This is a genomic window from Variovorax sp. OV084 (genome assembly GCF_900111625.1).
In the GTDB taxonomy this organism is placed as follows: Bacteria; Pseudomonadota; Gammaproteobacteria; order Burkholderiales; family Burkholderiaceae_C; genus Variovorax.
In genome coordinates this window covers 220650-277081 of the sequence record NZ_FOII01000007.1, presented here as the reverse complement: position 1 = coordinate 277081, position 56432 = coordinate 220650, and the positions used below count along the sequence as shown (strand labels likewise).

Annotated in this window: 54 protein-coding genes (2 of these 54 cut by a window edge); 25 read left to right on the top strand and 29 right to left on the bottom strand. The window is 65.6% G+C overall.

Annotation, left to right across the window (positions count from 1 at the left end):
- The 3 genes in view from BMW87_RS20225 to BMW87_RS20215 are tightly spaced (each overlapping or abutting the next) and all read left to right on the top strand, a layout consistent with a single transcriptional unit that may run on beyond the window.
- Positions 1–263, top strand: partial view of a cysteine hydrolase family protein gene (locus BMW87_RS20225; protein WP_093078246.1) — the 3' end only. 352 nt of this gene lie to the left of the window's left edge; only the last 263 of its 615 coding nucleotides appear in the window; its start codon lies off the left edge, out of view; the stop codon is at positions 261–263.
- Positions 260–1675, top strand: a complete 1416-nt coding sequence (locus BMW87_RS20220) for an FAD-dependent oxidoreductase (RefSeq protein ID WP_093078245.1) — start codon at positions 260–262, stop codon at positions 1673–1675. The genes BMW87_RS20225 and BMW87_RS20220 overlap by 4 nt, the downstream gene beginning before the upstream one ends.
- On the top strand, positions 1672–2535 hold the full coding sequence (locus tag BMW87_RS20215) for an isocitrate lyase/PEP mutase family protein (RefSeq protein ID WP_093078244.1): 864 nt from the start codon (positions 1672–1674) through the stop codon (positions 2533–2535). Before BMW87_RS20220 ends, BMW87_RS20215 begins: the two co-directional genes overlap by 4 nt.
- Position 2536: 1 nt before the next feature.
- On the opposite strand, the gene BMW87_RS20210 is transcribed toward BMW87_RS20215, so the two are convergent.
- The 14 genes from BMW87_RS20210 to BMW87_RS20145 form a co-directional block, all read right to left on the bottom strand.
- On the bottom strand, positions 2537–3448 hold the full coding sequence (locus BMW87_RS20210; protein ID WP_093078243.1) for an acyltransferase domain-containing protein: 912 nt from the start codon (positions 3446–3448) through the stop codon (positions 2537–2539).
- Complete coding sequence (mdcB, locus tag BMW87_RS20205; protein WP_093078241.1) at positions 3445–4320, bottom strand: triphosphoribosyl-dephospho-CoA synthase MdcB; 876 nt, start codon at positions 4318–4320, stop codon at positions 3445–3447. Before mdcB ends, BMW87_RS20210 begins: the two co-directional genes overlap by 4 nt.
- On the bottom strand, positions 4317–5003 hold the full coding sequence (mdcG, locus tag BMW87_RS20200) for a malonate decarboxylase holo-[acyl-carrier-protein] synthase (RefSeq protein WP_093078240.1): 687 nt from the start codon (positions 5001–5003) through the stop codon (positions 4317–4319). The genes mdcB and mdcG overlap by 4 nt, the downstream gene beginning before the upstream one ends.
- A 9-nt stretch (positions 5004–5012) precedes the next feature.
- Positions 5013–5714 (bottom strand): biotin-independent malonate decarboxylase subunit gamma, encoded by a 702-nt coding sequence (locus tag BMW87_RS20195; protein ID WP_093078238.1) that lies wholly within the window; start codon positions 5712–5714, stop codon positions 5013–5015.
- Positions 5711–6607, bottom strand: a complete 897-nt coding sequence (locus BMW87_RS20190) for a biotin-independent malonate decarboxylase subunit beta (protein WP_093078237.1) — start codon at positions 6605–6607, stop codon at positions 5711–5713. The genes BMW87_RS20195 and BMW87_RS20190 overlap by 4 nt, the downstream gene beginning before the upstream one ends.
- Positions 6604–6933, bottom strand: a complete 330-nt coding sequence (gene mdcC / locus BMW87_RS20185; protein WP_371258829.1) for a malonate decarboxylase acyl carrier protein — start codon at positions 6931–6933, stop codon at positions 6604–6606. Before mdcC ends, BMW87_RS20190 begins: the two co-directional genes overlap by 4 nt.
- A 12-nt stretch (positions 6934–6945) precedes the next feature.
- Positions 6946–8628: a malonate decarboxylase subunit alpha gene (gene mdcA, locus BMW87_RS20180; RefSeq protein ID WP_093078234.1), complete on the bottom strand. Its 1683-nt coding sequence runs from the start codon at positions 8626–8628 to the stop codon at positions 6946–6948.
- Between the two features lie 11 nt (positions 8629–8639).
- The gene (madM, locus tag BMW87_RS20175; RefSeq protein ID WP_093059033.1) at positions 8640–9404 is read right to left on the bottom strand and encodes a malonate transporter subunit MadM; all 765 of its coding nucleotides are present in this window, start codon (positions 9402–9404) and stop codon (positions 8640–8642) included.
- Positions 9405–9409: 5 nt separating this feature from the next.
- Positions 9410–9826, bottom strand: a complete 417-nt coding sequence (gene madL, locus BMW87_RS20170) for a malonate transporter subunit MadL (RefSeq protein WP_093078232.1) — start codon at positions 9824–9826, stop codon at positions 9410–9412.
- Between the two features lie 145 nt (positions 9827–9971).
- Entirely contained in the window at positions 9972–10886 is a 915-nt protein-coding gene (locus BMW87_RS20165) for a LysR family transcriptional regulator (protein ID WP_093078231.1), read from the bottom strand.
- A 303-nt stretch (positions 10887–11189) separates the two neighbouring features.
- Complete coding sequence (pilQ, locus tag BMW87_RS20160; protein ID WP_093078229.1) at positions 11190–13292, bottom strand: type IV pilus secretin PilQ; 2103 nt, start codon at positions 13290–13292, stop codon at positions 11190–11192.
- A 60-nt stretch (positions 13293–13352) separates the two neighbouring features.
- Positions 13353–16460, bottom strand: a complete 3108-nt coding sequence (locus BMW87_RS20155; RefSeq protein WP_093078228.1) for an efflux RND transporter permease subunit — start codon at positions 16458–16460, stop codon at positions 13353–13355.
- Positions 16457–17488 (bottom strand): efflux RND transporter periplasmic adaptor subunit, encoded by a 1032-nt coding sequence (locus BMW87_RS20150; protein WP_256216844.1) that lies wholly within the window; start codon positions 17486–17488, stop codon positions 16457–16459. The genes BMW87_RS20155 and BMW87_RS20150 overlap by 4 nt, the downstream gene beginning before the upstream one ends.
- Positions 17489–17592: 104 nt before the next feature.
- Positions 17593–19011, bottom strand: a complete 1419-nt coding sequence (locus tag BMW87_RS20145; RefSeq protein ID WP_256216843.1) for an efflux transporter outer membrane subunit — start codon at positions 19009–19011, stop codon at positions 17593–17595.
- Between the two features lie 187 nt (positions 19012–19198).
- Here BMW87_RS20145 and BMW87_RS20140 point away from each other — a divergent pair, with 187 nt between their 5' ends.
- Positions 19199–19894 carry a response regulator transcription factor gene (locus BMW87_RS20140; protein WP_093078223.1) on the top strand — a complete coding sequence of 232 codons (696 nt, stop codon included), beginning with the start codon at positions 19199–19201 and terminating at the stop codon, positions 19892–19894.
- Positions 19894–20970 carry a HAMP domain-containing sensor histidine kinase gene (locus BMW87_RS20135; RefSeq protein ID WP_093078222.1) on the top strand — a complete coding sequence of 359 codons (1077 nt, stop codon included), beginning with the start codon at positions 19894–19896 and terminating at the stop codon, positions 20968–20970. Before BMW87_RS20140 ends, BMW87_RS20135 begins: the two co-directional genes overlap by 1 nt.
- Before the next feature lie 115 nt (positions 20971–21085).
- Here the strand turns inward: BMW87_RS20135 and BMW87_RS20130 are convergent, their stop codons facing one another.
- Both BMW87_RS20130 and BMW87_RS20125 read right to left on the bottom strand, forming a co-directional pair.
- On the bottom strand, positions 21086–23377 hold the full coding sequence (locus BMW87_RS20130) for a LamG-like jellyroll fold domain-containing protein (protein WP_256216842.1): 2292 nt from the start codon (positions 23375–23377) through the stop codon (positions 21086–21088).
- Between the two features lie 246 nt (positions 23378–23623).
- Positions 23624–24520, bottom strand: a complete 897-nt coding sequence (locus tag BMW87_RS20125; protein ID WP_093078220.1) for a LysR family transcriptional regulator — start codon at positions 24518–24520, stop codon at positions 23624–23626.
- A 153-nt stretch (positions 24521–24673) separates the two neighbouring features.
- Between BMW87_RS20125 and BMW87_RS20120 the strand changes: the two genes are divergently transcribed.
- Positions 24674–25327: a hydrolase gene (locus BMW87_RS20120; protein WP_093059017.1), complete on the top strand. Its 654-nt coding sequence runs from the start codon at positions 24674–24676 to the stop codon at positions 25325–25327.
- A gap of 94 nt (positions 25328–25421) precedes the next feature.
- On the opposite strand, the gene BMW87_RS20115 is transcribed toward BMW87_RS20120, so the two are convergent.
- Positions 25422–26498, bottom strand: coding sequence for a LacI family DNA-binding transcriptional regulator (locus BMW87_RS20115; RefSeq protein ID WP_093059018.1), 1077 nt, complete (start codon positions 26496–26498; stop codon positions 25422–25424).
- Positions 26499–26611: 113 nt separating this feature from the next.
- Between BMW87_RS20115 and BMW87_RS20110 the strand changes: the two genes are divergently transcribed.
- The 6 genes from BMW87_RS20110 (at position 26612) to BMW87_RS20085 (ending at position 33115) form a co-directional block, all read left to right on the top strand.
- On the top strand, positions 26612–27631 hold the full coding sequence (locus BMW87_RS20110) for a TRAP transporter substrate-binding protein (protein WP_093078219.1): 1020 nt from the start codon (positions 26612–26614) through the stop codon (positions 27629–27631).
- Positions 27632–27637: 6 nt separating this feature from the next.
- Positions 27638–29533: a TRAP transporter large permease gene (locus tag BMW87_RS20105; protein ID WP_093078217.1), complete on the top strand. Its 1896-nt coding sequence runs from the start codon at positions 27638–27640 to the stop codon at positions 29531–29533.
- A 37-nt stretch (positions 29534–29570) separates the two neighbouring features.
- Positions 29571–30110, top strand: a complete 540-nt coding sequence (locus tag BMW87_RS20100; protein ID WP_093078216.1) for a VOC family protein — start codon at positions 29571–29573, stop codon at positions 30108–30110.
- Positions 30111–30115: 5 nt separating this feature from the next.
- The gene (locus tag BMW87_RS20095) at positions 30116–31384 is read left to right on the top strand and encodes a ribulose-bisphosphate carboxylase large subunit family protein (RefSeq protein WP_177192814.1); all 1269 of its coding nucleotides are present in this window, start codon (positions 30116–30118) and stop codon (positions 31382–31384) included.
- On the top strand, positions 31381–32709 hold the full coding sequence (locus tag BMW87_RS20090; RefSeq protein WP_093078214.1) for a four-carbon acid sugar kinase family protein: 1329 nt from the start codon (positions 31381–31383) through the stop codon (positions 32707–32709). Before BMW87_RS20095 ends, BMW87_RS20090 begins: the two co-directional genes overlap by 4 nt.
- 151 nt (positions 32710–32860) lie before the next feature.
- Positions 32861–33115: a hypothetical protein gene (locus tag BMW87_RS20085; protein ID WP_256216841.1), complete on the top strand. Its 255-nt coding sequence runs from the start codon at positions 32861–32863 to the stop codon at positions 33113–33115.
- 31 nt (positions 33116–33146) lie between these two features.
- On the opposite strand, the gene BMW87_RS20080 is transcribed toward BMW87_RS20085, so the two are convergent.
- From BMW87_RS20080 to araD, 4 genes are read right to left on the bottom strand one after another with little or no spacing between them, the layout of a single operon-like run.
- Positions 33147–34253, bottom strand: a complete 1107-nt coding sequence (locus BMW87_RS20080; RefSeq protein ID WP_093078213.1) for an SMP-30/gluconolactonase/LRE family protein — start codon at positions 34251–34253, stop codon at positions 33147–33149.
- A 29-nt stretch (positions 34254–34282) separates the two neighbouring features.
- Positions 34283–35263 (bottom strand): Bug family tripartite tricarboxylate transporter substrate binding protein, encoded by a 981-nt coding sequence (locus BMW87_RS20075; RefSeq protein WP_093078211.1) that lies wholly within the window; start codon positions 35261–35263, stop codon positions 34283–34285.
- Between the two features lie 32 nt (positions 35264–35295).
- Complete coding sequence (locus tag BMW87_RS20070) at positions 35296–36006, bottom strand: ribonuclease activity regulator RraA (protein ID WP_093078209.1); 711 nt, start codon at positions 36004–36006, stop codon at positions 35296–35298.
- Positions 36007–36060: 54 nt separating this feature from the next.
- Positions 36061–37788 carry an L-arabinonate dehydratase gene (gene araD, locus BMW87_RS20065; protein WP_093078294.1) on the bottom strand — a complete coding sequence of 576 codons (1728 nt, stop codon included), beginning with the start codon at positions 37786–37788 and terminating at the stop codon, positions 36061–36063.
- Positions 37789–37895: 107 nt separating this feature from the next.
- On the opposite strand from araD, the gene BMW87_RS20060 reads away from it, so the two are divergent.
- Both BMW87_RS20060 and BMW87_RS20055 read left to right on the top strand, forming a co-directional pair.
- Positions 37896–38585 carry a GntR family transcriptional regulator gene (locus tag BMW87_RS20060; protein ID WP_093078208.1) on the top strand — a complete coding sequence of 230 codons (690 nt, stop codon included), beginning with the start codon at positions 37896–37898 and terminating at the stop codon, positions 38583–38585.
- 245 nt (positions 38586–38830) lie between these two features.
- Positions 38831–39619, top strand: a complete 789-nt coding sequence (locus BMW87_RS20055) for a GntR family transcriptional regulator (protein WP_256216840.1) — start codon at positions 38831–38833, stop codon at positions 39617–39619.
- Positions 39620–39647: 28 nt separating this feature from the next.
- Here BMW87_RS20055 and BMW87_RS20050 read toward each other — a convergent pair whose 3' ends face one another.
- Genes BMW87_RS20050 through BMW87_RS20035 form a run of 4 tightly spaced genes read right to left on the bottom strand, consistent with a single transcriptional unit; the run spans position 39648 to position 42571 of the window.
- A complete protein-coding gene (locus BMW87_RS20050; protein WP_093078206.1) occupies positions 39648–40385 on the bottom strand; it encodes an amino acid ABC transporter ATP-binding protein in 738 nt (245 codons plus the stop codon).
- Positions 40363–41052 (bottom strand): amino acid ABC transporter permease, encoded by a 690-nt coding sequence (locus tag BMW87_RS20045; RefSeq protein WP_093078204.1) that lies wholly within the window; start codon positions 41050–41052, stop codon positions 40363–40365. The genes BMW87_RS20050 and BMW87_RS20045 overlap by 23 nt, the downstream gene beginning before the upstream one ends.
- Complete coding sequence (locus BMW87_RS20040) at positions 41052–41720, bottom strand: amino acid ABC transporter permease (protein ID WP_093078203.1); 669 nt, start codon at positions 41718–41720, stop codon at positions 41052–41054. The genes BMW87_RS20045 and BMW87_RS20040 overlap by 1 nt, the downstream gene beginning before the upstream one ends.
- Before the next feature lie 17 nt (positions 41721–41737).
- Complete coding sequence (locus tag BMW87_RS20035) at positions 41738–42571, bottom strand: transporter substrate-binding domain-containing protein (RefSeq protein ID WP_093078201.1); 834 nt, start codon at positions 42569–42571, stop codon at positions 41738–41740.
- 204 nt (positions 42572–42775) lie between these two features.
- Here BMW87_RS20035 and BMW87_RS20030 point away from each other — a divergent pair, with 204 nt between their 5' ends.
- Genes BMW87_RS20030 through BMW87_RS20005 form a run of 6 tightly spaced genes read left to right on the top strand, consistent with a single transcriptional unit; the run spans position 42776 to position 48336 of the window.
- Positions 42776–43102 (top strand): (2Fe-2S)-binding protein, encoded by a 327-nt coding sequence (locus BMW87_RS20030; RefSeq protein WP_093078199.1) that lies wholly within the window; start codon positions 42776–42778, stop codon positions 43100–43102.
- Positions 43095–44543: an FAD/NAD(P)-dependent oxidoreductase gene (locus tag BMW87_RS20025; protein WP_093078198.1), complete on the top strand. Its 1449-nt coding sequence runs from the start codon at positions 43095–43097 to the stop codon at positions 44541–44543. Before BMW87_RS20030 ends, BMW87_RS20025 begins: the two co-directional genes overlap by 8 nt.
- Positions 44540–45688: an NAD(P)/FAD-dependent oxidoreductase gene (locus BMW87_RS20020; RefSeq protein ID WP_093078196.1), complete on the top strand. Its 1149-nt coding sequence runs from the start codon at positions 44540–44542 to the stop codon at positions 45686–45688. The genes BMW87_RS20025 and BMW87_RS20020 overlap by 4 nt, the downstream gene beginning before the upstream one ends.
- Positions 45689–45700: 12 nt before the next feature.
- Positions 45701–46636 (top strand): dihydrodipicolinate synthase family protein, encoded by a 936-nt coding sequence (locus BMW87_RS20015; protein WP_093078195.1) that lies wholly within the window; start codon positions 45701–45703, stop codon positions 46634–46636.
- A gap of 28 nt (positions 46637–46664) precedes the next feature.
- Complete coding sequence (hydA, locus tag BMW87_RS20010) at positions 46665–48077, top strand: dihydropyrimidinase (RefSeq protein ID WP_093051948.1); 1413 nt, start codon at positions 46665–46667, stop codon at positions 48075–48077.
- Entirely contained in the window at positions 48046–48336 is a 291-nt protein-coding gene (locus BMW87_RS20005; RefSeq protein ID WP_256216838.1) for an FmdB family zinc ribbon protein, read from the top strand. The genes hydA and BMW87_RS20005 overlap by 32 nt, the downstream gene beginning before the upstream one ends.
- 61 nt (positions 48337–48397) lie before the next feature.
- On the opposite strand, the gene BMW87_RS20000 is transcribed toward BMW87_RS20005, so the two are convergent.
- From BMW87_RS20000 to BMW87_RS19985, 4 genes are read right to left on the bottom strand one after another with little or no spacing between them, the layout of a single operon-like run.
- A complete protein-coding gene (locus tag BMW87_RS20000; RefSeq protein ID WP_093078193.1) occupies positions 48398–49150 on the bottom strand; it encodes a LamB/YcsF family protein in 753 nt (250 codons plus the stop codon).
- Positions 49151–49201: 51 nt separating this feature from the next.
- On the bottom strand, positions 49202–50215 hold the full coding sequence (locus BMW87_RS19995; RefSeq protein ID WP_256216837.1) for a 5-oxoprolinase subunit C family protein: 1014 nt from the start codon (positions 50213–50215) through the stop codon (positions 49202–49204).
- The gene (gene pxpB, locus BMW87_RS19990) at positions 50212–50964 is read right to left on the bottom strand and encodes a 5-oxoprolinase subunit PxpB (protein WP_093078192.1); all 753 of its coding nucleotides are present in this window, start codon (positions 50962–50964) and stop codon (positions 50212–50214) included. The genes BMW87_RS19995 and pxpB overlap by 4 nt, the downstream gene beginning before the upstream one ends.
- Positions 50965–51011: 47 nt before the next feature.
- Positions 51012–51941, bottom strand: a complete 930-nt coding sequence (locus tag BMW87_RS19985; RefSeq protein WP_093078190.1) for a LysR family transcriptional regulator — start codon at positions 51939–51941, stop codon at positions 51012–51014.
- A gap of 169 nt (positions 51942–52110) precedes the next feature.
- Between BMW87_RS19985 and BMW87_RS19980 the strand changes: the two genes are divergently transcribed.
- The 5 genes in view from BMW87_RS19980 to BMW87_RS19960 are tightly spaced (at most 59 nt apart) and all read left to right on the top strand, a layout consistent with a single transcriptional unit that may run on beyond the window.
- On the top strand, positions 52111–52899 hold the full coding sequence (locus BMW87_RS19980; protein ID WP_093051961.1) for a putative hydro-lyase: 789 nt from the start codon (positions 52111–52113) through the stop codon (positions 52897–52899).
- A gap of 59 nt (positions 52900–52958) precedes the next feature.
- Positions 52959–54206 carry an ABC transporter substrate-binding protein gene (locus BMW87_RS19975; protein WP_093078188.1) on the top strand — a complete coding sequence of 416 codons (1248 nt, stop codon included), beginning with the start codon at positions 52959–52961 and terminating at the stop codon, positions 54204–54206.
- Entirely contained in the window at positions 54203–55081 is an 879-nt protein-coding gene (locus BMW87_RS19970) for a branched-chain amino acid ABC transporter permease (protein ID WP_093078187.1), read from the top strand. The genes BMW87_RS19975 and BMW87_RS19970 overlap by 4 nt, the downstream gene beginning before the upstream one ends.
- Positions 55081–56124 carry a branched-chain amino acid ABC transporter permease gene (locus BMW87_RS19965; RefSeq protein ID WP_093078185.1) on the top strand — a complete coding sequence of 348 codons (1044 nt, stop codon included), beginning with the start codon at positions 55081–55083 and terminating at the stop codon, positions 56122–56124. The genes BMW87_RS19970 and BMW87_RS19965 overlap by 1 nt, the downstream gene beginning before the upstream one ends.
- A protein-coding gene (locus tag BMW87_RS19960) for an ABC transporter ATP-binding protein (protein ID WP_093078184.1) crosses the window boundary here: on the top strand, positions 56121–56432 show its 5' portion. 420 nt of this gene lie beyond the right edge of the window; the window shows 312 of its 732 coding nt (coding positions 1–312); the start codon lies at positions 56121–56123; the stop codon falls past the right edge of the window. The genes BMW87_RS19965 and BMW87_RS19960 overlap by 4 nt, the downstream gene beginning before the upstream one ends.

Genomic DNA, 56432 nt, shown 5'->3' with positions numbered 1-56432 from the left:
TCGCGTACTCGGCCTTCTTCAACACACAGCTCGACTGGGTGCTGCGCCACGCCGGCATCGACACGGTGGCGGTTTGCGGCATCGTCACCAACGGCGGCGTCGCGAGCACCGTGCGCGATGCGCACATGCGCGACTACCGCACGCTGGTGCTGTCCGATGGGTGCGCGGCCTTCGGCGAAGAACGCCACCAGACCTCGCTGGCCGACATGCGCAACTTGGCCGAGGTGACGGACTGCACGGCATTCATCGCATCGCTCGCATGACGACAAAGCCTCCGCGCCACATCCGTCGCGCCGCGCAGGTCGAGGCCGAAGTGCACGTGCCGGTGGCCATCGTCGGCGGCGGTGCCTGCGGGCTCACGACCGCACTGATGCTGAGCGATGCGGGTGTGGCCTCTGTGGTGCTGGAGCGCGACGCGCTGCCGAGCGGATCGACCGCGCTGTCCTCCGGCTTCATCCCTGCACCCGGCACTCGTGCGCAGCGAGCGCATGGCGTGCATGACGACAGCGCCGGGCGCTTCGCTGCCGACATCCAGGCCAAGGCCCATGGCCACGCCGCGCCTGCGCTGGTCGAGGCCTATGCGGCGTCCATCGGTCCGGCACTCGACGCGCTGCAGGAACGGCACGGCCTGCAGTGGATGCTGCTCGACGGCTTTCTCTATCCGGGTCACAGCGTACATCGCATGCATTCGCTGCCGCAGAAAACCGGTGCGTCGCTGATGGCGGCCTTGCAAGCGGCCGTCGAGGCGGCGGGCATTCCCGTGCTGACGCAAGCGTTGGTCGATACATTGGTACTCGATGCCGAGGACCGCGTGATCGGCGTCGACTACTTGCGCCCCGATGGCAGCCGCGAAACGCTGGCCTGCGATGCGCTGCTGCTCGCGTGCAATGGCTTCGGCGGCAATGCGGAAATGGTCCGCACCCTGCTGCCCGAGATGGCCGAAGCCACCTTCGGCGGTCACGCCGGCAACGACGGCAGCGCGATCCTGTGGGGCCAATCGCTGGGCGCACGTCTGCGCGACCTCGGCGGCTACCAGGGCCATGGCTCGTGGGTCACGCCGCAAGGGGCCCTGATGTCGTGGGCCGTGATGATGGAAGGCGGCGTACAGCTCAACTGCGAAGGCCGGCGCTTTCACGGCGAGACGCTGGGCTACTCGGAGGCCGCGGTGCACGTGCTCGCACAACCGGGCGGCATTGCCTGGAACGTGTTCGACACGCCGCTGCTCGCACTGGCGCGAGGCTTTCCCGACTTCTGCGAGGCTGAAGCGGCGGGCGCGTTGCGCCGCTGCGAATCGGTGGCTGCGCTGGCGGATTGCATCGGCTGCGAGTCTTCCGTGCTGCAAGGCACGTTCGACTCCATGCGCGCCAGCACGCCACCGCCCGATGGCCGCGTGTTCGCGCGCGCGCTCGAAGCGCCGTACTTCGCAGTGAAGGTCACGGGCGCGCTGTTCCACACCCAGGGCGGCCTCGACACCGCGCCCGACATGCGCGTGCTGCGGCACGACGGCACGCCTTTCGCCAACCTGTTCGCCGCCGGTGGCGCGGCGGGCGGTGTTTCTGGCGATGAGGTGTGGGGTTATCTCTCTGGCAACGGCCTGCTGAGCGCGGTGGCCGGAGGCTACATCGCGGCGCGCACCGCCGCTGCATTGATCCATTCGACGAAAGCGTCTCCATGACGAACCCTTCCTTCAAGACCCGGCTCGCGCGCCGCGACATCGTGCTTGCGCCCGGCGTGTACGACGCGCTCAGCGCCCTCGTGGCCGAGCGGGCCGGTTTCGAGGCGCTCTACCTCTCGGGCGCCTCCATCGCCTACACGCGCCTGGGCCGTTCCGACGTCGGCCTCACCACCTACACCGAGGTGGCCGACACCCTGGCCCGCATCACCGAGCGCGTGAGCCTGCCGGTGATCGTCGATGCCGACACCGGTTTCGGCAACGCGCTCAACACCCAGCGCACCGTGCGCGGCTTCGAGCGCGCGGGCGCGGCGATGGTGCAGATCGAAGACCAGACCTTTCCCAAGCGCTGCGGCCACCTCGACGGCAAGGCCGTGGTGCCCGAGCGCGAGATGGTCGGCAAGCTCAAGGCCGCGCTGGACGCGCGCACCTCGAGCGATACGCTGATCCTCGCGCGCACCGATGCGGTGGCGGTCGAAGGCCTGGAGGCCGCGCTCGACCGCGCCGAGGCCTACCTCGCCTGCGGCGTGGACGCGCTCTTCATCGAGGCGCTGCGCTCGCCCGAGCAAATGGACGCGGCCTGCCGGCGCTTCGGCGACCGGGTGCCGCTCCTGGCCAACATGGTCGAAGGCGGCAAGACGCCGATCCAGGACGCGGACGCGCTGCAGAAGCACGGCTTTCGCATCGCGATCTTTCCGGGCGGCACGGCGCGCGCGGTGGTGCACACGCTGCAGGGCTACTACGCGAGCCTGCACCAGCACCGCACCACGCAGCCGTGGCGCTCGCAGATGCTGGACTTCGAGGAACTCAACGAAGTGGTCGGCACACCAGATTTGATACGCAACGGGCAGAAGTACGAATAAGCTAAGCCGCTGTCATGCATTTCTGAACGTAGCGCGCAATGGCTTCCACGCTACGAAACTCGTCTACGGAGCGTGCTGGCGTATCGGCGTATTGGCCGTTCCACATGCGCGCCAGTGCCCGCCCTGGACCGATCTCGATCACGCATGCCACTCGTCGCCCGGCGATGCTTTCCATGCATTCGTCCCACGGCACAGCGTGATCGATCTGCCTGGCCAACGCGTGCTTGAGTTGAGGCGGCTCGGCAACGCGGCCCGCCGCATCGCTGAAGAGAGGAATTCCGGCAGCACGAAACGCCAGCGGCGCAATGTGCGCAGCAAAGCCCTGCGCCGCCGCAGCCATCCACCGCGTATGGGATGCCACCTGCACGTTGAGAAGCAAAGCGTGCGCGCCCTGGCGTTGCGCCGCTTCGACTGCGAGCGGCAGCACGACTTGCAGGCCCCCGAGCACAACGCTGTCGATGCCGTTTCTTATGGCGACGGTCAGATCGAATTCCTCGCACAGCCGTCCAAGCAGCGATTCGGTCACCCCGCTGACACCCATCAGGCCTGTGGAATTCGACTCACCAGCACAGTCCATCAGCGCTGCGCGGCGATGCGCCAGTTCAAGGGCCGTGTTCGCATCGAAAACGCCAGCGGCCGAGAACGCCGCCAGTTCGCCAACACTGTAGCCAGCCGCCGCCGCTGGCGCTGGAAGACATGGGGCAAGCTGGGCCCACGCAGCCAACGCCAGGCCTGTCAGCAGAACCTGGGCATTCGCATTGCACCCTGCCCAGACGGGATCTTTTACGCATGCTCTCCAGTCGTCGATGCCGAGTAACTGCTGCATGGCGTGCACCGTTTCATCATTCGCGAGCCAGGGCAGCATGTCGGGGTGCTGCATGCCCTGGCCCGAAAAGACGATGGCGTAGCTCATTCCGCCACGCCGCAGATGCGCTGCATCCAGCACGCTGCGGCCAGGGTATCTGCAGCGCCACCAGGCGACAGACGGAGCGCGACGAAGTCACGGTGAACCGCGTGTGCGGCTTCCATGCCCCCCTGCCCCGCTGCACCGCCCTTCGCAAGAAAATCGCGCGCTACCTGCTGTGCGTTGCGCAGGCCCTGAATTCCGCCACGGTGCGCCAGGTTGCTGTCGTCCAGTACAGCCATGACGGCGAACAATGTATCGACACGCGCCTGCTCCGGGCTCAGACCGCGCCGCACTGAACGAAAAAGTGTCGGAACGGCTGTGTCGAACAACACCGGAAATCCAAGCGCGGCCTCTTGCGATGCGCTTCGCAATCCATGGTGGCGGGCCGCGATGCCGCCTGGCAAAGTGGAAATGCGGTGGCTGCGGGCCTGCAACGCATCGCCCCAATGCCGACGCAATGCAGTCCGCAATGCGGCTGGACGCGCCGGCTCGCCATCGCGCCGCGCCGCGCCGGCAGCGGCACAGAGCAGGCCCAAGGTAAAGACGGCGCCACGGTGTGTGTTCACGCCACCCGTCGCCTCCAACATCCGCGCCTCCGCGGCAATTCCACAAGCTTCCAGTGCCTTGAAAGGTGCATGCGCCTGGCCCAACTCAGCGATCTGCACGAAGTAGTGCCGCAGCGCGATGAGGCTTCGCATGAAGGTGTGTGCGTCCATGTCGTCATGACTGCCGTTGTCGACGAAGGACACCAGTCCTGGCTTCGGTGCCAACGCCAGCTCGTCGTACAGCGCCAGCGTTGCCGCGCAGCCGATTGCATACGATGAAGGCGGCGAAGAGAACGCTGTCGAGATGAGGGCGAGAGGTAGCGCAGTGCTCATGCCGCAAGACCCATCTCTTGACTGTCTTCGGGCACGAAGGCGTTTGTCTCCAGGCGGGCACCGCACACGTGCTTCACCAGCACGCTGCGCGAATGGCCGGCCCGCCAGGCGCTCCACTCGCGCCAATTGACTGCGCTGCCGTCGCGAAAGACAAGTTCGCCATCAAGCCGCAACCGCCCGGGTGCCTGGGCCTGCAGACAGGCAGCCACGAAGTCTGCGTGGCGTGCATCGTCGACTGCAATCCACAAGTCCAGATCGGATCCCGGGTGCACGTACCGCAAGCCCGTGAGTTGTTGCCAACCATAGCTGCCGTAGGCGCGCACCTGGACGCGCTCCATTTCGAACGCTGTCGCCAACCTGTGCCAGGCCGCGCGCGCATCGCGCGGCAGCAAATGCAGCACCTCGTGTGCGCGCGGAAATTCACCGAAGCACAGGATGGCCGAACGCGGCACCTGCAAGCCGAGCCGGCGGCGGCCCCAGTGAGTTGGCGCGGGAAGGCCGAGCGAGACAGTTTCCTCGTGAGCGGTCGCAAGCTCGTGCTGTCGTGTCACGACGAGCGGAAGGCCTCGCTCTGCCCAGTGCGCGATGCACGCCTTGCCCTCGCAGTCCCATGGGCGGGCCAGCACTTGCGTCCAGCCCTGGGCGGACAGGTGAGCGAGCCGATGGCGGCGCAGCAGCTTCATGCCAACACCTCAGGCAGCATCGAGCACACGTTGCGCCACGTCGGCGGCGAGCTTGCGGCCGCCGCGCAAGGCGCCATCCCTGGCACGTCGGTCCTCACCTGTCGCTTCGGACAACGCAGCACGCAATGCCTCCTGCAGATTGCCCTCCCAGAGGGCGCGCACTCCGCCCATGGCCACGTAGTTGCCGACACCGGGCGCAAACACAGGATTCGATTCGGAAAGCTCAGTGAGCATGGCCTCCGGCAACTTGGTCACGCGTGCCATCGCAGGGATGCGCATGACACGGATTTCCGCCTCAGGCAGCGCATCGCAGGCATCGGCGATCAGTCCCGAGGTGATGAAGCCGCCCGACAACGCCTGGTCGTACACCAGTCCAATCACTCGATGCCCATTCCGCCGCGCAAGGTCGATGCACATACCGAGGTGTGCCATGGCGCGATTGATACCGAGCAATTCGTCGCGTCGGCGCAGCCGCTGGCCCTGGGTATCGATGAGCAGCAGGATCGGTCGACCCGGATGCTGCGAGATCGTGTCAAGCACCACGCGGGCTTGCGCCAACGCGAGCCGAACGCCGATCGAAGCATGATTCGTTGTCCCGATGACCGTGAGCAACTCGCCCTCGAACAAGACCTCCCCCTGGAGAAAATCGCCGGCCTCACGCATGCCGTGGAAAGGGCCGAAAAGTTGCGTGACCAACGTGTTCCATTTCATCTTTGTGCCTCCGTGGCCACGCGCAAGGCATGCATGGCGGCCACGTCAATGTCGGGAATGCGCTGCGCATCGGCCACGCCCAGGCGCTGCCAGAGCGCCATTGCGTCGTCCAGGTCATCGCTGGGTGGCGGCATATCGCGCAAGCGCGCACTCAGCAGCGCGTGTTCGGCCTCCAGCAATGCCGGCGTGACCGGCTTCGCGGCCGAGAGCGCGCAGATGGCCGCCTCGCGGAAGGCCTGCACATCGTCTTCGACGAGCTCGTCGCAATCGCCTGTCAGCCAACGGTGTTTGCCGCCGGTGGTACGCCACACCAGGGCGCGGTCGCGCGAATCGAACTCCTCCACACCAAAGGAAGCCTCGATCACCTCGGGGCCGGACATGGCCAGCCGGCCGCTGTCGCTCATCACGATGTAGTCGGTGCAGCGCGCGACGATGCCCATGCCGCCGAAGCAACCGTTCGCGCCGCCGATCAGCGTGATCACAGGGATGCCCGCCGCACGCACGTCGAGCACCGAACGCATCACCTCCGACACTGCAATCAGGCCGGCATTGGCTTCGTGCAGCCGCACTCCACCGGACTCGGCCAGCAGCAGCACCGCCGTTGGCCGATCGCGCAGTGCGCGCTGCAGCAGGCCCACGAGCTTGGCGCCATGCACCTCGCCAACGCCGCCGCCCATGAAGGCGCCCTCCTGCGCGGCAACGAAAACCGTGCGGCCGGCCAATGTGGCGCGGCCGATCGCAACGCCATCGTCGAAAGCACAGGGCACACCCAGTTGGGCAAGGTGCGGGCTGGTCAGCCGCTCGGACGGCGGCAGCCACTCGTGGAAGCTGCCCGCATCCAGCAGAAGGGCCAGGCGCTCGCGCGCCGTGCATTCGGCATAGCTGAGGCTCATGACGATGCTTCCGGCAGTTCGGCCACGGCCTGGCCGAGCCGCAGGCCCACCACTGCGGGGGTGGCGCCCATGTCATTGATCGAGATGCGGATGCCTCCGAGCGGATGCCGCTCGTGGAAGTCCGCCAGCACGGCCCGCCAGATGGGTTCGAAGCCGCGCGCCGAGGTCTCGATGCGCACGGTGCAGTCATCGCCGGCAGCGCTCTCGAGCATCACCTCGAGGTTGCCCGAGCCGACCACGCCGACCAGGACTGGCGCAAAGGTGTCCGCGATGCGCTGCCCGGGGAAGGAAAAGTCCAGGATTTCGAGTCCTGCTGGAATGCTCATGATGGTTGTTTCCTACCAGTTCCTGAATCGTTGGGGCGGCTGGTACAGCCCGCCCGAGGCGCGAACGATGTCGCGCATGCTGCGTGCGGCCAGAAGGTTGCGCGTGGCGTCGCGCGGGTCGATGCCCAGATCCTCCGGCCGGCGAATCACGCCGCGGTCGCGCAGGTTCTCCACTGCGCGCTTGTCGCGCCCCAGCCCGACCGCCGTGTAGCCCGCTACGCCTCGGATCGCCTGCTCGCGCTCTGCATCGTTGCGGCACAACAGCAGGTTGGCGATGCCTTCCTCGGTAAGGATGTGGCTCACGTCGTCGCCGTAGATCATGATCGGCGGCAGTTCCATGCCCGACTGTTCCGCCAACTGCCATGCGTCCAGCCGGTCGACGAAGGCGGGCTGCATGTGCTCGCGGAAGGTTTCGACCATCTGCACCACCAGCTTCTGGCCACGCGGCGTGCCGGCCGCGCCGCCGCGGCCCGCGCGCGCTTCCTGGCCCGCCTTGAGCCAGGCCGGGCTCGTGTGGCGGCGACCGCGCGCGTCGGCGCCCATGTTGGGCGCACCGCCGAAGCCCGCAATGCGTCCCAGCGTGGCGGTCGAGCTGTTGCCGTCGAGGTCGATCTGCAGCGTCGACCCGATGAAGAGGTCGCAGGCGTAGTGCCCTGCGGCCTGGCAGAACGCGCGGTTGCTGCGCAGCGACCCGTCCGGGCCGGTGAAGAACACGTCGGAGCGCGCGCGGATGTAGTCCTCCATGCCCAGCTCGGAGCCGAAGGAATGCACCGATTCGACCCAGCCTGCCTCGATCGCCGGAATCAGCGCGGGATGCGGGTTGAGCGCCCAGTGCTTGCAGATCTTGCCCTTGAGGCCGAGCGACTCGGCATAGGTCGGCAGCAGCAGTTCGATCGCTGCCGTGTCGAAGCCGATGCCGTGGTTCAGGCGCTGCACTCCGTATTCGGCGTAGATGCCCTTGATCGCCATCATGGCCATCAGCACCTGAATCTCGCTGATCTGCGCCGGGTCGCGCGTGAACAAAGGCTCGATGAAATTGGGGCGCGGCGCTTTCACCACGAAGCTCACCCAGTCCGCCGGTATGTCGATGCGCGGCAGCGTGGTGGTGCGGCCATCCACCAGCTCGTTGACCTGCGCGATCACAATGCCGCCGGAAAAAGCGGTGGCTTCGACAATGGCGGGAGTGTCCTCGGTGTTGGGGCCGGTGTAGAGGTTCCCCTCCGCGTCCGCGGCATGGGCCGCCACCAACGCCACGCGTGGCGTGAGGTCGACGAAGTAGCGCGCGAAAAGCTCCAGGTAGGTGTGGATCGCGCCGATCTCGATGCGCCCGGCCGACACCAGCTTGGCCAGGCGCGCGCCCTGCGGCCCCGAGAAGCTGAAGTCCAGCCGGCTCGCCACGCCGTTTTCGAACAAGTCCAGGTGTTCGGGCAGCGCGAGCACCGACTGCACCATGTGCAGGCCGTGCACCCGCGCCGTGTCGACCTGCACCAGCGCTCGGGCCAGAAAGTCGGCCTGCTTCTGGTTGTTGCCTTCCAGGCAGACCCGGTCGCCCGGCTCCAGCACGGCCTCCAGCAGCGTGCCAATCGCTTCGGTGGCCACCAGCTTGTCCTGGCGCTGCGTGCCAAGCGCCTGCGCGGCGCGGGCCAACCGGCCCGCGCGGTTTTCGGTCCTGGTGTTCCAGTTCATGCGATCCATTCGTCCATTCCTCAACCCATCACCGCCTTGACGGCAAAAAACAGCACGGATGGGCCCAGAAGGCAGCCCAGTCCGGTATGGAAAGTAGCGACCAGCGCACCGTAGGGCACCAGCTTGCGATCGGTGGCCGCGAGGCCGGCCGACACGCCGCTCACAGTGCCGGCAAGGCCGCCGAAGACCATCGCCGAGCGCGGCGTCTTCAGGCGCAGGAAGCGTGCGGCCATCGGGGTGCCGACCATCACGAGGATGGCCTTGACCAGGCCGGTCGCGATGCTCAGCGCCATCACGTCGGGGCTGGCACCGATGGCCGCCCCCGTGACGGGGCCCACGATGTAGGTGACGGCCCCGGCGCCGATCGTTGTCATGCTGACCGCGTCGGAGTAGCCGAAGCTCCAGGCGATCGCCGCGCCCACTACAAAAGGCAGCAGCGTCCCGAGCAACAGCGAGATCACTCCGATGAGCCCCGCCTGGCGAGCTTCGGTCACCTGCACTTCAAAGGCCGTGGCAACAATCGCGAAATCGCGCAGCATGGCCCCGCCCATCAGGCCGATGCCTCCAAACAGCGACATATCGGCCAGGCCTTTGTGGCCCCCGGTCCGGGTGCCGCCCCAATAGGCGAGGATCAGTCCGATCACGATGGCGATGGCCGATCCGTGCACGCGCCCGAAAGTCAGGCGGCGCGAGATCTGGCCGGAAAGCAGCACGATCAGCCCCACGACCATGAAGGCGCTGACCAGGCCGTTCTGCAAGGCCGCTTTTTCGAGGATTTCAAGCATGGCGCTCATTCCGCCTCGTTGAGAAGAGGGTTGTCGTTGCGCACTGGCTCGGCCTGCGAGCTGGCGACCGGATGCTCCATGCGATTGATCAGCGAGATCACCACCGCGCAGACGGCAACGGCCGCCAGTGCCGAAAGTAGTGCGACGGGTCCACCGCGCAACGCGGAAACCATGTCCTGCTGCGCCGCCATGGCGACCACCACCGGGATGTACATGGCGCCCCAGTACTCCACGCCCAGTTCGGTCAGCTTGGGCAGGACGCCCTTCCTGTGCATGTAGATGCGCGCCGTGATGAGCAGCAGCATCGCGATGCCCACGCCGCCGACGTTGGTCTTTACGCCCAGCGCCTGACCCAGCAGGTCGCCTAGAAAAATGCCCAGCAGATGGCACAAGGCCAGCAGCGCGGTGCCGTAGATGATCATGGGTTATGTCTCCGGAGTGACGGCGCGCGAGGGGCGCTGTTCCTGGAGACGTACGGTATCGGCTTGCCCGGCCGCAATCAATTAACGGCAGTCGACGACAGTTACTCTCAGCGAAACGATCGAGGGTGCCAATGCGATGGCGCGCTCAGGCCAGTTCGGCTCTGGCGCTCCTGCATACCGCGAGCAGCGCAAGTAGGTTCGGGTCGCGCTCGCGTGTACGCAGGAAGCTGACTCCCAAGGTCTGGCGCATCAGGTACTTGGGCGCCAGCGGAATCAGTTGGACCTTCTGCGAGAACAGGTCGCGCACGCGCCCTGGCAGCAGCGTGTAGCCAATGCCACCGCTGACCAGGTTCATCAGCGAGAAGATGTCGCCGGTCTTCATCACCACGTTGGGAGTGAAGTTCGCCACCCGAAAGGCCTCCACGAACCCGTTGTAGGTAGCGAACCCCTCCTTGAGGCTGACGAATTTCTCGTCGGAACATTCGCTCAGATCGACGCAATCGAGCGTGGCGAAGCGCGATCCCATAGGGGCCGCGAAGTAGATGTCGTCTTCGAACAGCGGCTCCGAAACGATGTCGCCAGCCTCTTCCGGGACCGCCATCAGCGCCGCATCGACGGCGCCGTCGCGAATTTTCTGCAGCAGATCCGCGTTGGAGCCGAGTACGAGCTCGGTCTCAAGGCTGGGCTTGCGCACCTTCATGTGGACGAGGACCGCGGGCACAGTGCGGATGGTCAGCGAGTAGAGCGACCCGATGCGGATGCGATCGGCCGAGTAGCCGGCGACCTCGCGCGTGGAGCGGATGCCCGCGGACATGGTGTGCAGCACCTCACGCGCCACTTCGGCCAGCGCATGCGCGGCTTCGGTGGGATGAAGATTGCGACCCTCATGACGAAACAGCGCGCAGCGCACGCCGACTTCCAGAGAGTGCAAGGCACGGTGAACGCTCACCGTGCTGACCTCGAGCCGCTCGGCCGCGCGCGCAAGATTGCCGGTTTCCATGAACGCAATCAGCGTCTCAAGCTTGCGGAAAGTGATTTCTTCGTCGACACGGGCGTGCATGATGGTCTCGCAGATCAGTCCACATCCTAGCCCTTTGGTGCGCTCGGCCGGCCTGGCGCTCCAAGGACGCGGGCGTGCAGTGAACTTTTTGGCCCCCTCGGAGTACGCACCGGAGGCAAAGTTGATGGCATGGCCGCGCCGGGCGTTCGTTCGAAGGATCGGCATTCACGCTGGAGAGGTCGTGATGTTCATCGAACCGCTGCCTGCTTGCGCCATGCCGTCCGAACCAAAGTACAGGACGCATCGATGCACAGGGCCAGGTGACTGCCGACATGAATTTCTCGCACCTACATCGCATCGCGGCTAGCGGGCCGCATTCCGATCGGTAATCATCTTCGGGGTGATGAAGATCAGCAGTTCGCTCTTCTTGACCTCGCGGGTGCGCGATCGGAACAGCACTCCGACATAGGGCAATTCGCCGAGTACCGGTATCCGTGACTCGTCGTTCGTTTCCGACAGTTCGAAGATCCCGCCGATCACGACAGTCCCTCCGTTTTCTACGAGCACTTCGGTCTGAACGTGCTTCGTGTTGATGGCGTAGCCCGCAGTGGTCGACTGGCCGACGGAATCCTTGTTCACATCCAGCGTCAGGATGATGTTTCCTTCTGGCGTGATCTGCGGTGTGACCTCGAGCCTGAGATTCGCCTTCCTGAAGGAGACCGAGGTCGCACCGCTCGACGTGGCAGACTGGTAAGGAAGTTCAGTCCCCTGTTCGATCAGGGCCTTGGTTTGGTCGGCCGTGACGACCCGAGGGCTCGCCACGACCTTGCCCTTGCCGTCTTCTTCCAGCGCGGATATTTCCAGATTCAGGATCTTCGACATGCTGGAGTTGTAGAGCGAAACCGCGAAGGTTCCCGTGGAAGTGCCACTGGAACTGCTGGCCGGCAGGTTGACGAAGTTGCTGCTGGAGGTCGACGAGTACGACACGGTGCCGTCGCTGCTCGTCGTCGCCTGGGTGCCGATCGAACTGTTGCTGCCCTTGGACGATCCACCCAGCTTGACGCCCAGCGATTTGCTGAAGGTGTCCGATGCCTCGACGATGCGCGCCTCGATCAGTACCTGTCGCACCGGCACATCGAGCTTCTGGATCAGCTCGGCGACCTGCTGAAGCCGCGAGGGGATGTCCGAGACAAAGAGCTGGTTGGTGCGCGCCTCGGCGATCACACTGCCGCGCGGACTCAGGATGCGTGTGGGCGTACCCGATCCGCCTCCCCCACCGCTACCGCTACCGCTACCCGTCAGGCCTTGCACAAGGGTCGCGGCCTTGGTGTAGTTCAGCTGAAACGACTGGGTACGAATCGGCTCCAGGCCCTGTATGGTGGCCTGCGCTTCGAATTCGAGCTTTTCCTTGGCATTGATTTCATCCTTGGGCGCGATCCACAGCACGCCGCCGTTCTTGCGCACGCCCAGGTTCTTCGCCTGCAAGATGATGTCCAGGGCCTGGTCCCAGGGCACGTCCTTCAGCCGCAGCGTCAGTGCGCCGCTCACCGAGTCCGAGGTCACGATGTTGAAGTTCGTGAAGTCGGCGATCACCTGCAGCAGCGAGCGGATATCGATGTTCTGGAAGTTCAGCGAAAGCTTCTCGCCGCTGTAGCTCACGCCCTGCGTGAGCTTGGTCGGATCGATCTTGCGCGGGCGCACTTCCACGACGAACCGGTTCTCGCTCTGGTAGGCGCTGTGCTCCCAGTCGCCCTTGGGCTCGATGGTCATGCGCACGCGATCATCCGATTGCTGCACCGTCACCCACTGGACGGGGGTGCCGAAATCCGCCACGTCCATGCGGCGGCGCAAACCTTCGGGCAGCGTGGACTTGGTGAATTCGACGACCAGGTTCTTGCCTTGCTGCCGAATGTCTACGCCCACCTGGCTGTTGGCCAGATCGACGATCACGCGGCCGGCGCCGTCCGAGCCCAGGCGGAAGTCAACGTCACGCAACGGCAAGGTGTCCCTGCTGCGGTTCTCCGCAAAGGTGGAAGACATGGGCGCGTTGAGCGCCGCACCGGCGACAGGACCGAGTGACACGAGCAGCGATTGGCCCTGAACCTGGGTCGTGTAGGTCGTTGCCTGTTTGAGATTCAGCACCAGACGCGTGCGCTCGCCGGCCTGCGCCACGTTGACGGAGCGCAGATTGCCCTGGTTGATTTCGATGGGCGCGCGGCCAACTCCGTTCGTGACGCCGGGAAAGTCAAGGGCGATGCGTGCAGGCGACTGGATGGTGAAACCCGTCGGCGCCGCGGCAAGCGGCTGGGAAAAATCGATGCGGATGACTTCTGCACCGGATTGCACCGAAGACGTGACCGATTCGATCACGTTTTGCGCCTGGGCTGCTGCTGCGCCTCCCCACACGCAGAGCAGCAGACATGCGGTACGCAGCCATCGCGCGATGGCAGATTGTTGTTCGTTCACGTTGGACCTTTTGTTACTGCAGCGATCGGGAAAAAGTTGATCAGCGGACCTGCGCGGTCTTCATTCGACCGTCTGCAGGGCCTGCTCGGGCGCAGCGCGTGTAGCGCTCCTGCGTGACACGAGGCCACGCCCCCACTGCAAGAGGTCGTCGACGTAAGTGAAGATCACCGGCACGACCAGCAAGCTCAGCGCGGTGGAGGTCAGCAGACCTCCAATCACGACGATCGCCATCGGCTGGCGAAAACTGGGCTCCGCACCCAGCCCCAGTGCGTTGGGCAGCATGCCGGCGCCCATTGCGATGGTCGTCATCACGATCGGGCGAGCGCGCTTGTGGCAGGCATCGATCAGCGCATCGAACCGGCCCATGCCTCGGTCGCGGCGCGCCACGATGGCGTACTCGACGAGCAGGATCGAATTCTTCGTGACGATGCCCATCAGCATCAGAACGCCGATCACCACCGACATCGAAAATGCCTGGTGCGTGAGCCATAGCGCGAACATGGCGCCGCCCATCGCCAGCGGCAAGGCACTGAGGATGGTGCCGGGTTGCAGGAAGTCATGGAACAGCAGCACCAGCACCGCATAGATGCAGAAGATCCCGATCGCCATCGCAACGCCGAAGCTCTGGAACAGTTCGGACATGCGCTGCAATTCGCCTTGTTCCACCTGGTGCACGCCAGCCGGCAAAGACTTCAGTGCGGGCAACGCCACGGCTTCGCGCTGCACCTCGCCGATCGTGCGTCCGTTCAACTCGACACTGAGCGTCACGTTGCGCGAGCGGTCCAATCGGTCGATCTGCGACGGGCCGCTGCCCATCACGATCTCGGCCACCGAGCCCAGGTCCACGTTGCCGCTGCTGCCCTTGACTCGCAGCTGCGCGATGGCATCGAGGTTGCCGCGCACCGACGGATCCATGAGCACGCGGATCGCGATCTGGCGCTCCGGCAGGTTGAGTTTGGGCAGCGAGTTGGAATAGTCGCCGTAGGTGGCCAGGCGCACTGCGTCGGCCAGCGCTTCCGACGTGACACCCAACGCAGCGGCACGAGCGGTGTCGGGGCGCACCTGGATCTCCGGGCGCTGCAACGAAGCGCTGGAGGTCACGTTGCCAATGCCCTTGAGCGTGCGCAGCTGCGACTCTGCCTGCGCCGCCGCGCTGGCAAGGATCTGCGGATCGTCACTCGCCAGCGTGATGTCCAGCGACTCTCCGTTGGCGCCGGCCCCGACTGTGATACGGGCGCCGGGAAGCGCTCGCAGCATCTCGCGCATCTTGGCCTCGACACCCGATTGCTTGAGTTTTCGCTCGCTACGCGGCACCAGGTCGACGGTGAGCGTGGCACTGGTCACGTCGGTCGAAGAGCTGACGCTCATGCCGCCACCGCTCGTGGCCGTGCCGACCGAGACAAATACGCCTTTCACCTCGGGCAGTGTGCGCAGCATCTGAGACGCACGTTGGCTGGTCGCCGCGGTGTCCTGCAAGGTGCTGCCCGGCGCCAGCTTGATCGTCAGGGTGCTCTGCGCCTTGTCCTGCGCCGGGATGAAGGCGGTCGGAATGAAGGGGATGATGAGCAGTGCCAGGCCAAAGAAGGCCGTGGCCGCCAGCACCGTGGCCTTGCGCCGCGACAGGCTCGCCCGGACCCAGCCGAGATAGCGGGTCATGGTCGCACCGTCGGTCGATATCTCGTGATTCCCCGGCGTCTTCGGCTTGAGCAGATAGGCCGCCATCATTGGCGTCAAAAGCCGCGCCACCAGCAGCGAGGCCAGAACCGCCACCGAGGCGGTCACGCCGAACTGCCGGAAGAACTTGCCGGGAATGCCGCCCATGAAAGCCGTGGGCAGGAAGACCGCGACAAGTGCGAAGGTGGTGGCGATCACAGCCAGTCCGATCTCGTCGGCCGCCTCCATCGCCGCTTGATATGGCGTCTTTCCCATCAGCAGGTGACGTTCGATGTTCTCGATCTCGACAATCGCGTCATCCACCAGGATGCCGACCACCAGCGACAGCGACAGCAGCGTGATGACGTTGAGCGAATAGCCCGCCAGCGCCATGAAGCCGAAGGCCGGAATGATGGACAGCGGCAGCGCGGTGGCCGAGATGAGCGTGGCACGCCAGTCGCGCAGGAACCACCACACCACCAGGATCGCCAGGAATGCACCTTCGTACAGCAGGTGCATCGAGCCTGTGTAGTTGTCCTCGATCGGCGTCACCGTGTTCGAGGCCTCGGTGATGCTCGCCTCGGGATGCGCCTTGGAGAAGCGCTCGATCGCGCTGCGCGTGGCCTCGGCCACGCCCACGTCTGAATAGCCGCGCGAACGCGTGACCTGGAAGCCGATCACCGGCCGGCCATCACGAAAGGCCATGGTCGTGCGGTCGGCATGGATGTCGCTGACCCGCGCGATCTGGTCCAGCCGCACGTAGAGTCCATTCGAGATCGGCACGGTGATCGCGGCAATCTCCTCGGCCGTGCCAGCGGTGACGATGGTGCGCGTGGACTGCTTCTGCCCGCCCACGGCCCCCTCACCGCCCGAGCTTTCTTTCTGCACCGCCTTGAGCTGCGTGGAAACGTCGGACGGCGTCACGCCCAGGCCCGCCATCAGCGTGGGATCGAGGTCCACGTGAACCTCCCGGTCGATGCCGCCAACGCGCTCGACCTTGGCAACGCCCTTGACGGCCAGCAGCGCCTTGGTCACCGTGTTGTCGACGAGCCAGGACAGATCCTGGTCGTCGAGCTTGGTCGATTCGACGGTGTAGGTCAGCAACGCCGAGCTCGCCGAGGTCTGCTTCGAGACCGTGGGCGAAGCCATGCTGGAAGGCAGATCGGCGCGCGCGCTGTCCACTGCGTTGCGGACCTCGCTCAGCGCCTCTTCGCTGTTCTTGTCGATCTCGAAGCTGACGCTGATGCTCACCGTGCCGTCGGTGATCTTGGTGGTGATGTGGTCCAGCCGCGTCAGGGAGGCCAGCTTGTCCTCGATCTTGCGCGCCACCTCGGTCTCCAGCTGCGAGGGCGCGGTGCCTTCGAGCGTGGCCGAGACCTGGATGGTCGGCAAATCCGTGTCGGGAAAATCCTGAATCTGCAGGCTCTTGAAGCCGATCAGACCCAAGGCCGTGAGGAGGATGAACAGCAGAACCGCGGGAACCGGATTGCGGATCGACCAGGAGGAAAAATTCACTGCGAGCCCCCCGCCTGCGCTTTGGCTGCGCCGGCTACCGTGACCTGTACGCCCTCCGACAGGAAAGCGCCTCCGCCGGCAACGACGCGCGCATCGCCGGCGAGCCCGGACAGCACCTCGATGCGGTCGCCCTGGCGACGTCCTGTGGCGACCGGATGGCTGCCGACCTTGTCACCGCTGCCGACTACGTACACATACGAGCGGCCGTCGCGCATCACGATCGCCGACTGCGGCAGCGTGAGCGCGGATTTGACGTCGAGTTCCAGCGTGCCGTTGGCGAACATGCCCGAGCGCGACGCGCTGGCGGCGGGCAGGCTCGCGTAGACCGTGCCACGGCCGGTGGTGGTGCTCAGCGTCGGGCCCACCAGCCGGACCTTGCCCTCCACCTGCTCACCGCCGGGCAATGTGACCCGTGCGATCTGACCCACGCGAACGAGAGCAACCTGCCGGGCATCGAGCTCCGGGCGCCATTCGACCTTGGCCTGCCGCACCAGGCGGAACAGCTCCGCGCCCGCACTGACCACATTGCCCAGCACCGCCGACTTCGAGGACACGATGCCGTCGTCGGCAGCGACGATGCGCGTCTGGATGAGCTTGAGCTTGCTGCTGTCGAGCTCGGCCTGCGCGGAAGCGAGCGAAGCGCGCGAGGTGGCCTCGGTGATCCGGTACTCCTCGATCTTCTGCGCCGACAGCGCGCCGCTGCTTTCGGCGATCTTCGCGCGCCGCGTGTTGGAGACCGCCTGGTCGAGCGAGGCGCGGGCCTGTGCGACAGCGGCTTCCTGCTTGCGCACCTCGGCTTTCACGGTCGCGTCCGCCAGCCGCGCAAGAAGCTGGCCGCGCTTGACGCTCGCGCCCACATCCACCAGCAGTTCAGCGATGCGCAGGCCACCGGTCTCGGGGCTGACGATGACCTCCTGCCAGGCCGTTACCGGTCCACTCGCCTGCAACGTCTGCGGCCAATTCTGCGTCTGGGGCACGACCACCTCGACTGTCAGCACGCTGGGGGCCCGGGCGTCGGCATCGGGCACGCGGGCGTCCCCGGCCGGGCGGGCCAGCCAGGCGACGAGCCCCAGCCCGAGCGCCACGGCGAGTGCCGCGGTCCCGATAAAGAACTTTCGATTCACGGTAAACCTCATTGATTGTTTGTCTGCCGCGCCGCCACCGCCTGCGGCGGCAATGCGGGCGAATCGGGCTGCCAGCCGCCGCCCAATGCCTTGTAGAGAGCGATCCAGTACTGGACGCGGTTGCGCTGCAGCGCGATCTCATCGATCTGGGCGGACAGCGCTGAGCGCCGCGCCTCTTCCAACGTGAGCAGGCTTGCGCCGCCGGCACGCCAGTTCACTTCCGTCGCTTCGAAGTAGCGGCGATATTCCTGCGCCGCCTGCCCGGCCTGGTCCGCGCGTCGGGCTGTACTGTCCAGGCGGACCAGCGCCTGCTCGATCTCCTTCACGGCGTCGCGCACACTTTGCCGGTAGTCGGCCAGCGCCGACCTGTAGCTCGCTTGCGCGCTGTCCACTGCCGCGCGGCGCTTGCCGGCGTCGAAGATCGGAATCGACAGCGACGGGCCCAGGGACCAAGTGGTGACCGACGAAGAGAGATTGGAGGCCGAGACCGTGATCGATCCGGTCAGTGAAAGGCTCGGGTACAGATCCGCCACCGCGGCGCCGATCTCGGCGCTCGAAGCCGCGAGTTCCCGCTCGCTCGCGGCCAGGTCGGGGCGTTGGCGCAGGGCCTGAGCGGGCACGCTCGGAACTGCCAGCGCGGCTGGCTGCGGCACCTGTGCGCCAGCGTGCGCCATCAGGGCTCGCAGCGCGGCCTCATCGAAGCCGGTGAGATTGACGAGCGACTTCACCAGCAGTTCGCATTCGGCACGCTGCGACAACAGCGTGGACGTGGTGCTCGCCAGGCTGGCTCGCGCGAGCGCCCCATCGGAAGGCGCAGTGAACCCGGCACGCACCGCAACGGCGGTGGCCTTTTCGGTCTCGGTCATCGAGGCCAGCTCGCGCTCATAGGCCTGGGCCAGCAGGCCGCAGGCGCGGTATTGCACATAGGTGTCGGCCACCTCGGCCGCCAGCGAGACCCGTGCGTCGTGCCAATCGTCCACGCGCGCATCGATGCGCGCCTGTGCCGCCTGCGCATTTCGGCGCACCTTGCCGAACAGATCCAGTTCCCAGGAGGCATCGAGGTCGGCGCTGCGGCTGGTGGCAAGCACCGGCGCGCTGCCTTCGGTCGTCTGCTGCCTGGCGCGCGATAGCGAACCGCTGCCGCTCAGGCTGGGCAGACCGCCCGCTCGCGTCGTGGTCAGCGTTGCGCGCGCCTTCTCGATCTTCGTCCAGGCTTTGTCCAGACTCGGACTGTCGGCTTCCGCCTGCACGATCAGCCGGCCAAGGACCGGGTCGTCGAACTGGCGCCACCAGTCGACCATCGCACTGACACTGCCATCGTGCGGCACCACCGCCTGCCAGGTTGCGGCCACCGATGGCGTCGGCGGGTGATATTCCGGACCGGCCGCACAGCCGGCCAGCATGACGCCAAGAGCGAGCAGCGCCATCGCGCGCACCCGCCTTCCGGGGGAGAGAATTTGAGAAGCATGCATAGGGTTCTTCGTTCGAACCCATCGTAGGAAGAGCCTCTGTTGGATGCGGTTCGGGAGAGTTAAGCTGGGTAAAAGATGGCCGTGGTTCGCCATCGACGCAGCATCTGATGCCAAACTGTCGGCTCTCGCCCAGAACCAAGCAATGCACCGAGTCCTGCTGATCGACGACGACGTCGAACTCACCACCATGCTGTCCCAGTACCTGGCGTACGAGGGCTTCGATGTCCGCGCCGTGCACGATGGCGGCACCGGTGCTGGCGAGGCAGCCACCAACCTCTATTCCATCGTGGTGCTGGACATCATGATGCCGCGCCTGTCCGGCATCGAGGTGCTTCGGCGCATCCGGGAGCGCAGCGCAGTGCCTGTCCTCATGCTGACTGCCCGCGGAGACAATGTCGACAAGATCGTCGGGCTGAACATGGGCGCCGACGACTACGTGTCAAAGCCATGCACGCCGGCCGAGCTGGTTGCACGCATACGCGCAATTTTGCGACGCACGGAAACAAGGGCTGCAGCCGAGCCATCGTCCGCGCCGCGCGTACTCAAGGCGGGAGAACTTGTGTTGTGGCCCGGCAGCCGCCGGGCGACGTGGCACGGAGAGCCACTCGAACTCACGGGTACGGAATTCAGCCTGCTGGAGGTGCTTGCAAGCCATGTGGGCAAGCTCGTCAGCAAGCAGGACATTTCGCTGCAAGCCTTCGACCGTTCGCTCGTACGTTTTGACCGTCGTATCGACGTGCACATCAGTGCCATCAGGCAGAAGCTGGGGACCCGCTCGGACGGCCAATCCTGGATTCAGAGCGTGCGCGGCTTGGGCTACCAGTTGCTGGAGGGCTGATGCCACTCAAGCCAACAGTCGGAAGGCTGTTCTGGAAGCTCTTGCTTGCCTTGTCGCTGAGCATGATCTTGTCGATGGTCGGCACCGCCGCCTACCTGATGCTCACCAACCACCCATTCCCTCCGCCGCAGCCGGACGGCATGCCGTCCCTTGGCTACACGCCGATCGTCCCGCTGCTTTCCGGGCTCATTGCCATACTGGTGATCGGCCTCGCACTTTCCTGGTACCTGTCTCGCCCGCTGCGCCATTTGCGTTGGGCGCTTCACCGTGTTGCTCAGGGTCATCTCGACACCCGCATATCGCCGCTGATGGGGCGCCGGCGCGACGAGATCGCCGATCTGGCACGGGACGTCGACCGGATGGCCGAACAGTTGCAACTGGTCGTGGAATCGCGACGTGTTCTGCTGCACGACATCTCTCATGAACTGCGTTCCCCATTGACTCGAATTCAAGCCGCCATCGGTCTGTCACGACAAGATCCCGAGCTGACCGAGGCCATGCTTCTTCGCATCAAGAACGAAAGCGAGCGACTGGATGGCCTGATCGAGGAGTTGCTCACACTGCATCGCCTGGAGGCTGGTGCGTCTGTCGCGCCACTTGAGCGGGTGGATCTGATCGAGCTGCTGGACGACATCACGGAAGACGCCGACTTCGAAGCCCGCGCCACGGGTCGCCGCGTGAGCACCGATGCTCACGGAAGTTTTGTCGTTGAAGTGCATGGCGAGTTGATCTATCGCGCTTTCGAGAACGTCATCCGCAACGCCGTCAAGTACAGCCCGCCGTGCGGCATCGTGGAAGTCAATGTGCAGGTCGATTCGCAGACAGGTGCTCTCGTCATCGCGGTGGCTGATCGAGGCCCGGGCGTGTCGCCCTCGTTGCTGGAAAAGATTTTTGAGCCCTTCTTCCGTGCCGAAGAAGGCGAGCAGGTGCACGGCGTGGGCCTCGGCCTGGCCATTGCTCGTCGCGCAATGCAGATGCACAACGGAAGCGTCACGGCATCGCCGCGCGAAGGCGGAGGCCTTTTGGTGAAGCTGATCCTGCCTTCTTCCCAAGGAGCGTCCGCCCCCTTCGAGTGAGGCAGGTGTCACGCGACTCTGCGGTGCCCGCATGGCCATGCGGCTTCGCCGGATGGATGGCACCTTTACATAACTTGCGTCGGCCAAACGGCGGCACGCGGCCCCGGCGGTCAGGTCAGGTTGCCCTGGCCGTCAGCCACTTGTCGGAAGTCAGGGGGACGCCAACGATGCGGATTTCACCAATGCTTCCCAAGAAGCCGGTCGACATGTTCCCGGCCCACTGACCGCAGCCGATGGCAATTTGCTGGGTGGGGCTCACGTATTGAATGCCCTGCATGTTCGTGTTGTTCCGCAGGACGGGCGCTCCTTCCACGTACATGGTGGTCGCGTACGACGCGGAGGGGTCGTTCACGATGGCAATGTGCAGCCACTGGCCGGCCGACACGCCTCCGGACCAGCAGGTCAGATTGGTCGCCTGGTTCACCGGGACAATTTCCCACTGGAATTCCATCAGGTTTGAAAAGGCGAACATCAGTGCGCAATCGCCCTCGCCCGATCCGAAACCAGGCAGCTGCGATCGCGCGCCCAGGCGGTACAGGATGCCCATCCATCCATTCGTCGTCGCATCGAAACCTGGATCGATATTGACGAATGCCTCGATGGTGTAGCCCGAGGGGAAGGTTTCCACGTTCAGCGTCGAATTCTGGTCGGTGGTGAAGTAGGAAGACTTGGTCTTCGTGGCATTCAGGAAACGCAGGCTTCCGGGCGCGGCCGACAGCGGATGATGGCTTGTCGACCAGACCAGATCACCGGGCGAGCCCATCCACGTGTTCACCGAAATCGGGTTCTTTCCTCCAGCCGAACTGTCCTGGATTTGCTGCCCGGGCTGATAGGGAAAAAGATCCCCGTCGGCTGCCGACGCATTGAAGAAACGCCAGTGCGCCAGCGTGCTGCCGACCTTCGGGTAATCCTCGGTGCTCATCGGAAGCCTTGCAGCCTTCTGTGGAGGCTGGCTGTAGTTTGTCAGGATGATTTTCCTGGCCGCGTCTGTCAGGCCACTGTCCGATGAACCGTCCGGAACGGTGAAGTTCGGATTGAAGAAAGCAAACCTCTGGACAAAATCCAGGTCCAGCGTGAAGGACTGGTTCGAGTCGGACAGCCAGGCGGCGTCGAACTCGTTGAGCGTGGCGGCCGGCTTCAAGGGAACCCATGGAGAGAACGAGCTGGCAATGATCTTCTTGTTGGTGAGATCGAACTCGAACATCCGCATGAGACCGTTGCCGCCCATGTAGGCCATCTGGTAGTCCACCACCATCAGGTAGACATCGTTGCCACGGGAATTCTTCTTCGTGCTCGTGCAGGAGCCGTGGTAGTGGCCGCTGACCGCCATGAAGATCTGGTCGTTGTCCTTGATGAGCTTGTCCCACATGTAGTTCGAATAGGCGGTATCGGCTGCGGTCTTCCCGTCGCTGCCGATTCCGACCAACTGGTGATTCACCAGGATGACGGGGAGCGTCTTGTTCGCCTGGATGACCAGGTTGGCCCAGCCGATCGCATCGTCAGATGCTCGCCACGACATCGACAGCACAAGGAATTTGTTTCCTTCGGCTTCGAAGACGTGATATTCGTGGAACCCGGAAGCGTGCCTTCCGCCGAATGTCGCCTGCCTCTTCGCTCGCTCCGCGGGGAACACCTGCAAGTAGGGCTCGAACAGGCCCACCCGATGACTGCCGCCGTCCTGGTAGCCGTCGTTGTTGGCGAAGCCGGTGACTCCGACGCCCCAGTCCGGGCCCCATTGCATATCGGAGTCGATGGCCCCTACGTCATGATTTCCCGCGCAGATTGAGTAAGGGCATTGGGCCGCCTCGAGCACCTGCATTGCCTGGCTTGCAAGCTCCCATTCCTTCGTGACCTGGCCATTGCCGATCTGGCCATTGCCAACGAGATCGGTCGAGGCGCTCCAGGGGGTCGATTTTTCCGATGTGTAGTACCAGGACTGGTCAACGATATCGCCAAGATGGATGGTGAATGGCATTTTCAGCAGCTTGGCGTTTTGCGCGATCCATTGCGTTTGGGTTTTGAATGGATTGTCGTATTTCGGATCTATTCCCGAATACAGTTTTTGATAGAGCTCGCCCATCTTTTCCGATGCATACCTGGGATAGAACTGGGTATCAGGAAGCACGGAAATGGTGAAGCTGGATATCTTTTGAGCGGGGGCGCCAGAACTGGCTGGGGGCGACGAATTGCCCGGCGACGCACCTGCCGATGTCCCGCTCCCTCCTGTTGCCGGAAAGGCCGTGGCGCCCGCGCCATTGTTGCCGCCGCCGCACCCGGGCAGCGCGATTGCCATGCCGGTGACCGAGCCGGCCAACATGAGCTTCAGCAGTTCCCGGCGCCTGTTTTCCGGAACGGAAGCCAATTGATCGAGGCCGGCATTTTCTTCAGGAGAGTAATTTTCAGTCATGGCATAAAAGTCAGGAACGCATCGAAGCTCTTCCGCGAAATTGCGAACGACTTCGAAAAGCGGAACTTTATTTGCCAAATATGATGTTTTCGTGAATTAATTACCGCGCGAAATGCACGAATTCACAAGTCATTGACTCAATATTCCGGGAAATCGACCTCGGCAATTAACCCGCCAATTGGCGACAGGAATTAATCCTGACCCAGGCCTGACTCGCTTACCGAACATTCATGGTCGATGCATCACTCAAACAGGTGCAGCTCCCGCAGGGTGCGGGGACCGGTCGCAATACTCGATCAGGAGTTCGGTGAGGACCCGTATCTTCCGTGCGGGATGCTGACCTGGCGGTCGGATGACATATGCACCTGCCGGGGGTGGTGGGTGACGTGTCATGACCGGCACGAGTGCCCCGGAGGCCACATGTTCATGGGTGAGCCAATCGGGCAGGTAAGCGATCCCGAGTCCTGCTGTAGCAGCGGCGACCAAAGCAGTGCCGTTGTCGGCCTTGAAGCGCCCCTGCGGACGAACCGTGATGATCTTGTCGCCATCCGTGAGCTGCCAGGCCTCGGTTCCCTGCATGAGGGCCTGATGGGCGACGAGTTCCTCCGGTGTCTCGGGCGACCCATGCGCCTTGACATAGTCCGGACTCGCGACGAGCTTCCCGTGGACCGGGCCGATGCGTCTTGCAATCAGGTTGGAGTCCTGGAGATAGCCAACCCGTATCGCACAGTCGTAACCCTCCGCGATGAGATCAACGAAGCGATCGCTGTAGCAGGTCTGGATGTGAAGCCTAGGGTGGCGTCGTGCCATTTCCGCGAGGATGGGCGCGAAGTGAGTCGGGCCCAGGGAAAACGGCACAGCAACACGCAAGCGGCCGCGAAGGTCACCGGCGGGCAGGATCGCTTCCCTGGCCACGTCGATCTCGGCGGAGACCCTGGCTGCATAGTCCCGGAACGTGGCCCCGGCTTCAGTGAGAGCAGCCCCGCGGGTGGATCGCGCAAGCAGCTGGACACCAAGTTCTTCTTCAAGCCGGACGAGACGACGACTGACGATCGACTTGGACACCCCAAGCCGCAGCGCAGCAGACGAAACGCCCCCGGCATCGGCAACTTCCACGAATGTCTGCAGTTCTTCGATATCCAATTTGGCGTTCCCCGTTTCGCGACACAGCTCGCCGCGAAATGCTACTACCGCATCAAAAGGGGGAACAACAAAATCCTGCTTCGGGCAACGTCGCCGCCGGCGAATGTTTCCCGAAAACCAATCCCGCTCACAACGGCAACAAAGGATCCATCAATGACTTTTCGCAACGGCCTGGCTTCGCTTCTTCGTCCCGAGGACTCCGTACTCGTCCTTATCGACCACCAGCCCTACCAGCTCGCCAATCTGAACAGCCACGACCCGCAGGCCGTGGTGAACAACACGACCGCCCTGGCGAAGTCCGCCAAGGCCTTCGGCGTCCCCACCATCCTGACCAGCGTGATCGCGGCGCGAGGCGGTCTGCTCTTCCCGCACATCACTGACGTGTTCCCCGGCCAGGAGGTGATCGACCGGACCTTCATCAACACCTGGGAGGATCGGAAGGTCGTCGATGCGGTCAAGGCGACGGGCCGCAAGCAACTGATCATCGCCGGCCTGTGGACGGAGATCTGCGTCGCCATGCCGGCGATCCAGGCGCTGGGCGAGGGCTGGGATGTGACGGTGGTCACGGATGCGTCGGGCGGCACTTCGGTCGAGGCCCATGAGGTCGCGATCCAGCGCATGATCCGCGCGGGCGCGAACATGATGACCTGGTTGGCAGTGGCCTCGGAGTGGCAACGCGACTGGGCGCGCACCGAGCACGCCGCAGAGCTGACGGAAGTTCTCAAGCAGCACGCCGGCGGCAGCGGCATAGCCTATCTGTGGGAGCAGCAGCTGCTCAACACGCCGGTGCCGAGCACCGCGGGCTGATCTGGGTGGGGATGAAGAGGATTCCTGAGCGACGCGTCGCGAGAAGGCGGATTGCTTTTCGCAGCCTCGTCATCCCTCTTTCCATGCGCGGCATCTACGGAAGATTCTCCCGAAAGATCACCTGGCTGCGCGTCGTTTCCACGCCGCTCAGCGCCTCGCGCTTGTCGCGCAGGTTGGTGAAGATGCGCACGCAGCTCATCAGCGTGGTGTGCGGACTTTGCGTGATCACCGCGTCCATGCTGCCGTCGATCAGCAGTGAGCGCGTATCGGGCGTGAGCCCATGGCCGATGAAGACCACCTTCTGCTCGCGCCCTGCCTCCTTCAGCGCGCGCGCCACGCCGTCCGATGCGCCACCGATGTTGTAGATGCCGCCCATGTCCGGGTACTGCTCCAGCAGCGCACGCGTCTGCCGGTAGTTCTTGCCCGCGTCGTCCTGCCCTTCGCGCAGCCCCACCACTTCGAGCCGCGGGAACATCTCGTCGATGACGTGCAGGAAGCCGGCCTCGCGCTCTTCGTGCGCCTTGTAGCTCAGGCTGCCCGCAATGAGCGCGACCTTGGCGGCGCGTGCGCCGATGAATCGGCCGATGAGGTAGCCCGCCGTGCGGCCCGCGGCCCGGTTGTCGAGCCCCACGAACGCGGCGCGCTCGGAGTTCGACAGGTCCGAGATCAGCGTCACCACCGGCAGCCCGCGTGCAGCGAGCGCGGCCACGGCCTCGCGCACCGCCGGATGCTCCAGCGCCATCATCGCAATGCCGTCGCAGCGCTGGCCGTGCCGGCGCAACGCGTCGGCCAGCTCGTGCGGATTGAAGCTCTCGATGAACACCGTACGGCACTGCACGTTGAACGGCGCCCAGTGCTCCTGCGAGTAGCCCACCATATCGCCCAGCATGCGAATGAAGCGGTTGGTGCCGGCCGGCAGCAGGAACACCAGCCGCAGCGGCGGCGGCGTGAGCGCCGCATACAGCTCGGGGCCGGGCAGGTAGTCGAGCTCGCCCGCGGCCTTGAGCACGCGCTGCACCGTGGCGTCGCGCACGCCGGGGCGGCGGTTGAGCACGCGGTCGACCGTGGCGGTCGAGACCTGCGCCGCGCGGGCGATGTCGACCACGCGGGCACGCCGCACGTCGCGTGGCGAATCCGTGGACTCGGAAATGAGTGAAGGGTTTTCCCGCATACATCAAAAACCATCAGACAGAAGTTTGACCCGAATCATGCATCCTTCTATCTTCACTGGGCCTTGAAGCCCATGGTGCATCAGATTGCATCAATCGCATAACGGAGACAGACATGACCTCGCTGACCCGCAGGAGTGCCCTGCACACCCTTTCCGCCCTCCCCGCCGCCGGCATCGTCGCGGCCCTGCCGCGCATCGCACGCGCCGCCGAGTTCTCGTACAAGTACGGCAACAACCTGCCGCTGACGCACCCGCTGAACATCCGCGCACAGGAGGCGGCCGACCGCATCGCGAAAGAAACCAAGGGCCGCGTCGAGATCAAGATCTTCCCCAACAACCAGCTCGGCGGCGACACCGACATGCTTGCGCAGGTGCGCTCGGGCGGCATCGAGTTCTTCACGCCCTCGGCGCTCGTCATCGCCACGCTGGTGCCGGTGGCTGCCATCAATGCAGTGGGCTTCGCGTTCAGCGACTACAGCCAGGTGTGGGCCGCCATGGACGGCAAGCTCGGCGCGCACGTGCGCGGCGCCATTGCCAAGTCACGCCTCTATGCCTTCGAGAAGATGTGGGACAACGGCTTTCGCCAGACCACCAGCAGCAAGGCCGCGGTGGCGAACGCCAAGGACATGGACGGCCTGAAGATCCGCGTGCCCGTGAGCCCGCTGTCGATCTCGATGTTCAAGGGCCTGGGCGCCGCACCCGCAAGCCTGCAGTTCAGCGAGGTGTATTCGGCGCTGCAGACGAAGATCGTCGACGCGCAGGAAAACCCGTTGCCCATCATCCAGGTGGCCAAGCTGTTCGAGGTACAGAAGTTCTGCTCGCTCACCAACCACATCTGGGACGGCTACTGGTTCATTGCCAACGGTCGCGCCTGGGACGCCCTGCCCGACGACCTGAAGACCATCGTGGCGCGCGCCATCAACGACGCCGGCATGCAGCAGCGCGACGACATCAGGAAGCTCAACGAGTCGGTGGTCGGCGACCTGCAGGCCAAGGGCCTCACCATCAACCGGCCGGCTGCCGACAGCTTCCGCGCGAAGCTGCGCGAGTCGGGTTTCTACGGCGAATGGAAGGGCCGCTTCGGCCCGGAGGCCTGGGCGCTGCTCGAAGGCGCGGTCGGCAAGCTGGCCTGACGCTCCATGGTGCATGAATCGACTTTCGAGGCGGCCGCCTTTGCTGGCGCCGGCGCTTCGGCCAACCCGCTGAGCGGCATGGCGTCGCGCTGCGACCGCGTGCTCGGCGCAGCGGTCGAGGCCGTGGCCGCGCTGCTGGTGCTGGCCGAGATCTGCGTGCTGTTCGCTGGCGTGGTGTCGCGCTACGTGTTCCATGCGCCACTGGTGTGGTCGGACGAGCTCGCATCCATCCTCTTCCTGTGGCTGTCGATGCTCGGCGCCGTGGTGGCGCTGCGGCGCGGCGAGCACATGCGCATGACTGCGCTGGTGCAGAAAGTGCAGCCGCAGACGCGCGCCATGCTCGATGCCTTCGCCATCGCCGCGTCGGTCACGTTCCTGGTGCTGATCATCTGGCCCTCGATCGACTACGCGCACGAAGAGTCATTCATCGTCACGCCCGCACTCGAGATCAGCAACGCATGGCGCGCTGCGGCCATTCCGGCGGGCATCGGCATCATGCTGGTGATGGCGCTGCTGCGCCTGTTGCGCGTGTGCACCGGCCGGCAGATTGCGGTCGCCCTCGTCGGCATGGCCGCGCTGGTGGGCGCCTTCTGGCTTGCCGCACCGGTGTTCGCGACGCTCGGCAAATTCAACCTGGTGATCTTCTTCGTGATCATCGTGGCGGCCACGGTGCTCTCGGGCGTGCCCATTGCCTTCTCGTTCGCGCTGGCCACCTTCGGCTACCTGGCGCTCACCACGCGCACGCCGCTGCTGGTGATGGTCGGGCGGCTCGACGAAGGCATGTCGCACCTCATCCTGCTGGCGGTGCCGCTGTTCATCTTCCTGGGTGCGCTCATCGAGATGACCGGCATGGCGCGCGCCATGATCCAGTTCCTGGCCAGCCTGCTGGGCCACGTGCGTGGCGGCCTCTCCTACGTACTGATCGGCGCCATGTACCTGGTGTCGGGCATTTCGGGTTCGAAGATTGCCGACATGGCGGCCATCGCGCCTGTGCTCTTCCCCGAGATGACCAAGCGTGGCGCCAAGCCCGGCGACCTGGTGGCGCTGCTGGCGGCCACCGGCGCGCAGACCGAGACCATTCCGCCGTCGATCGTGCTGATCACCATCGGCTCGGTCACCGGCATCTCGATTGCGGCGCTGTTCACGGGCGGCCTGCTGCCGGCCGTGGTGCTGGGCGCCGCGCTGTGCGTGGTGGTCTGGTGGCGTTATCGCCGCGAAGACCTGAGCGCCGTGCAGCGCTACAGCAAACGAGAAATCGGCAAGCTGCTGCTGGTCGCGCTGCCCGCCGTGCTGTTGCCCTTCGTGATCCGCGCCGCCGTGGTCGAGGGTGTGGCCACGGCCACCGAAGTGTCGACCATCGGCATCGTCTACTCGGCCATCGTCGGCCTGGTTGTGTACCGCCAGTTCGACTGGAAGCGGCTCAAGCCGATGCTGATCGACACCGCCTCGCTGTCGGGCGCCATCATCTTCATCGTCGGCTGCGCCACGGCCATGGCCTGGGGCCTCACGCAGTCGGGCTTCTCGCAGGACCTGGCGCGGCTCATGGGCACGCTGCCCGGCGGGGCCTACGGTTTCCTGGCCGTGTCGATCGTCGCCTTCATCGTGCTGGGCAGCGTGCTCGAGGGTATTCCGGCCATCGTGCTGTTCGGGCCACTGCTGTTCCCCATCGCCAAGGCCGCTGGGGTGCACGAGGTGCACTACGCGATGGTCGTGATCTTCTCCATGGGCATCGGCCTGTTCGCGCCGCCCTTCGGCGTCGGCTACTACGGCGCCTGCGCCGTGAGCAAGGTCAATCCCGACGAAGGCATCAGGCACATCTGGGGCTACATCGGCGCGATGCTGGTCGGCCTGGTGATCGTGGCCGCGTTTCCGTGGTTCTCGACCGGCTTCCTCAAATTCTGATCACAACAACACACTCACATCACCGGAGCCAACCGCAATGAGTCGATTCCTCGGCGAGATCCGCCAGCTGGGCTATGTCGTGCACGACATCGAAGCCGCCATGGACTACTGGAGCACCAGGCTGGGCGTGGGCCCCTGGTTCTACAACCCGCGCGTGCCCATCAAGAACTACCGCTACAACGGCGAAGCGCACGAGCCGCACAACTCGGTAGCACTCGCCAACTCGGGCTATGTGCAGGTCGAACTCATCCAGACGCGCAACGACGTGCCTTCGATGTACCGCGACTTTCTTCAGGCCGGCCGCACCGGGCTGCAACACGTCGCCTACTGGACGGCCGACTACGACGCCGACCTCGCGCGCCTCACCAAGCAGGGCTTCAAGCCGGTGATGAGTGGCGAAGTGGGCGAGCGCGGGCGCTTCATCTACTTCGACACCGAGTACCACCCGGGCACCGTCATCGAGCTGTCGGAAGTCGCGGGCCCGAAGGGCAGGATGTTCGACCTGATCCGCAGCGCGTCGGAAGGCTGGGACGGCAGCGAGCCGGTGCGGCCCTTTCCCGACCTGAGCAAGCTGTGAGCGTGATGGCGCCTGAACGCATCCGCGCTCGCTATCTCATCGAGACGCCGCTGGACCCGGCCGCCGTGGCCGAGGTGATGGCCGGCGAGCAATCGTGCGGCACCTTCACGCGTGTCGAAGGCGAGACCGATGCGCTGCGCGAACGCGCACGCGCCACGGTCGAGGCGATCACCGAACTGGCACCAGCTGCGACGCCATCGCTGCCCAATGCCCTGCTCGAACGCAAAGGCACGCGCGGCCCGTGGCGGCGTGCGCATGTCGACATCGCGTTTCCGGTAGCGAACATCGGCGCCAACCTGCCGACCCTGGCCGCAACGGTGTCGGGCAACCTGTATGACCTGGGCGAAGTGACGGGGCTGCGGCTGGAATCGCTGCAGGTGCCCGCGAGCTATCGCGCTCAGTTCGAGATGCCGCGCGCCGGCATCGCCGGCACACGGCGCGCGACCGGCGTGGCGAGCGGCGCGCTGGTCGGCACCATCATCAAGCCGAACGTCGGCTTTTCCGCCGCGCAGACCGCCGACCTCGTCGGCCGGCTCTGTGCGGCAGGCGTCGACTTCATCAAGGACGACGAGGTGTGCGCCGACCCCGCACACGCCCCGCTGGCCGAGCGCGTGCCCGCCGTGATGGCTGTCGTGCGCGCGCACCAGCAGCGCACCGGCAAGCACGTGATGGTGGCCTTCAACATCACCGACGAGACCGACGCAATGAAGCGGCATGCCGATCTCGTCGAACGCGAAGGCGGCTCCTGCGTCATGGCCAGTCTCAACTGGTGCGGGCACTCGGGTATCCAGACGCTGCGTCGGCACACCGGCCTTGCGCTGCACGGCCACCGCAACGGCTACGGTGCGCTGTCGCGGCATCCGCTGCTGGGCATTTCGTTCCAGGCGTACCAGACGCTGTGGCGCCTGGCAGGCGTGGACCACATGCATGTCCACGGGCTGCAGGGCAAGTTCTCGCAGCCCGACAGCGAAGTCATCGAGTCGGCGCAGGACTGCTTCACACCGCTGACCGATACGGCGGACGATCGCGTGATGCCGGCGTTTTCTTCGGGCCAATGGGCCGGCACCGTGCCTGCGACGTGGAAGGCCATCGGCAGCGACGACCTGCTCTTCATGGCCGGCGGCGGCATCCTCGCGCACCCCGGCGGCGCGGCGGCGGGTGTGACGAGCATCCGGCAAGCATGGTCGGCCGCTCGGGCGGGCGTGTCGCTGGCGGATGCCGCCAAGGACCAGCCCGAGCTGGCCCACGCCCTCGCCTTCTTCGGCAAGCCATGAGGCCCTGCCCGCCGATCGTCTACTACGGCGACGATTTCACCGGCGCGACCGACACTCTCGGTACCGCGGCGCGCGCGGGACTGCGTGCACTGCTGTTCCTGAAGACGCCCGATGCCGCGCGGCTGGAGCGCACGGGGCCGCTCGACGTGCTGGGCATCGCGGGCGCGGCGCGCGCCATGAATCCCGAGGAAATGCAGGCCGAACTCCGCCCCGTGGCCACGCTGTTCCGCTCGCTCGGCGCGCGCGTGCTGCACTACAAGACCTGTTCGACCTTCGACAGCGCCCCGCACATCGGTTCGATCGGCTCGGCAGTGCGCGTACTGCGCGCAGCGGTGCAACAGCCATGGACCGCCATCGTCGGCGGGCAGCCCAACCTGGGCCGCTACTGCCTCTTCGGCAACCTCTTCGCTGCGGCGGGGAGCGGCGGCGAGGTCTTTCGCATCGACCGGCATCCAACGATGAGCCGGCATCCCGTCACACCGATGGACGAGGCGGATCTGCGGCTGCACCTGGCGAAGCAGGGGCTGGCAGATGTGCGCTCCATGCCGTTCACCGCCGCATCGCGCGGCAGCGATTCGCTCGACACCGCGCTGCGGCAGGCACTGCACTCGCCGCCAGCAGATGCAGTGCTGTTCGACGTGGCCGATGCGACGCAGCTGCGGGCCATCGGCGAAGTGCTGTGGGCCAGGGCGCAAAGCGCCACGCTGCTGGCTGCGGGGCCGAGCAGCGTGGTGGATGCGCTGGCAATGGCGATGCCCTCGTCGCACAAGGAAGGCGGCAGTGCCCCGACGGCGCGGACCGCCGTGCCTCCGGCGAAGGGGCCGGTGCTGGTACTTGCGGGAAGCCTGTCGCCTGTCACGGCGCGGCAGGTAGCGGCGGCGAAATCGTTCGATACCGTGTGGCTCGATGCGCCAGGAATCGCGCAGCGGGACGCAGCCACGCTGGAACGTCATGCTCGAGACATCGCGAACGGGCTCGTCAGCGGCCGCAACGTGCTGGCCTGCACCCGTCCCCCCAAGCCGCTGCCGCTCGAAAGAGGCATCGATCCCCAAGCCTTGGCGCGCGCTGGCGGCGATCTGCTCGCCAGAGTGCTGGCAATGGTGCCATTGCAACGCGTGGGCATTGCCGGAGGCGACACCTCGAGTCATGCAGTGCAGGCGCTCAATGCCTGGGGGCTTTCCTACGTGGCAGACATGGGCGCCGGCACCTCGTTGTGTCGCCTGCACAGCGACGACGCCGCGCTCGACGGGTTGGAAATCATGCTCAAGGGTGGCCAGATGGGCTCGGACGACGTGTTCGAGCGTCTGGTGCGCGGCTCAGCCTAGACCTGGCTCCCGGCGTCCAATGGGCTGTCGCTTTGCGCATCCTATAAATGCGGGATCCCGAAGAAGCTCTCTTCAGGTCAACTGCGCCTTCGGGAAGTTTGACGGAAGCGAAGCAATGCCTAGACCCCCCATTCACAACGCAACGATCACCTTGAAGCTGCCATCCGACATGGAGACCAACGCCGAGATCAGGGCCTTGCGCGCCGCAGGCATACCGGTCGACGCGCTCGGCAACGCGGAGCGGGGCTTTCTTTTCGTGCGCTTCAGCGACGGATGGAGAAACCACGCCAACATCTTCCGATGGTTCGCCGGTGACATCGGACAAGACCCTCGCAACAGCGGCATCAAGCCGGGTCCCCGGCGGCGCAGAGCGGCATTCTCAAGCTGCATGCCCAATCATCGCTAGACGCCCACCCGCCGATTGCCGCGGGAGCGCCTCAAACGGCGCCGTGGGCTTCGACGTAGAGCGCATAGAGGGAATGGCTGCTCGCCATGTAGAGGCGATTGCGCTTCGGGCCTCCGAATTCGAGATTCGGGCAGCGCTCGGGCAGGCGGATGAAGCCGATGGGCTTGCCCTGCGAATTGAAGATCTTCACGCCGTCCATCTCTTCCGACTTGCCTGTCGGCAGGTAGGCCTTCATCCCACCACCGATGTCCGTAGGTTCGGCCGCAACCGCGCCCGTGTAGCCCCACCCGCACCAGAGATTGCCGTCGCGGTCGACGCGAAAGCCGTCAAAAGCACCCGGCCCGTCGGCGTCGATAAGCTTGGTCTTGTTCGAAACGCCTGTGCCGTCCGGTGACACGTCGTAGCTCCAGATGCTGCGGTTTGGCGTTCCCTTCCATTCGACGACGTAGAGCTTCTTCTCGTCGGGCGAGAACGCCAGGCCGTTCGGATTGACGAGATCGGTGATCACCGCGGTGAGCTTGCCATCCTTCGCGATGCGGTACACGTTGGTCGTCGCCTGCTCCGGCACCGCCTTGAAACCTTCCCACTCGCCGTTGATGCCGAAGGTGGGATCGGTGAACCAGACGGTGTCGTCCGACTTGACGACGACGTCATTCGGCGCGTTGAGGCGTCTGCCTTCGTAGTTGTCGGCCAGCACTGTCATGCGCCCGTCCTTCTCGGTGCGGACCACGCGCCGCGTCACCGAGTGCTCGCAGGTGATCAACCGCCCCTGCCGATCACGGGTGTTGCCATTGGCATAGTTCACGTTGGTCTTGTGCACGGAGAACTTGCCGGTCTTCTCGTCGTACTTCATCAGCCGGTTGTTCGGAATGTCGCTCAGGAGCAGGTAGCCATGCTCGGGAAAGTAGACCGGGCCCTCGGCCCAACGCATGCCCGTGCCGAGCTGCTCCACCGTGCTGCTGTAGATCCGGTACTTGGCGAAGCTCGGGTCGAGGATCATCACGGACGGATCGGGGTAGCGCTGGTTGGGTTTGAAATCGAAAGCTTGCGCGCCGGCCAGGCCGCTGAGCGCCGCGGCCCCTGCGCCCGCAGCCGTCCTGAGCAACTGGCGTCGTCGATGGTTGATATCGCTCTGCATCGGAGGTCTCCTCATGTGGTTGCGAAAACTCAATCGGCCACCGCGCCCGACTTCTTCACCAGCTCGGCCCAGCGCGGAATTTCCTTGGCCATGAAGTCACGCAGTTCTTCCGGCGTACTGCCCACGATCTCCATCGCCAGCTGGTCCGAGAGCTTGGCCTGCACGTCGGGCTGCCTGAGCGCCTTCACGATCTCTGCATTGAGGCGCTGCACGATCGGCCTGGGCGTGCCCTTGGGCGCGTACACCGCCTGCCACGACGACATCTCGAAGCCGGGAATGCCCGACTCGATCATGGTCGGCAGCTCGGGCACCAGCGCGATGCGCTTGCCGGTGGTCACGGCCAGCAGCTTGAGCTTGCCGCTCTTGACCAGTGGCAGCGCGGCCGTCACCTGGTCGAACATGAAGGGCACCTGCCCTGCGGCCACGTCGGTCAGGGCCGGCGGCGTGCCCTTGTACGGCACGTGGGTGAGCTTCACGCCGATGAGGTCGGCGAACATCTCGCCGGCCAGGTGGGTGGAGGTGCCGGCACCGGAAGAGGCAAAGGTGCGCTTGCTCTCGTCCTTCTTCAGCAGGGCCACCAGTTCGGCCACCGAGTTCACGCCGAGTTGGCTGTTGACGATCAGCACGTTGGGCAGGCGCGCGACCAGCGAGACAGGCTCGAAGTCCTTCATCGGGTCGTAGGTCAGCTTCTTGTACAGGCTGGCGTTGATTGCGTGCGTGCTGATGGTCCCGCCGAAGAGCGTGTAGCCGTCGGGTGCAGCCCTGGCCACGTAGGCGGCACCGATGCCGCCAGCCTGGCCGGGCTTGTTGTCGACCACCACAGATTGCTTGAGGCTCTCGCCCAGCTTCTGGGCCAGCGTGCGGCCTACGATGTCGGTGGAGCCACCGGGGGTGAACGGCACAACGTAGACGATGGGCTTGGCAGCCGGCCATTCGGGGGTCTGGGCCAGTGCGGCCACAGGGGCGAGCGCAGCCGAAAGCAGCGCCGCAGCGAGGCGGATGAAACGCATGTCTTGTCTCCTTTGTTTTCTTGTCGATGGGCTCAGCGGCCCTTGGCCTGGCGCCAGGTTGCGAAGTCAGTGCGGCTTTGCTCGTCAGTGGGCGGATAGAGGCCGAGGATGGAACGACCTTCGAGCACCTTTTCCTGCACGAAGTCTTCGAAGACGGTCATCTCGGTTGCTTCGGCCGCGACCTCGTCGGCCATGTGGGCCGGTATGACGATCACGCCTTCGGCATCGCCCACGATCACGTCGCCCGGAAACACCGGCGCATCGCCGCAGCCGATGGGCACGTTGATGTCGATGGCCTGGTGCAGCGTGAGGTTGGTCGGCGCGCTGGGGCGATGGTGGTAGGCCGCAAAGCCGAGCTTCGCGATGTCGGGACTGTCGCGAAAGCCGCCGTCGGTCACCACGCCGGCCACGCCGCGTTTCATCAGCCGCGTGACCAGGATGCCGCCAGCCGAGGCGGCGCGCGCATCCTTGCGGCTGTCGATGACCAGCACGGCGCCTTCGGGGCACTGCTCCACAGCCTTGCGCTGCGGATGGTCACGGTCGAGGAAGACGCTGATCGGGTTCAGGTCTTCGCGCGCCGGCATGTAGCGCAGCGTGAAGGCCTCGCCCACCATGTTGGGCAGGCCCGCGTTGAGCGGCCGCACGTCCTGGATGAACTGGCTGCGCAGGCCACGCTTGAACAGGGCCGTGCACAGGGTGGCGGTGCTCACCTTCATGAGCAGCTCGCGGGTGGCTGGATTCACGTGTCGTCTCCGTTCCTGAAATGAAATGGGAATGAATTGGGGTTGAAAGGCGAATCAGAAGATGTCGGGCTCCGGCACTGGCTTACCGAAGCTGGTCTCCAGGAAGTCGAAGTCGCAGCCTTCGTTGGCCTGCTTGATGTGGCGGCCGAACATCCATCCGTAGCCGCGCTCGTAGCGCGGCGGCGGCGGTGTCCACCGGGCCTTGCGCAGGGCGAGTTCCTCGTCACTGATGTCGAGGTGGATGCGCCGTGCGGGCACGTCGACGGTGATGCGGTCACCGGTCTGCACCAATGCGAGCGGCCCGCCGATGGCCGCCTCGGGCGAACAGTGCAGCAGGCAGCCGCCGTAGCTGGTGCCGCTCATGCGCGCGTCGGACAGGCGCAGCATGTCTTTCACGCCCTGCTTCAGGAGCTTGGTCGGAATCGGCAACATGCCCCACTCCGGCATGCCGGCACCGCGCGGGCCGGCGTTGCGCAGCACGAGGATGTCGTCGCCAGTCACGTCCAGCTCGGGGTCTTCCACCGCCTTCTTGAGCGCGGGGTAGTCGTCGAACACCAGCGCACGGCCGCTGTGCTGCAGCAGGTGCGGCGCGCAGGCGCTGGGCTTGATCACCACGCCGTCGGGGGCCAGGTTGCCGCGCAAGACGGCCAGCGCGCCTTCGGCATAGATGGGGTTGGCGAGCGGCCGGATGACGTCGTCGTCGTAGACCTCGGCGCCTTCGATGTTCTCGCCGAGCGTGCGGCCATTGACGGTGCGCGCGTCGGTCCGCAGGTGGCCGCGGATGCGCTCCAGCATCGCCGGCAGGCCGCCGGCATAGAAGAAGTCTTCCATCAGGTAGGTGTCGCCGCTGGGCCGGATGTTGGCGATGACGGGCACGCGGCGGCTGAAGGCATCGAAGTCGTCCAGGCTCACTGCATGGCCGGCGCGGCGTGACATCGCGATCAGGTGCACGACGGCATTGGTGCTGCAGCCCATGGCCATCGCGCAGGCGATGCCGTTCTCGAAGTTGGCGCGCGTGAGCATCTTCGCGGGCGTGAGGTCTTCCCACACCATCTCGACGATGCGGCGGCCGCAGTCGGCGCTCATGCGGATGTGGTTGGCGTCCGCCGCGGGAATGCTGGAGGCACCCGGCAAGCTCAGGCCCACCGCTTCGGCAATGCCCATCATGGTGGCGGCCGTGCCCATGGTCATGCAGGTGCCGTGGCTGCGGGCGATGCCGGCCTCCATCTCGGCCCAGGCCTGCTCGCCCAGCCGGCCGGCGCGGCGCTCGTCCCAGTACTTGAAGGCATCGGAGCCCGAACCCAGCACCTTGCCCTTCCAGTTGCCGCGCAGCATGGGGCCGGCCGGCAGGTAGATGAAGGGAATGTCCATGCTCAGCGCGCCCATCACGAGGCCGGGCGTGGTCTTGTCGCAGCCTCCCATCAGCACCGCCCCGTCTATCGGGTGGCTGCGCAGCAGCTCTTCCGTTTCCATCGCGAGGAAGTTGCGGTAGAGCATGGTGGTGGGCTTGACCATGCTTTCCGAAAGCGAAATGGCCGGAAGCTCGAGCGGGAATCCACCCGCCTGCAGCACGCCGCGCTTGACGTCTTCCACGCGTTGCTTGAAGTGCGCGTGGCACTGGTTGGCGTCGCTCCAGGTGTTGACGATGGCGATGACCGGCTTGCCCATCCAGTCCGCATAGCTGTAGCCCATCTGCAGCACGCGCGAGCGATGGCCGAAGGAGCGGAAGTCGTCGGGCGCGAACCAGCGGGCGCTGCGAAGGGATTCGTAGGGGCGTTTCATCAGGGTTGTCTCCAGGGCGCGCTGCACCATGGGTGCCGCCTCGCCTATCGCAATCCGGAAATTAAAACACTAATATATCAGCTGGGTCAATGACACAATCGACAGCGATGAGCGCCCCTCCCAAGATCCGACTTGACCGTACCCGCCTGGCCGCGCCCCAGGTGCTGGAAAAACTGCGCGAGGCCATCCTCTCGCTGGAACTGACGCCCGGTACCGTGCTGGTGCGGCAGGAACTGGCCGACCGTTTTGGCGTGAGCCAGACGCCGGTGCGCGAAGCGCTGCTGCGCCTGAGCGAAGAAGCACTGGTGGACGTGTTTCCGCAGCATGCGACGCTGGTCAGCCGCATCGACATCGCGGCGGCGCGCGAAGCACATTTCCTGCGCCGCTCCATCGAGCTGGAACTGGTGCACCAGCTGGCACAGCAGGAGTCAGCCGGGCTGGTCGCGCAGCTGAAAGCCATCATCGCCCAGCAGGCAGCGCTGTCGGCGGGGCAGCGCTACGGAGACTTCGTCGACGCCGATCGCGCGTTCCATCGCCTGATGTACGAAGCCGGCAACGTCCTTGGCCTGTGGGATCTTGTGGGCCGCGTATCCGGGCACGTCGACCGGCTGCGTCGCCTGCACCTGCCTACCGCCGGCAAGACCGAGGCGATCCTGCGCGACCACCGCGCCATCGTGCGCGCCATCGAGGCACAGGACCCGGCCGCCGCCCAGGCCGCGCTTCGCAAGCATCTGTCAGGCACGCTCAGTGCGGTGAACGAGATCTGCCGGCAGTACCCCGACTACGTGCTCGCCTGAACCTTTGGATGCTCGACTTCGGCGAGCCCCTCCCCCGTTCAGAAATCGAACCGCAACGCGCTGGCTGCGACAACTGCGCCGCCCCCGTCTCCACCAGTACTCACCAAGGTAGTTCGTCGCCAACACCTGCCCAATGTTCAGGACCGCCGCGATCTGGTCATCACCATGCGACATTGCCGGACCAGCCGATAGGACATCGTATGCTGTGGCATTCTTCGATTGCACACAGTTTGTAGACAAATCATATGAAACCCAAAGCCGCGATCAAGCCAACGCCGCATGCGAAGCCCGGAAAGACGGCTTCGCCCGGCAAGGTCTCGCGCGCTCGCAAGCCCGCGCAGGCGCCCGTGAAGCGCGCGAAGACCGCTCCGGACGCCTCCGGCGAAGCCTCGACGAACCTGACCGACCGAGCCTACGCGGTCGTGCGGCGGCTCATTCTGCAGCGCGAGCTGACCGGCGGCGAGGTGCTGGTGGAGGGGCGCCTGGCCGAACGGCTCCAGATGTCGCGCACGCCTCTGCGCGAAGCCTTGCTTCGACTCGAGGGCGAAGGCTTGCTTGTGCGGGCCAACGCGCGCTCCTATGCGGTGCGACGCATCACGGCGTCGCACTACTTCCAGTGCCTGCAGGTGCGCGAACGACTCGAGTCGCAGGCCGTGTCGCTCTCCATAGGGCATGTGCCCGCAGACCTGGTGCAGCGCCTGCGCAACGACATCCTGTCCCTGGATTCGAGCCAGCAGGGCTCCAGCCACTGGCACGCCGATGACGAGATCCACGGCATGTTCGCGCGCGCCTCCGGTAACGCGATGCTGGCCGAGACCATCGCTCATCTGCGCGTGCTGTGCCGCCTCTTCGAGGTGGTCGACCCTTTCAATCGCATCGAGGACGACAGGGCCGAGCACCTGGCGATTCTGGACGCCTACATCGCAGGCAACGAGAAGGCAGCCGAACAGGCGGTCGTCACCCACCTGCGCAACCTTGCGCGCTATACGCTCTCAAGGCTCAGCAACGGGCTGGTGACCGAGCTCCCGCAGTAGGCCGGGCTGGCAACGGCGCACGGGCCGATCAGTGCCGCAGTATCTTGCCGACGAACTCGCGGGTGCGTGCCTCGCGGGGTTCGTCGAAGATCTGCCGCGGCGCGCCGATCTCGACCACGTGCCCGTCGGCCATGAAAACGACCTTGCTCGATACCTCGCGCACGAAGCCCATCTCGTGCGAGACGATGAACATCGTCATGCCCTCGGCCGCCAGGAGCCGCACCGTGTCCAGCACTTCGTTGACGAGTTCGGGGTCGAGGGCGGCCGTGACTTCGTCAAGCAGCAGGATGCCCGGCTGCAGCGCCAGTGCCCGCGCGATTGCAACGCGCTGCTGCTGGCCGCCCGACAGCTGGTCGGGGTACGCCTTCAGCTTGGCGCCCATGCCCACCTTCTCGAGCAGCTGGATCGCATAGTCCTCGACCTGCTTGCGCGGGCGTCCCTTGACCTTGATCGGTGCGACGGTCACGTTGTCGAGCACCGTCATGTTCTGGAACAGGTTGTACTGCTGGAACACGATGGCCATCTGCGAACGCAGGCGGCGCAGCTGTTCGCGGTCGTTGTAGTCGAGCGCCTGGCCGTAGATGCGCACCTGGCCCTCGATCGGCGGCAGCAGGCCCATCAGCACGCGCAGCAAGGTGCTCTTGCCCGAGCCCGACGGGCCGATGAGGCTGACGATCTCGCCCTTGTCGACCGACAGGTTGATGCGCTCGAGTACGGTGTGTGAGCCGTAGTTGGCCTTCAGGTCAACGATTTCGAGTTGGGGCAAGCTTTTTCTCCAGGTGTTTTCCGAACCGGGCCAGCGGATAGGACAGCATGAAATAAAGGGCCAGCACGGTGCCGTAGACAAGCGTGGCCGAGAAGCCCTTGTTGTTCATCGTCTTGCCGGCAAAGGCCAGTTCGACGACACCGATCTGCGAGGCCAGCGCGGTGTCCTTGATGAACAGGACGAAGAAGCCGAAGACCGGCGGAAGAATGATCTTCCAGGCCTGCGGGACGATCACGAGGCGCAGCGTCTGCAGGTAGCTGAAGTTCATCGCCGCCGCAGCGTCCCACTGGTTGCGGTGCACCGATTCGAGCCCGCTTCGCACGATCTCGGCGATGAATGCGGTGGCGATCAAGCAGACGCTGATCAACGCCACGGTGAACATGGCGAGGTCGGCGTTGAGCCCCTGGAAGATGAAGAACACCAGCATCAGGGTAACGAGGAAGGGGATGCGCCTGAACAGCTCGACGAAGACCGTCGAAGCAACGCGCAGGGGCCGGCCTGCCGGCCGGGTGTCCAGCCTCACGGCCGCGAGCAGAAAGCCCAGCGAGAACCCGACGACGCAGCCGATGGCCGACAAGGCAAAGGTCACGCCCAGCGCCTTCGCGAAGAAGAGCAGGTTGTAGTAGCTGAAGAAACGAGGCAGCTCCTGGAGGATCTGGTCGAGCATCAGAACCACCTCATCTTGGCGCGGAAGAATCGCTTTCCGACGAAAGCGAGCGACAGCGTGGCGATCAGCGTGATCACGATGTAGAGCACCGCGGCAACCGAGAACACCTCGATCGAACGGAAGGTCTCGGAGTTGATGTTGTAGGCCCTTCCGGTGAGTTCCTCGACACCGAATACGGCCGCCATCGACGTGCCGAGGGTCATCAGGATGTACTGGTTGGACAGCGGCGGAAACAGCACGCGCACGATGTGCGGCAGGATCACGTAGCGGATGGTCTGGATGCGCGAGAAGCCCAGCGTCTCGGCGGCCTCCAGTTCAGGCAGGCGCACCGATTCGAAGCCCGCGCGCTGGATCTCTGTGAGGTAGGCACCGGCATTGAGCGTCATGCCGATCAGCACGGCCTGGTACGGCGACAGCAGGATGCCGGCATCGGGCAGCGCGAAGAAGATGAAGAAGATCTGAACCAGCTGCGGCGTATTGGTGAAGAACACCACGTAGGCGCCGACGATGCGACGCGCCCAGCGCGGGCCGTAGGCGCGCACCGAGGCACCGCCAAGGCCGAGCAGCATTCCGAGGGCAAACGCGAGGAACGCGATCTGCAGGCTCAGCCAGGCGCCGCCGATCAGATAGGGCAGGCGCTCCAGCACCGGTGTGTAGTCGAATTGCATGCCCTCCCCTCGCGGCCTTATTTATAGGTCGGTGCGGTGCGCGGATCGTGCAGCATCGGGCCGCCGAACCACTTCTTCCAGCGTTCGTCCACGTAGCCGCTCTTGTGCATTTCCTTGACGGCCGCGCTGAGTTTCTCGCGCAAGGCGTCATTGCCCTTCTGCACGCCGATGCCGCAGAAGTAGACCTCGATCGGTGCGTCCACGATGCGCCAGTCGACCTTGTGCTTGGCCGTGTGCTCGGTCATGAAGTCCATCACGTCAATCATTGCATCGGCCCGGCCCTGGGCAATGGCGCGCACCGCATCGGGGTAGTTGTCGAGCAGCAGCAGTTGCGCCTTGGGCAGCTTTTCCTGTACCAGCTTCACGGGCGTGGCGCCGCGCACCTCGACCAGTCTCACTGCCGGGTCGTTGAGCTCCATCCAGTCCTTGTAGGGTTTGGCCTTGGTGGTCAGCACGCCCAGCACCTCGGTGTGCAGCGGCACGGTGAAGTCGATCACCTTCTGGCGCTCGGCCGTGATCGTCATGGCGCCGAGCACCGCATCGATCTTGCCGCTGCTCACGAAGGGAATGCGGTCGGGCGAGCCGACCTGCACGATCTCGGTCTTGACGCCCAGCAGTTCGCCGAGCTTGCGCGCGATGTCCACATCGAAGCCGTCGATTTCATTCTTGTCATTGAAGATGCCCAGCGGAGGCAAGGTCGGATTGACGCCGATCACGAGCTTCTTGCTGGCCACGATTTCATCGAGCGTGCGGGCCGAGCTCACGGCCGGCAGGCCCATCAGCGCCGAACCCAGCGCGAGTGATCCGGCAACCAGGAGGGTGCGGCGGATGGTGTTCCTTATCTGCTTCATCGAGAAAAACTCCTAGAGGGTGAAGGTCGAACCAGTCGCCGAAGCGGCCCGGATGTCGGGAAAAACGGATGCAAGACGAATGCCAGATCGCATTTTGTCTTCAAAAAATATAAGATATATATATTGAATGTATACAATAAACTTCGAGCGGTCCAGTCCAAGCTTCCAGTTCGCGTTTACCCGTTCATTCCGTCACTTCCTCTCATGACGAAAAGCTCAACTCCTGCGATGCCATCGCTGCGCGCCGACCAGGCAGTGCAGCGCGGACCTGCGGTGCGTTTCATGGCCGACGGCTGTACGGTCGACGCGTTCGAGGGCGAGAGCGTCGCGGCGGCGCTGTTTGCCGCAGGACAGCGCGAACTCCGGCGCAGTCCGCGCGACAACGCACCGCGCGGAATGTTCTGCCTCATGGGCTCCTGCCAGGAATGCCTCGTATGGGTGGGCGGGCGCAAGCTACCGGCCTGCCAGGTGCCGGCGGCGGCGGGCCTGGAGATCGAATCGCTCGACTACCGGGAGCAGCGTCTTGGCTGAAGCGCCCCCTTCCCCCATCGATCTGCTGGTGATCGGCGCCGGACCGGCCGGCGCACGCGCCGCGCTACGCGCGCAGGCCTGCGGCCTCGACGTCCTGCTGGTCGATGAGAACTCCGACGCGGGAGGACAGGTGTGGCGTCCCCTGCCCCCGGGCTTCACGCGGGCGGCGGGCATTCGGCCCTCGGCCGAAGCCGTACAGGGCGACGCCCTGCGTGCCGAACTGAGCCGATCCGGCATCCGATGCCTGTTCGGCCACAAGGTGTGGAACGTGGGCAGCAGCCTTCGCACCGACCTTATCGGCCCCCAGGGCGTGACGAGCTGGCAGCCGCGTGCATTGCTCGTGGCAACGGGCACGACCGAGCGGGTCGTTCCCTTCGCCGGCTGGACCCTGCCCGGCGTCATCGGCCTGGCCGCCGCCACGATCCTCCTCAAGTCCCAGAACATGCTGCCCGGGCGCCGCACGGTGGTGGCAGGCAGCGGCCCCCTGCTGCTGGCTGTGGCCAGTGGCATCCTCAAGGCCGGCGGCGAGGTCGCTGCCGTGCTGGACCAGGCCAGCCGGGCCGATTGGCTGCAGACCTTGCCTTCGCTGGCAGGCCGGCCCGATCTGCTGTGGCAAGGCGTGCAATGGAAGGCGCTCCTGCGCAAGGCGCGTGTGCCGCTGCTCTATCGCCACGGCATCGCGTCAGTCGAAGCGCTCGGCGACGGATTCCGCGTTCACGCGCGGCAGGTCGACATGACCGGTGCGCCCGTTGCGCATGCCGCGCCTGTGGCTTTCGAGGCGGACGCCGTCGCGGTGGGGCACGGCCTTGTGCCCGGCACCGACGTCACCCGGCTGCTGCGCGCGCGCCACCGCTACGAAGCGGCGCGTGGCGGCTGGATTGCCGAGACCGATGCGCAGGGCCGCACCTCCGTCTCCGGTCTGTACGTCGCGGGCGACGGGGCTGGCATTGCCGGTGCCGCCGCAGCCGGCGCCCACGGCGAGCTTGCTGCCGTGGCCTGCGCCCACGATCTGGGCCGATTGACGGCCGAGGCCCACTCGCGCGAGCGCGATCGACTGCTCGCGCAATGGCACAAGCCCGCCCGCTTCGGGCGCGCGATGGCGGGTCTGATGGCACTGCGCGAAGGCGCCGTCGCGAGCATTGCGCCCGACACGGTGGTCTGCCGCTGCGAAGACGTGACCCGAGCCGAGATCGATGCCGCCGCGCGCGATGGCGCCCGCGACATGAACCAGCTCAAGGCCTGGACACGCTGCGGCATGGGCCCCTGCCAGGGCCGTACCTGCGGGGACATCGCGGGCGCCCTGCTCGCTGCTCACGCGGGCAGCCGCGAAGCCGTGGGCTGCTTCACGGGCCGGGCCCCGCTGCGTCCGGTCTCGCTCGCCGAGGTGGCCGGCAACTACACCTATGCCGACATCCCGATCCCGAAGGCGGCGCCGCTGTGAGCGGCAACGTGCGCTCCTCGGCCGCATACGACGCGGTCGTGATCGGTGGCGGCGTCATGGGCTGCTCGACTGCGCTGCATCTCGCGCAAGGCGGCATGCGAGTCGCACTGGTCGATCGCGGGCCCCTGTGCCGCGAGGCATCCGGCGTCAACGCCGGCACGCTGACGCTGCACATGACACGCGCCGCGCTGGTGCCCTATGCAATGCGCGCCTGGCAAATGTGGATGGACGCCGAGAAATGGCTGGGCATGAGCGTGCTCGCGACCCATGTGCCGGGCCTCACGCTGGCCTTTACCGAGGCCGAGTGCGAACTGGTCGAGCTGCGCGCCAAGGCGCGCCGCGAATACGGTGCGCCGATCGAAGTCATTTCGCCGGCGCGCGCGAGAGAGATCGAGCCCGGCGTGCATCCCGGCCTGCTGAAGGCAGGCTATTGCGACATCGATGGCTTCGCAAGCGCCTATCTCACGGGCCGCGCCTTCCGCCATGCACTCACGGCCGCCGGCGTCGACGTGATCGAGAACACGCCTGTCGAAGGCATCGACTCCGGGGACGCGGGCCACGTAATCCGCTTTGGCGCCGCGGCGAGCCGGCTGCCCTTGCAGGCGACGCGCGTGGTCCTCGCGGGCGGGGTGTGGATCGAGAACATGCTCGCCTGGCTCGGCGTGCAGATCCCGATCAAGGTGCTGATCAACCAGCTCATCATTACCGAGCGCGTGCGACCGGTGATGCGCACCGTGCTCAGCGTCGCCAACGGGTTGTTGTCGCTCAAGCAGTTCGCCAACGGCACCGTGCTGATCGGCGGTGGCTGGCAGGGCGAAGGCGACCGCGAGCGCGGTGGCGTCGAGGCCCGTCCGCAGAATCTCGTGGGCAACATGCGCCTGGCGGCCTATGCCCTCCCCGCTTTGGCCGAGGCCCGCATCGCGCGCATCTGGCTCGGCCTTGAGGCCGAGACGGCCGACGCCATGCCGATCATCGGCGACGTGCCCGGCGTGCCGCGGGCCTACGTGGTCGGCAGCGCCCACTCGGGCTACACCAGCGGTCCGTTCATGGGCCGGATCATGGCCCAGCACATCCTCGGGCAGCAGCCCGAACTGCCTCTTTTCGATCCCGCCCGCCTGTTGGGCATGCCGATGCCCAGCACTTGATAACCCGTTCCCATGATTCCCCAACAATCCGACGCTTTCCACGGCATCTATGCCGCCACCCTGTGCCCGCTGCTCGACGACGGCCGCATCGACGAAGCGACGCTGGCGCGTCATCTCGAGGCCAACGCCTTTGTGCCGGGCATGAAGGGCCTGCTGATCAACGGCCATGCCGGCGAGAACTTCTCGCTCTCGCGCGAGGAGAAGCGCCGGGTGACCGAGATCGCATTCGAGGTTTGCGGCGAACGATCGCTGCTGGTGTGCGGCATCAATGCCGAAGACAGCTTCGAGGCCCAGCGCCATGTCGACGACGCCAAGGCGGCCCGGGCCGATGCCGCGCTGGTCTTCCCGCCGTTCTCGTGGGCACTCTCGCAGGACTCGCGCATGGCGGTAACGCACCACCGGATTGCCAATGCCAACGCGCAGATGCCCCTGATGCTCTACCAGGCCGGCGTCAATGCAGGCACCCTCGCCTATCGTCCCGAGGTGCTGGCAGAGCTCGCCCAGATGCCGCATGTGGTCGGCGTGAAAGAAGGAAGCTGGGAGGCGGCAGCCTACGAGGCCAACCGCCGCCTGGTGAAGCGGGTGGCGCCGCACGTCGCCATGATGGCCTCGGGCGACGAGCATCTGCTGACCTGCTTCGCGATCGGCAGCGAAGGCAGCCTGGTGAGCCTGGCCGCGGTCGTTCCCGAACTGGTGATCGACCTCGACCTTGCGATCAAGCGTGGCGACCTCGCGCAGGCACGCAACTTCAACGACCGCATCTACCCGCTCGCCAAGGCGATCTACGGCACCGCGCCCGGCGGATATGCCACGGCGCGCCTGAAGACCTGCCTCAAGCTGCTGGGCCGCTTTCCGAGCGACGCCATGCGCCCCCCGATAGGACCGCTGCCGCGCGATGAAGTCGCGGCACTGGAACGTGCGCTGGCCGAGGCCGGCGTGCACGCCTGAACCGAGCCGACCAAGGAGAGCCCCGCCCATGACCCGCAAGATCATCCGCAACGGCCGCATCGTCACGGCCGTGGACGACTACACCGCCGACCTGCTGATCGACGATGGCTGCATCGTCGCCATTGGCCGCGCACTCGATGTCGGAGCCGACGTCGAGGTCATCGACGCCGCCGGCATGCTGGTGCTGCCCGGCGGGGTGGATTGCCACACCCACATGGACAACACCTTCGGCGACTCGACCACCTGCGACAGCTTCGAGTCGGGCACGCGTTCGGCCGCTTTCGGGGGCACCACGACGATCGTGGACTTCGCCTTCCAGCGCAAGGGCGTGAGCGTGCTCGAGGCCATCGAGCGGGCCCGCGCGAAGGGCGCCGACGGGGCCTGCATCGACTACGGCTTCCATGTCATCGTGACCGGCGTGGACGACCAGGTGCTGGCCGACATGCAGCACGCGATCCGGCATGAGGGGGTTTCGAGCTTCAAGATGTTCATGGCCTACCCGGGTTCGGTGATGGTCGACGACGCGGCCATCTTCCAGGCCATGCGCATGGTCGGGCAGCACGGCGGCATGATCGCCCTGCACGCCGAGAACGGGACCATCATCGAACTCCTCATCAAGGAGGCGCTCGCGCAGGGGCACACCGCACCCAAGTACCACGCGCTCACACGGCCGGCGATCATGGAGGGCGAAGCCACGCATCGCGGCATCAAGCTCGCCGAGCTCGCCGACGCGCCCGTGTACTTCGTCCATCTCTCGGCCAGGGAAGCGCTCAAGCATGTGGTCGAGGCCCGGGACATGGGGGTGCCGGTGTTTGCCGAAACCTGTCCGCACTACCTGTTCTTCGACGACAGCGCCTACGACAGCGAAGACTTCGACCTGGCGCGCTACGTGATGAGTCCGCCGCTTCGCTCCAAGGAGTCGCAGCAGGCCTTGTGGACCGCACTGCGCACCGACGACCTGCAGCTGGTCTCGACCGACCATTGCCCCTTCTGCATGAAGGAAGGGCACCTGGGGCGCGTGAACCAGAAGCCGTACGGCCGCAATGATTTCTCGAAGATCCCCAACGGCGTACCCGGCGTGGAAACACGCATGGCGACGCTCTACGACGGCGGCGTGCGCGCCGGCCGCATCTCGCTCAACCGCTTCGTCGAGCTGGTGTCCACGGCGCCCTCGAAGCTGTTCGGACTGTTTCCGCAAAAGGGCACGATCGCCGTCGGCAGCGATGCCGACCTGGTGATCTTCGACCCCGATGCGCCGCACGTCATCTCGGCGAAGACGCAGCACGGCAACTGCGATTTCACGCTGTTCGAAGGCCGGGGCGTGACGGGGCAGGTGAAGAAGGTGCTGTTGCGCGGCGAACTCATCGTCGACGGCGACCGATGGCTCGGCAAGACCGGCAGCGGCCGCTATGTGGCGCGTGGTGAATCGGGCGGCTGGTAGCTCCGTGCCCACCTACGACTACGCCTGCCCGCGCTGCGGACCATTCGTCGAACGGCGGCCGATGGCCCTGTTCGATCGGCCAGCGCCCTGCCCTGCATGCGGGTCGGAGTCCGGCCGCGTGCTGAGCGTGCCCGCTTCACTGGGTGGGCAGCGAAGCGGCGAAAAGTTGAGGCATGCTGCGGCGCAGAGCGACGGTTCGAGCTATCGGCGACTCCGGCAGAGTGGCGTTTGCGCCTGCTGTCCGCGAGCCGGTGCCTGAACCTCCAGGCGGGACCAGGCAGGCCGCGCCGACCACAGCAAGGGCGTGCAGTGGAAAACGCTCAGGTCCGCGCGATGGCAATGCCGTCGGCCAGCAACGCCTCGCGGATTCGCAGGGCAAACACGACGGCGCCGGGCTGGTCGCCGTGAAGGCAAAGGGTGTCGGCGGTCACCGGCACGTCCACGCCGTTCACGGAGCGAACGACACCCTCGAGCACCATGCGCCGCACCTGTGCGATGGCCTGCTCGACGTCTTCGATCATGGCGCCCGGCTGCGAGCGCGGCGTCAATGTGCCGTCGTCCTGGTAGCTACGGTCTGCGAAGACCTCGGAGCACACCGCCAGGCCCTTGTCGCGCGCGGCCTGGGCCATGTTCCTGTTCGCCACGAAGAGCTGCAGCGTCGGATCGAAATCGAACACCGCCTGCGCCACCGCTTCGGCGAGCGCCGGCTGCCGCACGGTCATGTTGTAGAGAGCGCCGTGGGTCTTCACGTGGTGCAGCGATGCGCCCTGGGACCGTGCAAAGCCCTGCAGCGCGCCGACCTGGTAGATCACCAGCGCGTAGACCTCGGCCGGCGACATGTCCATCGCGCGTCGTCCGAAGCCCTGGCGGTCCGGCAGACCGGGATGGGCGCCCAGCGCCACGCCGCTGGCAATGGCCGCACGCACGGTCTTCAGCATGGTGTCGGGGTCGCTCGCATGAAAGCCGCAGGCGATGTTCGCGGAGGTCACGTGCGGGAGGATCTCGAGGTCCTGCCCCATGACCCAGGGGCCGAAGCTCTCGCCCATGTCGCAGTTGATGTCGATCGATGGCATGGCAGTGTTTCCTTGTACCTTGTGAGTGGGCGCGTGCGGCTCGATGCGGGCTCAGGCGAGCGCGTGCGCGGCCATTTCCCGCACCAGCGCCAGCCGGTCTTCGAGATCGAGCCATGCCTGCTCGGCCGCATGCTGGGCCACCGGAGTGAAGCGGATGGACGCGCCCGGAAGCGCCTGGGCCAGGCGCGGGAGGTCGGCGCTCGCGACATAGGCGATCTTGGGATAGCCGCCCGCGCTTTGGCGGTCGGCCATCAGCACGATCGGCTGGCCGTCGGGCGGCACTTGCACCGTGCCGAAACTCGTGGCCTCCGAAATCATCTCCAGCGGCTGCGTGAGTTGAAGGCCGGGGCCTTCGAGTCGGTAGCCCATGCGGTTGGAGCGCGACGAGATCGCGAAGGGCTGGCTGACAAAACGCTCTCTCGCCTCGGCAGAGAAGGCGTTCCACTGCGGCCCCGGTATGAAGCGAACGCCTTCGGACGATCCGTCCGGCAGTTCGGTGCCGACGCGCGCTGCCGCCACGAACGGCAGACCGCTCTGCACCAGGATGCGCTCGAGCGCCAGCGTGGGCGCATCCGGGTCCGACGCAGCGAGCGGCACCCGGTCGTTCTTGCGTAGCGCCCGCCCCTCGTGACCGCCGAAGTTTCCGGGCAGATACGTGCTGCGACTGCCGAGCACGGGCGTCGTCGCGAAGCCGCCGCGCACCGCCAGGTACATCCGGGCGCCGCTGCTGCGCTCGCCGAAAGCCAGCGTCACGCCGCGGCGCAACAGCACGGCACAACCCATGGGAACGGGCCGGTCCCCAGCGGTGATGCGGACCTGCGCACCGCAGACGGCCAGCAGCGTGTCCCGGGTGAATTGAACGGCGGGGCCGGTCAGCGTGCATTCGAGCACGGCCGCATCGTCGGCATTGCCGACCAGCATGTTGGCAGCCCGGTGCGACCACTCGTCCATGGCACCGGTCACCGGAACGCCATGGTGCTGATGGCCCAGGCGCCCCAGGTCCTGCACCACCGAGAACATGCCCGGCTGCAGAACCTGCATGTGCGCGAACGAGCTCCTGGTCATGACCTGGGCTCCTGCATCTGCGCGAATTGCGAAGGCGAGATCGGATGGAAGCGCACCCGGGCGCCGGGCTGCATCCGCGTTGGCGGGGTCTTCGTCACATCGAACATGCTCCACGGGGTACGGGCGATCACGTTCCAGCCGCCGGGCAGCGCCGTCTGGTAGATGGACGTGATGCCGTTGGCGATGGCAACCGACCCTGCCTCCACCAGCAGGCGCGGCGTCGCGCGGCGCGGGACCTTCAGCCGGGGATCGACCGGACCGAAGAACGGGTTGCCCGGAGAGAAGAAATAGACGTAGAGCGACATCGGCGTCGCGGAATGCAGACTGACGACTTCGTCGGCCGTCAGGCCGCAGCGCCGGGCCACATCCTCCAGGTCGGGGCCGTATTCGCCGCCATAGCAGGCGGGGATGTCGATCACCTGGTCGTTCACTGGCAGCGTGGGAATATCACCGCCCAGCAGCCGCTCGATGCGCCGTGCCAACTGAAGGGACGCCGCCCCCTGGCGTCGCGCGAATGCGAGCGGCTGATAGTGCAAGGCCACGGTCGTGAATGCGGGCACCACATCGAACACGCCAGGCAGGTTTGCCGATGACAGGTATGCAGCGACGTTCTGCACGGTGCGACTGGTCTCTGCACCGACCTGATCGCCCAGACGCACCAGGAGGCATCGATCGCCCACCGGTTCGATTTGCCAGCCCGTGAGACGGTGCGCTGAGCCGCTGGCCCGACCGGGAGGAATCGTCGGCATCGCATCTTGCATGTTGGTTGAAGGTATTTTCAGGTTTGGTATGCCAGTCAGCCGAGGTGCTGCACCCACTGGGAGCCGCAACGCCTGCAATACGCCTTGCACGCCTGTCGCGCGATGTCGGCGGTGCGCAGCACGATGGGCGTCGCATTGGACTGGTGCGAGAGCGCCACGCCGAGTGAGGGTGGCGCGGGCAACGGCAGCACCACGAGCTCGCCGCGTTCGATGTGTTCCCTGACCAGCAAGCCGGGGATGATGCCGACACCGACGCCTTCCCGCACCAGCGACACCAATGCCGCCAGCGACGGTGAACCGGAGATGCGCAGATCGCCCTGCGCCATGCCCTGGCGCGCCGCGAGCTGCTGCGCGAGATTGACCGCGGCGATGTGCGGTGTCGTACCGCGCACCTGCGTCAGCAACTGGTGCGAGAGTGTCTTGCGCAGTGCGTCGCGCTTGGGGATGAGCCCGCGCCTGGCGACCCAGTGGATCGGCAACGACATCAGGTCTTCCATGACCGAATAACTGCTGCCGACCTCGTTGCTCACCCGCAGGATGAAGTCCAGGGTGCCCCGCATCAACTGGTCGGCCAGATCCACGGTGAGGTCGACCGTGAGATCGACTTCGACCTGCGGCAGTTGGGTCCGCATCGCTTTCATGAAGTCGGGCAACCAGGTATGCACGGCCGTCTCGAGCACGCCGACGCGGATGCGGCCGCCGATCGCGCTGCCGCTGGCCGCAGCAGCCTGGATGGCGCGCGTTGCCTCCAGCACACCTTCGGCATGGCGCAGCAGGCGCGCGCCATCCGGCGTGATGCGCATGGTCTTGTGGTCGTAGTCGAACAGCGTGACGCCCAGTTCCTCCTCGAGACTGCGCACACGCATCGAGATGGTCCCGGGCGTGGCATTGAGGTGCTCCGCCACGCGGCGCACGCTGCAGATGCGGGCCAGCATCACGAAGGTCTCGATGAATTTGGTGTTCACTTGCTCCTGATCCAGTGCGCGAGCGCACTACGTTGCAGCCTCATTCCCCGGTGTGGGGCGTGCGCTGTTCAATTTCTCTGAACAGTGCCCGCGCAAATTCCTCGATGGACGCGGTTCACTGCGATTTCTACAGTAAGCAAATTCCTTGCTCACTTCCCTCGAGAACCCGATGAACTCCACGATCTGGATGAATCCTGACGATCTGCGCCGCGAGATTCGGGAAGGCCGCTTCAGGGGCCCGACCGCAGGCCACAGCCCCGGCTATACACAGGGCAACCTGGCGATCCTGCCGCGCGAATTCTCCGAAGAGTTCCTGCGCTTTTGCCGCCTCAATCCGAAGGCCTGCCCGGTGATCGGCGTCAGCGAGCCCGGCGACTGGCGCGTGCCCGAACTCGGCGAGGTAGACCTGCGCACCGATGCACCGGCCTACTGCGTCTTCCGCGACGGCGAGCCGGCCGGCGAAGTGCTCGACCTGCGCGAACTGTGGACCGACGACATGGTCGGCTTCGTCATCGGATGCTCGATGTCCTTCGAAGAAGCCTTGCTGGAGGCCGGACTGCCGATACGCCACATCGAGCAGGCCACCACGGTGCCGATGTACGACACCAGCATCGCCAACGTCCCGAGCGGCCGCTTCGGCGGCACGATGGTCGTGAGCATGCGGCCGATGACGCCGCAGCAGGCCATCCGGGCGATCCAGATCACATCGCGCTTTCCTGGCGTGCACGGCGCGCCGGTGCATTTCGGCGACCCGGCGGCCATCGGCATCCGGAACATCGAGCAGCCCGACTACGGCGAGCGCTCCGAGATCCGGCCCGGCGAAGTGCCGGTGTTCTGGGCTTGCGGCGTGACACCGCAACGCGCAATTCGCACAGCGCGCCCGAAACTTGCAATCACCCACAAGCCTGGGCAGATGCTGGTCTCGGACGTCCGCAACAGCCACCTCGCGGTGTTCTGACTTTTCATCGCCTTCACGCTTCCTCCCCGATTCACCCCTGCAGTACCGGAGATTCATTCATGAAACGCAGACAAGCCCTCATTGGCATTGCCGGCACCGTGGCATTGAACGGCGCCTTCACCCAGGCCCTGGCCCAGAAAGGCGAGGTCGTCATCGGTGTGATCTACCCGTTGACGGGGTCCAGCGCGCAGGTCGGCGTGGACAGCAAGCACGCGATCGACACCGCACTTGAAATCATCAACACCGCCAGCACGCTCGACCTGCCGGGTGCCCGGAATGCCGGCCTTGCAGGCCTGGGGAACGCAAAGGTGCGGGTGGTCTACGCCGACCACCAGGGCGACCCGCAAAAGGGTCGCTCCGAGGCAGAACGCCTGATCACGCAGGAAAACGTCTGCACCATCGTGGGTGCATTCCACTCGGCCGTCTCCGCCACGGTGAGCGCCACTTGCGAGCGCTACGAGGTGCCCTATCTCTGCGCCGACTCGTCTTCCCCGAGCCTGAGCCGGCGCGGCCTGAAGTACTTCTTTCGCACCTCGGCGCATGACGAGATGTTCAGCGAGGCCATGTTCGACTTCATGGACGCGATGAAGAGCAAGGGCAAGCCGATCGGCAGCGTCGGCATCTTCTACGAAGACACCATCTTCGGCACGGACTCGTCCGCCGTGCAGCGCAAGCTGGCCAACGAGCGGGGCTACAAGATCGCCTGCGACATCAAGTACCGCGCCAACTCGCCCTCGCTGAGCGCCGAGGCACAGCAGATCAAGACGGCCAATCCTGACGTCCTGCTGCCCTCCAGCTACACCAGCGATGCGATCCTGCTGACCAATGCGATGGCGTCGATCGGCTACAAGCCGAAGAACCTCGTGACGCAAGCGGCCGGCTATATCGAGAAGCCCACGCTCGAATCGGTGGGCGACAAGCTCCAGGGCATGATCTCGCGCGCCAGCTTCTCCGCCGACATGGGCGACAAGCGGCCGTCGGCGAAGGCCGTGAACGACATGTTCAAGGCGCGCGCCGGACGCGACCTCAACGACCAGACCTCGCGGGTGTTCACCGCGATGATGGTGCTGGCGGAGGCCATAGACCGCGCCAGATCGGTCGAGCCGAAGAAGATCCGCGAAGCGTTGGTTGCCACCGACATTCCCGGCGAGAAAACCATCATGCCGTGGAAGCGCGTGAAGTTCGACGCCACGGGCCAGAACACATTTGCCAGCCCCGTGCTGATCCAGTTCAAGGCAGGCAAGTTCTCGACGGTGTTTCCGTTCGAAGTCGCAACCGCGACGCCGGTCTGGCCGATGAACCCATGACCGCCTCCACCCTGCCGCAGATCCTGGCCACCGGCTTGCTGATGGGGCTGATCTATGCCCTCATCGCCGCCGGGCTCTCGCTCATCTTCGGGCTGATGGACGTGGTGAACTTCGCCCACGGCGAGTTCCTCATGCTCGCCATGTACGCGACCTTCGGCTTCGCGGTGTTCGCGCACCTCGATCCGGTGCTCTCGCTGCCGCTGGTGGCGGCCGTCATGTTCATCGTCGGCGCGAGCGTCTATGCAGGCGTGGTGCGGCATGCGATGCGCTCCAAGGTCAACACGGGCATGGTCCAGATCTTCTCCACCTTCGGCCTGGCGACGCTGATCCAGGGCGGTGCGCAGTTCTTCTTCACGCCGGACTTCCGCAATGTCGACCACACCTGGCTCAGCGCGAAGACGCTCGATCTCGGCGGCATCTTCCTGCCCTGGTCGCAGATCTTCGGTGGCCTCATCTCGCTGGTCGCCTTCGGCGGCCTGTACCTGATGATGACGCGCACCGACTTCGGCCGGGCGCTGGAGGCCACGCGCGAGGACAAGGGCGCGGTCGCGCTGGTCGGCATCGACAGCAACCGCGTGTTCGCGCTCGGCTGGGGCCTGGGTGCGGCGCTGGTCGGCGTGGCAGGCGCTGTGCTCGCGACCTCGTACGCCATTCATCCCCAGGTGGGCGCAGGCTTTGCGACCATCGCCTACATCACTGTCGCGCTCGGCGGCTTCGGCAGCGTGTTCGGCGCGCTCGTCGCGGGCATCGTCGTCGGGCTGGTCGAAGCCCTCACTGCCAACATCCTGCCGCCGGCCATGAAATCGATGGGCATCTACGCGCTCTATCTGGTCGTCATCTTTCTTCGCCCGCAGGGGCTGTTCGGGAAGCTTTGATGTCCATCCCATCTTCCCCTGCGGCCGTGCCGTCTTCTTCGTCTTCTTCGTCTTCTTTGCTGGCCGGCGTCACCCGGCATCGGCGCCGCCAGCTCATCGAGGCGGTGGTGGTGTTCGCACTCATCGCCCTGCTGCCCCTGCTGGTGAAGAACGCCTACCTGCGCAACGTGATCGTGCTGACGCTGATGTACGCCGCCCTTGCGCAGAGCTGGAACATCCTCGGCGGCTACTGCGGCCAGATCTCGCTCGGCCACGCGCTGTACTTCGGCGTTGGTGCGTATGCGGTCAGCAAGCTCTATGTGAGCTACGGCGTGCTGCCCTGGTTCGGCATGCTCGCCGGTGGCGGGCTGGCGGTGTTGCTGGCCCTGGCGCTCGGCTACGGCACCTTCCGGCTGAAGGGCCACTACTTCTCGATCGCGACCCTGGTGATTGCCGAGATGGGGCTGCTGATCGTCCACAACTGGGACTGGCTCGGCGGCGCCACGGGCATCCAATGGCCCTTCGGCCCTGACAGCTGGGCCACGCTGCAGTTTGCGCGAGACAAGACGCCCTACATCTTCTTCGCGCTCGGGCTGCTCGTCGTGACCTGGCTGCTGACCTTCTTCATCGAAGGCTCGAAATGGGGCTACTGGTGGCGCGCCGTGAAGGACCACCCCGAAGCTGCCGAAAGCCTCGGCGTGACCGTGTTCCGGTCCAAGATGGCGGCCGCCGCGCTGTCGGCCTTCTTCACCGCGATTGGCGGCGGTTTCTATGCGGCCTTCGTGTCCTACGTCGATCCCGACAGCGTGATGCACTTCCGGTTCTCGCTGCTGATGGTGTTGCCCGTGGTGCTCGGCGGCATCGGCACGCTGTGGGGGCCGATCCTCGGCGCTGCGATCCTCGTGCCGCTGTCGGAGTTCACACGCAGCTACGTCGGCGGCTCCGGCGGCGGCCTCGACCTGATGCTGTACGGCGGCCTCGTCATGGCTGTGGCGCTGCTCAAGCCCGAAGGGCTGATCAAGCTGTTCGCCAGGAAGACCCGGATCCGGGAGGCTGCACGATGAGCATCGACATTCTTCTGGAGACCATCGACGTCACGCGCCGCTTCGGCGGCCTCGTCGCGAACCGTGACGTGAGCATCCGCGTGCACCGGGGCGAGATCCTCGGGCTGATCGGGCCCAATGGCGCGGGCAAGTCGACCCTGTTCAACCTGATCGCCGGCGCCTATCTGCCGACCTCGGGCAGCATCCGCTTCGACGGCCGCGACATCACCGAACTGCCGGCCACGCGCCGCTGCGCGCTCGGCATTGCGCGCACCTACCAGGTCCCGCGCTCCTTCGATTCCATGACGGTGCTGGAGAACGTGATGGTC

Coding starts and splice junctions, on each gene's coding strand:
- BMW87_RS20220 (WP_093078245.1), top strand. CDS start 260: ATGACGACAAAGCCTCCGCGCCACATCCGTCGCGCCGCGCAGGTCGAG.
- BMW87_RS20215 (WP_093078244.1), top strand. CDS start 1,672: ATGACGAACCCTTCCTTCAAGACCCGGCTCGCGCGCCGCGACATCGTG.
- BMW87_RS20210 (WP_093078243.1), bottom strand. CDS start 3,448: ATGAGCTACGCCATCGTCTTTTCGGGCCAGGGCATGCAGCACCCCGAC.
- mdcB (WP_093078241.1), bottom strand. CDS start 4,320: ATGAGCACTGCGCTACCTCTCGCCCTCATCTCGACAGCGTTCTCTTCG.
- mdcG (WP_093078240.1), bottom strand. CDS start 5,003: ATGAAGCTGCTGCGCCGCCATCGGCTCGCTCACCTGTCCGCCCAGGGC.
- BMW87_RS20195 (WP_093078238.1), bottom strand. CDS start 5,714: ATGAAATGGAACACGTTGGTCACGCAACTTTTCGGCCCTTTCCACGGC.
- BMW87_RS20190 (WP_093078237.1), bottom strand. CDS start 6,607: ATGAGCCTCAGCTATGCCGAATGCACGGCGCGCGAGCGCCTGGCCCTT.
- mdcC (WP_371258829.1), bottom strand. CDS start 6,933: ATGAGCATTCCAGCAGGACTCGAAATCCTGGACTTTTCCTTCCCCGGG.
- mdcA (WP_093078234.1), bottom strand. CDS start 8,628: ATGGATCGCATGAACTGGAACACCAGGACCGAAAACCGCGCGGGCCGG.
- madM (WP_093059033.1), bottom strand. CDS start 9,404: ATGCTTGAAATCCTCGAAAAAGCGGCCTTGCAGAACGGCCTGGTCAGC.
- madL (WP_093078232.1), bottom strand. CDS start 9,826: ATGATCATCTACGGCACCGCGCTGCTGGCCTTGTGCCATCTGCTGGGC.
- BMW87_RS20165 (WP_093078231.1), bottom strand. CDS start 10,886: ATGCACGCCCGTGTCGACGAAGAAATCACTTTCCGCAAGCTTGAGACG.
- BMW87_RS20145 (WP_256216843.1), bottom strand. CDS start 19,011: ATGGCGCTGCTCGCTCTTGGCGTCATGCTGGCCGGCTGTGCGGCCGGT.
- BMW87_RS20140 (WP_093078223.1), top strand. CDS start 19,199: ATGCACCGAGTCCTGCTGATCGACGACGACGTCGAACTCACCACCATG.
- BMW87_RS20135 (WP_093078222.1), top strand. CDS start 19,894: ATGCCACTCAAGCCAACAGTCGGAAGGCTGTTCTGGAAGCTCTTGCTT.
- BMW87_RS20130 (WP_256216842.1), bottom strand. CDS start 23,377: ATGACTGAAAATTACTCTCCTGAAGAAAATGCCGGCCTCGATCAATTG.
- BMW87_RS20120 (WP_093059017.1), top strand. CDS start 24,674: ATGACTTTTCGCAACGGCCTGGCTTCGCTTCTTCGTCCCGAGGACTCC.
- BMW87_RS20115 (WP_093059018.1), bottom strand. CDS start 26,498: ATGCGGGAAAACCCTTCACTCATTTCCGAGTCCACGGATTCGCCACGC.
- BMW87_RS20110 (WP_093078219.1), top strand. CDS start 26,612: ATGACCTCGCTGACCCGCAGGAGTGCCCTGCACACCCTTTCCGCCCTC.
- BMW87_RS20105 (WP_093078217.1), top strand. CDS start 27,638: ATGGTGCATGAATCGACTTTCGAGGCGGCCGCCTTTGCTGGCGCCGGC.
- BMW87_RS20100 (WP_093078216.1), top strand. CDS start 29,571: ATGAGTCGATTCCTCGGCGAGATCCGCCAGCTGGGCTATGTCGTGCAC.
- BMW87_RS20095 (WP_177192814.1), top strand. CDS start 30,116: ATGGCGCCTGAACGCATCCGCGCTCGCTATCTCATCGAGACGCCGCTG.
- BMW87_RS20090 (WP_093078214.1), top strand. CDS start 31,381: ATGAGGCCCTGCCCGCCGATCGTCTACTACGGCGACGATTTCACCGGC.
- BMW87_RS20080 (WP_093078213.1), bottom strand. CDS start 34,253: ATGCAGAGCGATATCAACCATCGACGACGCCAGTTGCTCAGGACGGCT.
- BMW87_RS20075 (WP_093078211.1), bottom strand. CDS start 35,263: ATGCGTTTCATCCGCCTCGCTGCGGCGCTGCTTTCGGCTGCGCTCGCC.
- araD (WP_093078294.1), bottom strand. CDS start 37,788: ATGAAACGCCCCTACGAATCCCTTCGCAGCGCCCGCTGGTTCGCGCCC.
- BMW87_RS20060 (WP_093078208.1), top strand. CDS start 37,896: ATGAGCGCCCCTCCCAAGATCCGACTTGACCGTACCCGCCTGGCCGCG.
- BMW87_RS20055 (WP_256216840.1), top strand. CDS start 38,831: ATGAAACCCAAAGCCGCGATCAAGCCAACGCCGCATGCGAAGCCCGGA.
- BMW87_RS20045 (WP_093078204.1), bottom strand. CDS start 41,052: ATGCTCGACCAGATCCTCCAGGAGCTGCCTCGTTTCTTCAGCTACTAC.
- BMW87_RS20040 (WP_093078203.1), bottom strand. CDS start 41,720: ATGCAATTCGACTACACACCGGTGCTGGAGCGCCTGCCCTATCTGATC.
- BMW87_RS20035 (WP_093078201.1), bottom strand. CDS start 42,571: ATGAAGCAGATAAGGAACACCATCCGCCGCACCCTCCTGGTTGCCGGA.
- BMW87_RS20030 (WP_093078199.1), top strand. CDS start 42,776: ATGACGAAAAGCTCAACTCCTGCGATGCCATCGCTGCGCGCCGACCAG.
- BMW87_RS20015 (WP_093078195.1), top strand. CDS start 45,701: ATGATTCCCCAACAATCCGACGCTTTCCACGGCATCTATGCCGCCACC.
- hydA (WP_093051948.1), top strand. CDS start 46,665: ATGACCCGCAAGATCATCCGCAACGGCCGCATCGTCACGGCCGTGGAC.
- BMW87_RS20005 (WP_256216838.1), top strand. CDS start 48,046: ATGTGGCGCGTGGTGAATCGGGCGGCTGGTAGCTCCGTGCCCACCTAC.
- BMW87_RS20000 (WP_093078193.1), bottom strand. CDS start 49,150: ATGCCATCGATCGACATCAACTGCGACATGGGCGAGAGCTTCGGCCCC.
- BMW87_RS19995 (WP_256216837.1), bottom strand. CDS start 50,215: ATGACCAGGAGCTCGTTCGCGCACATGCAGGTTCTGCAGCCGGGCATG.
- pxpB (WP_093078192.1), bottom strand. CDS start 50,964: ATGCCGACGATTCCTCCCGGTCGGGCCAGCGGCTCAGCGCACCGTCTC.
- BMW87_RS19980 (WP_093051961.1), top strand. CDS start 52,111: ATGAACTCCACGATCTGGATGAATCCTGACGATCTGCGCCGCGAGATT.
- BMW87_RS19975 (WP_093078188.1), top strand. CDS start 52,959: ATGAAACGCAGACAAGCCCTCATTGGCATTGCCGGCACCGTGGCATTG.
- BMW87_RS19970 (WP_093078187.1), top strand. CDS start 54,203: ATGACCGCCTCCACCCTGCCGCAGATCCTGGCCACCGGCTTGCTGATG.
- BMW87_RS19965 (WP_093078185.1), top strand. CDS start 55,081: ATGTCCATCCCATCTTCCCCTGCGGCCGTGCCGTCTTCTTCGTCTTCT.